Here is a 56512-nt window from a genome sequence, read left to right as displayed (position 1 = left end):
ACAGCTGGTCCCCTGCATCCTGGATCTGCTGCGCATAGATCTGATTCACCGCATTCGGAATCGCCGCAACGATACCTGCAAAGATGATGATCGAGATCCCGTTCCCTACGCCGTTCTCGGTGATTTGTTCACCGAGCCAGAGAAGGAACGCCGTGCCTGCTGTCAGGACGACTGCAATGACGAGGTAAGTCGCAATGCTGTCATTCTGGATCAGCGTGCCGCCGTACATGCGGTTAAAGCCGTACGACATGGCGATCGACTGGATAAATGCCAGGACGATCGTGAAGTATCTGGTGAACTGGGCCAGTTTCCTCCGGCCGACCTCGCCCTGCTTCGCCCATTCGGCGAATTTCGGGACGACATCCATCTGAAGGAGCTGGACGATGATCGAAGCCGTGATGTACGGCATGATCCCCATCGCCAGAATGGAGAAGTTCGCGAGCGCGCCGCCCCCGAACGTGTTCAGAAAGCCGATCAGGCTGAATTGATCGGCTGCCTGGAGTGCTGACGCGTCAACATTCGGCACCGGGATAAAGGTCCCGAGCCTGAAGACGATGAGCAGCGCCAGCGTAAATAGGATTTTTTTCCGGATATCCCGGACGCGCATAAAGTTCGAGATGGTCTCAAACATCAGATCACCTCGACGGAGCCGCCTGCGTTCTCGATGGCCTCTTTAGCGGAAGCAGAGAATTTGTGAGCCTGTACAGTGAGCTTTTTCTCAAGCTGACCGTTGCCGAGGATCTTGATGCCGGATTTTTCCTTGCTCACGATGCCTGTTTCGAGCAGGAGCGCAGGAGTAACTTCTGTGCCTTCCTCGAAGCGGTTAAGCGTTTCGAGGTTCACGATGGCATATTCCTTGCGGTTGATGTTCGTGAAGCCACGCTTAGGCAGGCTTTGGAAGAGCGGCATCTGGCCACCCTCGAAGCCGAGGCGTACACCGCCGCCGGAACGCGAGTTTTGACCGTTTGCACCGCGGCCGGATGTTTTACCGTTGCCGGAACCAGGTCCGCGGCCTACGCGATTGCGTTCTTTGCGGGATCCTTTTGCAGGTTTCAGTTCATGCAGTTTCATTTGACTGGCACCTCCTTATGATTTGATGAATGATTAGTTTTCTTTAACTTCGACGAGGTGGCCGACTTTGTTCAGCATGCCGCGGATTGCAGCATTGTCTTCGTGTTCGACCGTTTGGTTCGTCTTGCGCAGACCGAGAGCTTCAACCGTTTTGCGTTGATCCGGTTTCGTCCCGATCACGCTCTTCTTAAGGGTAATTTCGAGCTTAGCCATTAGTTTTCCCCCCTCAGCCCAGCAATTCTTCTACAGATTTGCCACGGAGTTTTGCGACATCCTCAGCACGCTTGAGTTCCTGAAGACCAGTCATCGTAGCACGGATGACGTTGATCGGCGTGTTGGATCCCAGGGATTTCGAAAGGATGTCCGTGATGCCTGCGAGCTCAAGTACCGCACGGACAGGGCCGCCTGCGATAACACCGGTACCAGGAGCAGCAGGTTTGATGAAGACGGAGCCAGCACCGAAACGGCCTGTCACTTCGTGAGGAATTGTGCCGTTCACCATAGGAACTGTGACCAGTTTCTTCTTGGCATCCTCGACTGCTTTGCGGATCGCATCCGGAACTTCTTGTGCTTTACCAGTACCAAAACCGACACGGCCGTTCTTATCGCCGACGACGACAAGTGCCGTGAAGCGGAAACGGCGTCCGCCTTTTACGACTTTCGCTACGCGGTTGATCGTTACTACGCGTTCTTCGAACTCACTTTTCACTTCATTGCGACGCATGTGTATGGGTCCCTCCTTTTAATTAGAATTCAAGTCCGTTTTCACGGGCTGCATCTGCCAGAGCCTTAATGCGGCCGTGGTAGAGGTAACCCCCACGGTCGAAGACGACAGATTTTACGTTCTTTTCAACAGCTGCTTTGGCGATTGTTTCGCCGATTTTCACTGCTGCTTCAGTGTTCGAAGTGGAACCTTCGAAACCTTTGTCCATTGTGGACGCACTTGCGACTGTCACACCGTTTGCATCATCGATCAGTTGAGCATAGATATGCTTGTTCGACCGGAAGACGTTCAGGCGCGGACGCTCGGCAGTACCACTGATCTTGGAACGCACACGTGCATGGCGCTTTTTGCGGACCTGGTTCTTGTCCTGTTTCGTAATCATCGTGGTCACTCCTTTCGATGCCTATGCGGCATTATTTACCTGTCTTACCTTCTTTGCGGCGGACTTTCTCGCCTTCGTAGCGGATCCCTTTGCCTTTGTACGGCTCAGGCGGGCGTACGGCGCGGATGTTGGATGCGAGCGCACCGACGTGCTCTTTGTTGTAACCGCGGACAGTGATCTTCGTGTTCGAAGGAACTTCGACTTCCACGCCTTCTTCAGGAGTGAATTCGACCGGGTGGGAGTAACCGACGTTCAGGACGAGTTTGTTGCCCTGTTTTTGCGCACGGTAACCGACACCGACGAGCTCGAGGGACTTTTCGAAGCCTTTCGAGACGCCTTCGACCATGTTGTTCAGGAGCGAACGGGTCGTTCCGTGGATCGCGCGGTGTTCTTTGTTGTCGGACGGGCGTGTCAGGGTGATGACGTTGCCGTCCTGATTGATCGTGATTTCACTGCTCAGTTTGCGAGTGAGTTCGCCTTTCGGGCCTTTGACTGTGACCGTGTTGTCATCCGCAAGGGTGACTGTCACGTTTTCAGGCACTTCGATCAGCTTATTGCCAATACGGGACATGTGTGTGCACCTCCATTCGTTTGTAGCGGATTACCAGACGTATGCGACGACTTCGCCGCCAACTTTTTTCGCACGTGCTTCTTTGTCTGTTACGACACCGTGAGAAGTCGAGACGAGGGCGATGCCCAGACCGTTCAGGACTTTCGGGATTTCATTTGTCTTCGCGTAGACGCGGAGACCCGGCTTCGAAATACGCTTCAGGCCCGTGATAACACGTTCGTTGTCCTGGCCGTATTTGAGGAAGATCCGGATGATCCCCTGCTTATCATCTTCGATGTATTCAACGTCGCGGACAAATCCTTCGCGTTTCAGGATTTCGGCGATCTCTTTTTTCATGTTGGAAGCAGGAACTTCCAGCTTTTCATGGCGTACCATGTTAGCGTTACGGATACGCGTAAGCATATCTGCGATCGGATCACTCATAGTCATTGTGTTGTACCTCCTTCCCAGGTATAGGGATTACCAGCTGGCCTTCTTGACGCCAGGCAGTTGCCCTTTGTATGCAAGTTCACGGAAACAAATACGGCAAAGCTTAAATTTACGGTACACGGAGTGAGGACGTCCGCAACGCTCGCAGCGTGTGTATTCCTGCACTTTGTGTTTCGGTGTGCGCTTTTGTTTCGCGATCATCGATTTCTTAGCCACAATTTCGCCTCCCTTTCGTTTACTTTTGGAATGGCATGCCGAGCTGCGTCAGGAGCTCACGGGCTTCTTCGTCCGTGTTAGCAGTCGTGACGATGACGATGTCCATGCCACGGACTTTGGATACTTTATCGTAATCGATTTCCGGGAAGATCAGCTGTTCTTTAACGCCGAGCGTGTAGTTGCCGCGGCCGTCGAACGCGTTCTTCGATACACCGCGGAAGTCGCGGACACGCGGAAGTGCGATCGAAACCAGCTTGTCGAGGAAATCATACATGCGCTCGCCACGGAGCGTTACTTTCGTACCGATCGGCATTCCTTCACGGAGGCGGAAGCCGGCGATGGATTTCTTCGCTTTTGTGACGACCGGTTTTTGGCCGGAGATGATTTCGAGGTCTTCCACAGCGGAGTCGAGGGACTTGCTGTTCTGCACAGCGTCGCCGACACCCATGTTGATGACGATCTTTTCAACTTTCGGCACTTGCATAACCGAGCTGTATTCAAACTTGCTCATGAGAGCAGGTGTGATGTCTGTTTTAAATTTCTCTTTTAGGCGGTTCATCAGGAGTACCTCCTTCCTCTATGTCGCTTATTTCTTGTATGGGTCAGCAATGATCTCGCCGGATTTCTTGGAAACGCGGACTGTGACCATCTTGCCTTTTTCTTCTACTTCTTTGTAGCCGATACGAGTCGGTTCGCCCGATTTCGGATCAAGCAGCATTACGTTGGAAACGTGGATTGGGGCTTCTTTGCTCACGATGCCGCCCTGTGGGCTTTCCTGGTTCGGCTTCGTGTGCTTCTTGATGATGTTGACGCCTTCCACGATCACACGGTCTTTCTTAGGGAATGCAGCAAGGATGACGCCGGTTTTCCCTTTGTCTTTTCCTGTGATCACCTGGACTTTATCACCTTTTTTAACGTGCATTCTCTTGCACCTCCTTGGTTGGCACTACCCTATGGATTAAAGTACTTCCGGAGCGAGGGAAATGATTTTCATGAAGTTGTTGTCGCGCAGCTCACGTGCGACAGGTCCGAAGATCCGCGTACCGCGCGGGCCTTTGTCATCACGGATGATGACGCATGCGTTCTCGTCGAACTTGATGTACGTACCGTCTTTGCGGCGGACACCGCTCTTCGTGCGGACGACAACCGCCTTGACGACGTCACCCTTCTTAACAACGCCACCTGGTGTTGCTTTCTTGACGGTGCAGACGACGATGTCGCCGATATTCGCAGTCTTACGGCCGGAACCGCCGAGCACTTTGATCGTGAGGACTTCACGTGCGCCGGAGTTGTCAGCGACTTTCATACGACTCTCTTGTTGGATCATCGAGGGTACCTCCTCTCAAGTTAAATTCCGATCAGATGATAATCGCTTTTTCAACGACCTCTACAAGGCGGAAACGCTTCGTAGCGGAAAGCGGGCGAGTTTCCATGATGCGGACGACGTCGCCTGTTTTTGCAACATTGTTTTCATCATGTGCTTTATATTTCTTCGAGTATTTTACACGTTTGCCGATGACGGGGTGCTTCTTGTAAGTCTCGACAACAACCGTGATCGTCTTGTCCATTTTGTCGGAAACGACGCGGCCTGTGTAAACTTTGCGTTGGTTACGCTCAGACATGCTTGCAGCCTCCTTTTATCAGTTGTTGGCGCTGAGTTCGCGTTGGCGAATGACTGTCTTCATGCGCGCGATCGACTTGCGCACCTCACGAATGCGAGCTGTGTTCTCGAGTTGGCCGGTAGCAAGCTGGAAACGCAGGTTGAAGAGCTCTTCTTTCAGCGACTTCACTTTTTGTTCGATTTCAGCAGTGGTCAATTCACGGATATCATTAGCCTTCATTCGATTCACCACCAATTTCTTCGCGTTTTACAAACTTGCTCTTAACCGGCAGTTTGTGCGATGCGAGACGCAACGCTTCACGGGCAACCTCTTCGGAGACGCCTGCGATTTCAAACATAACACGGCCTGGCTTCACGACAGCCACCCATCCTTCAACGGCACCTTTACCGGAACCCATCCGGACTTCAAGAGGCTTTTTCGTATATGGCTTATGAGGGAAGATCTTGATCCAGACCTTACCGCCACGCTTCATGTAACGGGTCATGGCGATACGGGCAGATTCGATCTGACGGTTGGTGATCCAGCCGGCTTCAATAGCCTGGAGGCCATACTCACCGAAATTAACTGTGCCGCCGCCTTTTGTTTCTCCGCGCATTTTGCCGCGGTGTACACGACGGTGTTTCACACGTTTAGGCATCAACATGATCAGTTGCCTCCTTCCTCGGATTTCTTCTTCTCAGGAAGGACTTCACCGCGGTAGATCCATACTTTTACGCCGAGTTTGCCGTATGTTGTATCAGCTTCCGCGTGAGCGTAGCCAATGTCGGCACGGAGTGTATGGAGCGGTACAGTACCTTCGCTGTAGTGTTCAGCACGGGCGATGTCGGCGCCGCCGAGGCGTCCCGATACCATTGTGCGGATCCCTTTAGCGCCTGCACGCATTGTGCGCTGGATCGCTTGCTTTTGTGCGCGGCGGAACGATGCACGCTGTTCAAGCTGGCGGGCGATGTTTTCTGCGACGAGTTTCGCATCAAGATCTGCACGCTTCACTTCAACGATGTTGATGTGCACACGCTTGCCGGAAATTGCGTTGAGTTCTTTGCGGAGCGCTTCAACTTCAGAACCGCCCTTCCCGATCACCATGCCGGGCTTTGCTGTATGGATCGTAATGTTCACACGGTTCGCAGCACGCTCGATCTCGACCTGAGACAGGGAAGCGTCTTTCAGGCGTCCGTCGATGTACTCGCGAATCTTGAGGTCTTCATGAAGAAGAGTTGCATAGTCTTTTTCTGCATACCATTTCGACTCCCAGTCACGGATGACTCCGAGTCGCATACCGTTTGGATGTACTTTTTGACCCACGAATTATCCCTCCTTTTTCTCGGATACCACTAGTGTGATGTGGCTAGTGCGTTTGAGTATTGAAGTAGCACGGCCTTGCGCACGAGGGCGGAAACGCTTGAGCGTCGGGCCTTCGTCTACGAAGACTTCACTTACGACGAGGTTGTTTACATCCAGGTCGTAGTTGTGTTCTGCATTGGCAATCGCGGATTTCAAGACTTTCTCGACAACCGGCGATGCCGCTTTAGGTGTGTGTCGCAGGATTGCGACCGCTTCGCCCACTTGCTTGCCCCGGATCAGGTCGACGACCAAACGGACTTTGCGAGGAGCAATCCGGATTGTACGGGCTACGGCTTTAGCTTGTTGCATCAGGAGTACCTCCTCTCAATTAGCGTTTCGTTTTCTTATCGTCGGCTCCATGACCGCGGTAAGTGCGTGTAGGTGCGAATTCACCCAGTTTATGGCCAACCATGTCTTCCGTTACGTAGACCGGTACGTGTTTGCGTCCGTCATAGACTGCAATCGTGTTGCCGATGAAGTTAGGGAAGATTGTAGAGCGGCGGGACCATGTTTTAATGACCTGCTTTTTCTCGTTAGCGTTCTGTGTTTCGACCTTTTTCATGAGATGATCATCCACAAAAGGTCCTTTTTTCAAGCTGCGACCCATTTTGGTACCTCCCTCCGTGATTGCCCGGCGGCCCACCCCGTGAACCGCTGAGAAACCACATTATTTTTTGCGGCGACGAATGATGTAGTCGTCCGATTTGTTTTTCTTCTTGCGGGTTTTGAGACCAAGTGCCGGCTTGCCCCATGGTGTAACCGGTGCTTTACGGCCGATTGGTGTACGACCTTCACCACCACCGTGCGGGTGATCGTTCGGGTTCATGACGGAACCGCGTACTGTCGGGCGCTTGCCCATCCAGCGGGAACGTCCTGCTTTACCGATGTTGATCAGTTCGTGCTGCTCGTTGCCGACTTGGCCGATTGTCGCGCGGCATGTGCCGAGGATCATGCGGACTTCGCCGGATTGGAGACGGACGATGACGTACTTGTCTTCTTTACCGAGGACCTGAGCGGATGTACCCGCGGAACGGACAAGCTGTCCGCCTTTGCCAGGCTTCAGTTCGATGTTGTGGATTGTCGCACCCATCGGAATGTTCTGGAGTGGAAGTGCGTTCCCCACTTTGATGTCTGCTTCAGGACCGGACATGATTTCCATGCCGACCTTGAGGCCTTTAGGCGCGAGGATGTAACGCTTTTCCCCGTCCACATAGTTGATCAATGCGATGTTTGCAGAACGGTTCGGATCGTATTCGATCGTAGCAACGCGTCCTGGAATGCCATCTTTCCGGCGTTGGAAGTCGATGACACGGTATTGGCGCTTGTGGCCGCCACCTTGATGGCGGACTGTTGTACGGCCTTGATTGTTACGGCCGCCCTTGCGGTGTTTAGGCGCGAGGAGCGATTTTTCCGGCTTGTCAGTTGTGATCTCTGCGAAGTCGGAAGCCGTCATGTTGCGTCGGCCGTTGGAAGTCGGTTTGTACTTCTTGATCGCCATTGTTTTCCCTCCTCATTGTTTTATGGGTCCGAAGCGTAAAACTTACGCTTCGAAGAGTTCGATGTCTTTAGAATCAGCCGTCAGTTTGACGATGGCTTTGCGGCGTTTGTTCGTGTATCCGCCGAAACGGCCCATACGCTTGAACTTGCCTTTGACGTTCATGATGTTGACCTTCTCAACTTTGACACCGAAGACTTCTTCGACGGCCTGTTTGACCTGTGTCTTGTTGGCGCGGACGTCAACGTCGAATGTGTACTTTTTGTCTTCCATAGCCTGTGCGGAACGCTCGGTAATGACCGGACGCTTCAATACATCACGTGCATCCATTAACCAAGCACCTCCTCTACTTTTTCGACCGCGGATTTAGTCATGACGAGCTTGTCATGGCCAACCAGGTCGAGGACGTTGATGCCGTTTGCGGAGACGACTGTGACGCCCGGGATGTTGCGTGCGGACAGTGCCACGTTTTCATCGAGCTCTGCAGTGACGAACAATGCTTTCTTGTCGACGGAAAGATCTTTCAGGACCTGAATGAATGCTTTCGTCTTAGGTGCGTCGAAAGTAAGTGCGTCGAGTACGACGAGGCTTTCTTCGCGAACTTTCGCAGAAAGTGCCGAACGGAGTGCCAGACGGCGGACTTTCCTAGGAAGCTTGTAGCTGTAGCTGCGTGGGACCGGACCGAATACGGTACCGCCTCCGCGCCATTGCGGGGAACGGGTGGAGCCTTGACGCGCACGGCCTGTGCCTTTTTGGCGCCATGGCTTGCGGCCTCCGCCTGCTACTTCTCCGCGCTGCTTCGTTTTGTGGTTACCCTGGCGCAGCGATGCGCGCTGGGAGATGATCGCTTCAAAAAGAACAGCTTCGTTCGGCTCGATTCCGAATACGGATTCGTTCAGTTCAACTTCGCCGACGGAAGCGCCTGTTTGATTAAGTACGGATACTTTTGGCATTGTGTTGTCCTCCTTTCCTTATTTCTTGAGGGATGCGCGTACTTTTACGAGCGACTTGCGTGCGCCCGGCACATTCCCTTTGACGAGGAGCAGGTTACGCTCTGCGTCAACTTTTACAATTTCGAGGTTTTGGATCGTTACGGTGTCGCTGCCCATACGTCCTGGGGATTTCATACCCTTGAAGACGCGTGCCGGGTCAACCGGACCGAGCGAACCAGGTGCGCGGTGGAAGTGGGATCCGTGGCTCATCGGCCCGCGGGAGTGCCCGTGGCGCTTGATAACACCCTGGAATCCTTTACCTTTTGTTACACCTGTGATATCGACGAAATCTCCAGCTGCGAAAATTTCTACGTTGACTTCCTGACCAACTTCATAATCGGCCGTGTCCTCTCCGCGGAATTCGCGAACGAAGCGCTTAGGCGCAGTTTCTGCTTTGGCTGCGCGGCCTTTTTCCGGTTTGTTCGCGAGCTTTTCGCGCTTATCATCGAAGCCGAGCTGGACTGCTGCATAGCCGTCCGTTTCTGCTGTCTTCTTTTGAAGGACAACGTTTGGTGCCGCTTCGATGACAGTTACCGGGATAAGATCGCCGTTTTCAGCGAACACTTGTGTCATGCCGACTTTTCTACCCAAGATTCCTTTGGTCATTCGTCACACCTCCTGCATTCTTTTTGTTTTTTATTTTGGTGTTGATTAAAGTTTGATTTCGATGTCTACGCCGGATGGCAGATCAAGCTTCATGAGCGCATCAACCGTTTTTGGTGTCGGGTTGACGATGTCGATCAGACGCTTGTGCGTGCGCATCTCGAACTGTTCGCGTGAGTCCTTGTATTTGTGGACCGCACGAAGAACCGTGTAAACCGAACGCTCTGTCGGAAGCGGGATCGGACCCGAAACACTTGCACCAGAACGTTTTGCCGTTTCAACAATCTTCTCAGCTGATTGATCGAGGATACGGTGGTCGTACGCTTTCAAACGGATACGGATTTTTTGTTTTGCCATTACTTTCCCTCCCTTTCGCCTTTTTCCAAGACAATTCTCCACGGAAATCTCCTGCACACCGCCATGGCAAAGCGGCCGGGTGTGTCAGCAACCTCCCGCTTCATCGCAGTCAAATGACCAACATTCCGTATTATACACAAAACGGAAGAGCCTCGCAAGCATTACGCGCGAGATTCTTTGCTGGACCCTAGAATTATATAACGGTTTGGCTCAGGATGCAATCAGTAAGAAAAGAGTCGGAATATTAGGTTGCCGGGAGCGCGTTTGTTATATGGAAGGAAGTCGATTTAAGCTAGGTTTCAATACGGAGTAGCTGATCTTTGATACGGATTTCATTCAGGAGATTGAATGGATACTTATATAGAAGGTAATTGTTTTTCGCTTCTTTGATGTATACAAAAGCTTCAAGAATGCGGTGCTGCTGAAAACTCAAGTTCCAAACGGCAGTTTCGTCATTCATGGGTTCAGTTTCGTCATTCGCGTGATCAATTTCGTCATTCATGCCTCCAGTTTCGTCATTCACCGCCGGCATCTCAGCGAATGACGAAATTAGCCGGCTGAATGACGAGATCAACCGATCCAATGAAGAAACTTCGGGAGCGAATGACGAAACCCCGGAAATTGATCCATGCCCACTCCAAAATAAGCTCTGAAGAATTTCCACGTACAAAATATATAAAAACTGCAGACAAAGGAGCTATACGCACTCACTTTGTCTGCAGTCCGAGCTCCGGCAGCCCGGAGCTTTTACAGTTCCCTCAAAGAATCACGGACGCGATCCAACCGAAGATGATGAGGGGAATATTATAGTGGATGAAGGTCGGGACGCAGGTGTCCCAGATGTGGTTGTGCTTTCCGTCGGCGTTGAGACCGGCGGTCGGTCCGAGTGTGGAGTCGGATGCCGGGGAGCCGGCGTCACCCAACGCTCCGGCCGTGCCGATCAGTGAAATGATCGCCAGTGTGCTGAAGCCGAACTCGACGCTGAGCGGAACGAAGATGGCGGCGATGATCGGAACGGTCGCAAACGAGGAGCCGATCCCCATTGTGACGAGCAGGCCGACGAGAAGCATGATGATGGCCGCGATGCTCTTGTTGTCGCCGAGCATGCCGCTGGCGGATTCTACGAGAGACTCAACGTGACCTGTCGCCTGGATGACACCAGCAAAACCATTTGCCGCGATCATGACGAAGCCGACGAAAGCCATCATTTTCATGCCGTCGTTCAGAAGCTCGTCCGCATCTTTCCAGCGGACAGCGCCTGTTGCATACAGAACTGCAATACCTGAGATGGCACCGATGATCATCGAGTCGGTTGTGATCTGCCCGGCAAGTGCTGCCGCAAGCGCGATGATCGTGAAAACGATATTGCGTGTTCGGACTTCACGGTCCGGGCCGGAAGCGATGGCTTGGCTGTCGCCGTAATCACGCGGTTTACGGTACGAAATGAAAATGGCGATGATGAGACCAAGGGCCATGCCGGCAACCGGGAGGGCCATGGCCGTCGGGATATCCGCCATATCGATCTCGAGTCCTGCAAGTGCCATCTGATTGGCGATGACCTCGTGGAAGAGGAGGCCGAATCCGTAAGGCAACAGGACGTAAGGAGCGATCAGACCAAATGCGAGCACACAGGCGATGAGCCGGCGGTCGATTTTCAGCATGTCGAGGATGTGGAGAATCGGCGGCACGAGCAGCGGAACAAAAGCGATATGGATCGGAATCAGGTTCTGGGACGAGATGGCGACAAGAAGCAGGATAAGAATAATCAGTGCCTTGGCGAGCCCTTTGCGCTCCCCTTCCCCTTCATTGCCGACAACCTTCAGAATCAGTTTGACGAGCACTTCCGGAATGCCGGTCCGGGAGATGGCGACTGCAAACCCTCCGAGAAGCGCATAACTGAGTGCGATGGTTGCCCCGCCTCCGAGGCCCCCGGTGAAGGCTTCTATTGTTTCATTTATGGAAAGGCCGCCTGTCAGACCGCCGGCAATTGCTCCGACAGCCAGCGCCAGCACTACGTTGACCCGGAGAAGACTCAGGACCAGCATGACCGCGACCGCAATAATGACTGCATTCATAACAAGTGCTCCTTTGCGCTTCATCACTTTACCGTGATAAAGCGTTAAAATGAATGTTATTAGATTATCATGGCGGCTGATTGCTGTCAACCCTTCATACACGAAACGGCAACTTTAGCATCTTTATGGGCATGAGCGCTCACGACATCGGCATCTCATAAGAAAAACCGGCAGGCCCCCAAAAGAGGCCTGCCGGTTTTCTATCATGCGCGCTGCATGACTTCTTCGTATTTGGCAATCTGGTCTTCGTATTTGAAGGTCAGGGCAATTTCGTCCCAGCCGTTCAGGAGCATTTCCTTCCAGTATGGGTCGATATCGAACCGGTGGACGGTGCCGTCCGGCTGTGTGACGGTCTGCTCTGCCAGGTTGACTGCAAGCTGCATCGGATCTGCCTTGCCCTTGGCGAGGAGTTCTTCCACTTCCTCTTCAGGCAGCCTGATCGGCAGGATGCCGTTTTTCATGCAGTTATTGTAGAAGATATCGGCGTAGCTCGGCGCGATGACAACACGGAATCCGTAGTCCAGGATGGCCCACGGCGCATGTTCGCGGGACGAGCCACAGCCGAAGTTCTCACGTGCGACGAGGATCTCGGACCCGTCGAAGCGGGAATCGTTCAGGACGAAGCCGTCCCTCTTGTTGCCCTCGGCATCAAAGCGCCAGTGATGGAACAGGTACTTGCCGAAGCCGGTACGTTCGATGCGCTTCAGGAATTCCTTGGAGATGATCTGGTCGGTGTCGACGTTGCTCCGGTCGAGCGGAGTCAGGATGCTGGTGACTTCATTGATCGGTTTCATGGATGCGGCCTCCTTTCATCGTTTCGCGGTCAGGCGTGGACGGCAATTTGTTCGCGGACGTCTGTGAAGCGGCCGGTAACGGCAGCTGCAGCGGCCATTGCCGGACTCATGAGGTGCGTGCGCGCCCCCGTCCCCTGCCGTCCTTCGAAGTTCCGGTTGGAAGTGGACGCGCAACGCTCGCCTGCCGGGACGACATCGTCGTTCATGGCGAGGCACATGCTGCATCCGGATTCGCGCCATTCAAAGCCTGCAGCGGTAAAGACCTTATCGAGGCCTTCTTCCTCCGCCTGCTTCTTGACTGTGCGGGATCCCGGCACGACCATGGCTCTGACGCCGTCGCGGACTTTCTTGCCTTCGATGACGCGTGCCGCTTCGCGGAGGTCACTCAGGCGGGCATTCGTGCAAGATCCGATGAAGACGTGCTGAATTTCGATGTCGGTGAATTTCTGACCTTCTTCAAGACCCATATATTCGATGGCGCGCAGGAAGGAATCGCGCTCAAGCTCATTTTCGAAGTCTGAGGCATACGGGACGTGGCCGTTGATGCCGGCCCCCATGCCCGGGTTGGTTCCCCATGTGATGAACGGCTCGATCTCGTCGGAGTGAATCGAAACCGACTTGTCGTACTCTGCACCTTCGTCCGAAGCAAGCGAAAGCCAGTCGGCTGCTGCCTGCTCGAAACCGTCACCCTCCGGTACATACTTTCGGCCGCGCAGGTATTCGACAGTCGTCTCGTCCGGGCTGATCAGTCCTGCACGGGCGCCCGCTTCAATCGACATGTTGCAGATCGTCATGCGCTCTTCCATCGTGAGCTTGCGGATCGCTTCGCCCGTGTATTCCACGATGTGGCCCGTGCCCATGTCTGTACCGAACTTCGCAATGATCGCCAGAATAATATCCTTGGCGGCAACGCCCGGGGAAATCTCGCCATCGATGCGGATCTCCATGGTCTTCGGGCGGGACTGCCAGAGTGTCTGTGTGGACAGCACGTGCTCGACCTCGCTCGTTCCGATTCCGAAAGCAAGTGCGCCGAATGCGCCGTGCGTGGAGGTGTGGGAGTCTCCGCAGACGATCGTTTTACCCGGCTGGGTAAGCCCGAGCTCAGGCCCGATGACATGGACGATCCCCTGATCCGGGTGATCGACGTCCGCGAGCGGCACGCCGAACTCCTCGCAGTTTTCCGCCAGTGTCCGGATCTGCTTGCGCGCGATCGGGTCATTGATCACTTTGCGGTTGACCGTCGGCACGTTATGGTCCATCGTCGCGAAGCAGAGATCCGGGCGGCGGACTTTGCGCCCGTTCAGGCGGAGTCCTTCAAACGCCTGAGGAGACGTGACTTCGTGAAGGAGATGGAGGTCGATGTAGAGGAGGTCCGGCTTGCCCGGTTCCCCGACAACGATATGCCGGTCCCAGATTTTATCGATGATTGTCTTTGCCATTGCGTTCCGCCTCCTGTTTTACATATACGAAAACATAATATCGTCCGACACGGCTTCCGCGTCGAGCTGTTCCATGACTTTGTCCGTCCATTCCTCTGTCGTGAGGCTGCGGCTTCCCGCCTGTGCGACATCCGCCGTACGGCACCCGTCTTCCAGCACAGTCTGGACTGCTTCCTCGATTGCTGCGGCCTCGGTTTCCATACCGAACGAGTAGCGGAGCATCATCGCTGCGGACAAAATTGCCGCCGCAGGGTTTGCGATGCCTTTGCCTGCAATGTCCGGGCCGGAACCGTGCACGGGCTCATACAGACCGAACCCATCGGTACGGATGCTCGCTGATGGCAGCATGCCGAGAGAACCGGTGATGACAGAAGCCTCGTCGCTCAGAATGTCGCCGAACATATTCTCCGTCACCACGACATCGAATGCGGACGGATCCGTAATCAGTTTCATCGCGCAGGAGTCGACCAGCTGGTGTTCGACCGTGACGTCCGGATAGGCCGCCTTTTTCTCTTCAACCACTTCCCGCCAGAGCCGGCTGGATTCGAGTACGTTTGCTTTGTCGACGGAAGTCACTTTGCCCCTGCGGACCCGGGCAAGTTCAAACGCCTTCTCGACGATACGGGAGATTTCCTCCCTCGAGTACACGAGCGTGTCATACGCATCATTTGCGGTACGGTCTTTTTCTCCAAAGTAGAGGCCTCCTGTCAGCTCGCGTACGATCATGAGGTCCACCCCTGCCGCTTTCTCTTCCTTCAGAGGGGATGCGGACAGAAGTGCCGGGACCGCCTTGACGGGACGGAGGTTTGCGAACAGGCCGAAATGTTTGCGGATGGCAAGCAGCCCCTTCTCAGGACGGAGCTCGGACGGGTTGCTGTCCCATTTCGGTCCCCCGACGGCACCCAGCAGGACGGCATCAGACGCCTCGCAGGCGTCGGCCGTCTCTTTCGGGAACGGGTTGTCGAGGGCGTCAATTGCCGCTCCGCCGATCAGGCCGTAGGAAAAATTGAATTCGTGCTGGTAGCGGCGTGCAATAAGTTTCAGGACCTTGACGGCAGCCCGTGTCACTTCAGGGCCGATTCCGTCTCCGGGCAATACGGCAATTGTCTTTTCCATGTTCATTTCCTCCTTTTTGGTGGCCGGCCCGCTGTGCAGGCCGTGTATGGTTACGTGATGGACACCGTTTCTGATGGCTGTTGTGCGTTTTTGACAAGTTTCCGATTGATCGCGTTCAGGTAGGCATTGGCCGTTGCTTCAAGTACGTCCTGTGCAGCGTCTCGTCCGGTGATCTCCTCTTCCCCGATCAGGACTTTGACGACTGCCTCGCCGAGTGCGTCGCGGCCCTTGCCGACGGACGAAACCCGGTAGTCGAGGATGTGGACCTTTTCGCTTACAATGCGCTCAAGCGCGTTGAAGATCGATTCAACGGAACCGGTGCCGGTCGCCGCCTCGGTGATCGTCTCCCCGTCAGGCCGGACGACGGTGATCGTCGCCGTCGGGATGTTCGCCGTGCCGCTGGACAGCTGCACGCCCGAAAGTTCGTAGATCGGAGCGTCCGCTTCCTGGATCTGCTGGTCTGTGAGGATGACAAGAAGATCGGCTTCGGTGATGACTTTCTTTCGGTCAGCAAGCTTCTTGAATTCGGCGAATGCTTCGTTCAGACGCTCCGGCTCGAGCGTGAAGCCCATTTCTTCCGCGCGGGACTTGAACGCGTGGCGGCCGGAATGCTTGCCGAGGACCAATTCGGTATGGGCATCGCCGATCAGTTCCGGCGTGATAATTTCATAAGTGTTCGGGTTTTTCAGCATGCCGTCCTGATGGATGCCGGACTCGTGGGCAAAGGCGTTCTTGCCGGTCACTGCCTTGTTCGGCTGGATCGCGACGCCGGTCAGCTGGCTGACCAGCTGGCTCGTGCGCTTGATCTCCTTCAGGTTGATGCCGGTTTCCACATTGTAGTGATCCTTGCGGATATGGAGCGCGACAGCGACTTCCTCGAGCCCGACGTTGCCGGCGCGCTCTCCGATCGCATTGATCGTGCCCTCGACCTGATCGGCGCCGTTCTCGATGGCGGCGAGCGTGTTCGCCGTTGCCATCCCGAGGTCGTCATGGCAGTGTGCCGACAGCTTCACGCGGTCGATGTTCGGGACATTCTCCTTGAGGAACTTGAAGATCGAACCGTATTCATGGGGCGTTGCATAGCCGACCGTATCCGGGATATTGACCGTCGTGGCGCCTGCCTTGACGACTTCAGCCACTATGCGAGCGAGGAAGTCAGGCTCCGTGCGGGAACCGTCTTCCGCCGACCACTGGACGAGCGGGAAGAACTTCTTCGCGTACTTGACCGCTTCGACCGATGCCTCGATCACTTCTTCCGGCGTCTTTTTCAGCTTGTACGCCATATGGATCGGGGATGTGGCAAGGAAGATGTGGATGTGAGGCTGCTCCGCGACGCGGAGGGCCTCCCATGCAGCATCGATATCACTTTTGTTGCAGCGGGCAAGGCCAGTCACAATCGAGTTCTTGACCGTTCCCGCAATCTTCCGGACGGCGTCCTGGTCACCGGGTGAGGCTGCCGGGAAGCCGGCCTCCATGACCGTCACACCGAGCCGTTCCAGCTGGCGCGCGATCTCGAGCTTTTCGGCGGTGTTCAGGTTGATTCCCGCCGACTGCTCCCCGTCCCTCAGGGTCGTGTCGAAGATATCAATTTTGCGCACTGGCGACCACTTCCTTCTTGATTTTCTTCCCTTCGTTGACAAATGGCATCATAGCGCGCAGCTCACGGCCGACCGACTCGATCTGGTGCTCGGATTCACGGCGGTTGATGGCGTTGTATTCAGGACGGCCAAGCTGGTTCTCAAGCAGCCAGCCTTTTGCGAACTTGCCGTTCTGGATGTCTTCGAGCACTTCCTTCATGCGGGCTTTTGTATCGTCCGTGATTACACGCGGGCCGGAAACGAAGTCGCCCCACTGAGCTGTGTCGGAGATGGAGTAGCGCATGTTTTCGATGCCGCCTTCGTACATGAGGTCGACGATCAGCTTGAGTTCGTGGAGAACCTCGAAGTAAGCAACTTCCGGCTGGTAGCCAGCTTCGACCAATGTTTCGAATCCTGCCTTCACGAGCGCCGTCGTGCCGCCGCAAAGTACAGCCTGTTCGCCGAAGAGATCTGTCTCGGTCTCTTCCTGGAATGTTGTCTCAAGAACCCCTGCGCGCGCTGCGCCGACTCCTTTGGCGTAAGCAAGCGCAAGATCCTTCGCCTGTCCGGTTGCGTCCTGGTGGATCGCGATCAGTGCCGGTACGCCCGCGCCGCTTTCGTAGGTACGGCGGACAAGGTGGCCAGGGCCCTTCGGTGCAACCATGAATACATCGACATCAGCCGGAGGAACGATCTGGCCGAAGTGGATGTTGAACCCGTGTGCGAAGACGAGTGCCTTGCCTGCAGTGAGGGCCGGCTTGATCTCTTCGTTGTAGACCTGCGTCTGGCGCTCGTCCGGGAGGAGAACCATGATGACATCCGCTGCTGCGGCAGCTTCCGCGACCGGATAAACCTGAAGGCCGTCTTCCTGCGCCATAGCAAACGATTTGCCGGGACGTACGCCGACGATCACGTCAAAGCCGGATTCTTTCAGGTTCTGTGCGTGGGCATGGCCCTGTGAGCCGTAGCCGATGACTGCGATTTTTCTGCCTTGGAGAACTGCCTCGTTAACATCCTGGTTATAATACATTTTTGCCATTTTCATTTTCCTCCCTGTGGGTTCTGTTTTTTTGGTTGGGCCGGATCTTGGAAGCGGGCCGGCCTGTCGCGGAAATCACTTTGGAATGGTAGTGCCTGTTAATGAAGAATCAGGTCAGGTGCTGTTTCAGCCCGCTGCGTTTCGCGGGTGAAGGCAGTGACGCCTGTGCGGGAAATCTCTTTGATGCCGTATGGCCGGAGAAGATCGATAAATGCTTCAATCTTCTCGGGGTCGCCCGTCACCTGGAACGTCGTGACGTTCTTGCTCATGTCGATGACCTGTGCACGGAACGGCTCGACGATGCTCCGGACTTCCTGACGGAGCTGCGGCGGGGTGACGACCTTGACGAGCGCCAGCTCCCTCATGACCATCGCCTTGTCGGAGATGTCATTGACCTTGATGACGTCGATTTGCTTGGACAGCTGTTTGACGAGCTGCTCGACCTTGCCCGGATCCTCGACATGGACGACGAATGTCATCTTTGACATGCCCGGGGTCTCGGTGTGGCCGACGGTGATGCTCTCGATGTTGAACTGCCGCTTCATGAGGAGTCCCGTTACCCGGTTCAGGACGCCGCTCTGGTTGAGGACTGTTGTCGTTATGATCCGTTTCACCGTTTCATCACTCCGATCATTTCACTGAGAGTCGCGCCCGGCGCGACCATCGGGTAGACGTTCTCTGTTGCAAGCACCCGGCAGTCGACAAGCGCCGGACCATCCGATTCGATCGCCTCACGGATCACCCGCTCGGCATCTGCAAGTGTTTCGACTTTGTAGCCTTTGACCTCATAGGCTTCCGCCAGCTTCACGAAGTCCGGCTGGACAGGAACCAGTGATGAGGAATAGCGCTCACCATGGAAAGTCTCCTGCCACTGTCGCACCATACCTAGCGAGGCGTTGTTCATGATGATGATCTTCACCGGGAGTTTGAACTCCTGGAGGATTGAAAGCTCCTGCAAGGTCATCTGGAAGCCGGCGTCACCGACAACCGCAACGACCTTCTCGTGCGGGAAGGCGAGCTGTGCGCCGATGGCAGCTGGGAATCCGAAGCCCATCGTCCCGAGGCCACCCGATGTCACCCAATGATGCGGGTGGTTCGGCTCGTAGTACTGGGCGGCGAACATCTGGTGCTGTCCGACATCCGTCGTGACGATTGCATCGCCCCCCGTGTACTTGTGGATGAGGCGCACCGCGTCCTGGGGCATGATCTGCCCTTCAGGCGCCGCCTCATATCCGAACGGGCGTGTCTCCCGGTATTCGCTGAGCCGGGCAAGCCAGTCTTCCGTATCCGGCGCTTCAAAGCCCTTTCCGTTCAGCTCCGTCAGAGCCACTTTGGCATCCGCGACAATCGGGATTTCCGTCGGGACGTTCTTTCCGATCTCGGCCGGATCGATGTCGATGTGGATGACTTTCGCGTTCGGCGCGAACCCATCGAGCTTTCCGGTCAGCCGGTCGTCAAAACGGGCGCCGATGTTAAGGAGCACATCGCACTCCTGGATGGCCATGTTGGCCGCGTACGAGCCGTGCATGCCCGCCATCCCGAACCCGAGTTCATGTCCGCCCGGGACGGTGCCGATGCCGAGAAGAGTCGTCGTCACCGGGATGCGGTTCGTTTCGATGAAGCTCCGAAGTTCTCCGGTGGCCTCCGCTGCGAGGATGCCGGCCCCGGCAAGGATCAGCGGCCGCTTCGCTTCCGAAAGGGCCTGCGCCGCTTTCTGGATCTGTAGGAAGTTCGGCTTGAATGTCGGCTGGTAGCCCGGGAGGTGAACCCCTTCCGGATGTCGGATATCCTCCGCAAGTGCTGTTACCGATACGTCTTTCGGGATATCGACGACGACCGGGCCCTTGCGTCCCGTGGAAGCGATATGGAAAGCCTCCTTGATGATGCGCGGGATGTCTTTTGCATCCTTCACCTGGTAGTTGTGCTTCGTGATCGGCTGCGTGATGCCGATCACGTCCGCCTCCTGGAAGGCATCCGTGCCGATTACCTGCTGGGCAACCTGACCGGTCAGGACGACGAGCGGGAGGGAGTCAAGCATGGCGTCCGCGATGCCGGTAACAAGGTTGGTCGCCCCCGGCCCGGACGTGGCGATGACCACGCCGGTCCTTCCTGTCGTGCGCGCATATCCTTCAGCCGCATGGATGGCACCTTGCTCGTGCCGGGCCAGGATATGGCGGATCGGGTTTTTGTACAGTGCATCGTAGATCGGGAGCACCGCACCGCCCGGATAGCCGAAAATAATGTCCACGCCCTCATTCTTCAAAGACCGGACCAGCAGGTCGGCTCCGTTGCCGGCAGTTTCCGGCATGACGGCTTGTTTTGTTTCCCTTACCTTGACGCTCGCTTCCATCTGCGCCTTCCTCCTTCACTCGTGAGTTTTGATATAAAAAAACAAAAGACCCTTCCACCCCCTGCACGGAACACAGATGTCTTCCGTTGCAAGGGATGAAAGAGCCTTTCATGGTACCACCCTTGTTCGCGGCTACGCCGCCTCGGTGGCCGGGCTGGGTGCCCGGCCGGTTGGTAACGGGGCGGCTCGATGCCAGCCCCGGGAACACCTTGGGAATGATCCGTTCAGTGTTCCGCTCGGAGGTGATGTCGGTCGGGGCTGCACTGCCGGGTTCCAGCTGTTCCGGCTCTCTGGTAAATGCAGGGGTCCTTCCCTTTTGCCTCTTCTGCGCTTTGGTTCATTTAAGTCTGCTGATGATCGTCAGATTTTCATGACGCCGCCTGTATTGGCGGAAGTGACCAGTTTGGAGTAGCGGGCAAGATAGCCCGTCTTGATCTTCGGTTCAAACGGCTTGAGATTCTTTCGCCGCTGTTCAAGCACGTCTTCCGGAACCTTGAGTTCGATCTTTCGGCTGACGAGGTCGATTTCGATAATGTCACCATTCTCGACCAGACCGATCGGACCGCCTTCCGCCGCTTCCGGCGAAATATGCCCGACTGCGATGCCCCGGGATGCGCCCGAGAATCGTCCGTCCGTGATGAGTGCCACTTTTGTGCCGAGTCCGCGTCCGACAATTGCCGATGTCGGGGCGAGCATTTCCGGCATGCCTGGGCCGCCTTTCGGACCCTCGTATCGGATGACGACCACATGACCTTCCTGGACCGTGCCGTCATCGATACCTTTTTGGGCTTCTTCCTGTGATTCAAAGACGATGGCATCGCCTTCGAACACCTTGATGGAAGGATCGACCGCGCCGACTTTGATGACGCCGCCATCCGGTGCCAGATTCCCATATAAGACGGATAGGCCGCCCACCGGGCTATACGGGTTTTCTTTTGGCCGGATGACCTGCTCATTCAAAATCTTGCTGTCTTGCACATTTTCATAAAGTGTTTTGCCGGTGACCGTCATCCGGTCCGGGTGAATAGCACCCGGGATGTCGCACAGTTCGCGGATGATCGCATTGACGCCGCCGGCAAGGTGCACATCATGCATCGAATAATCCGAAGCAGGCATGAGCTTGGACAAATATGGAACGCGCTCTGCGATTTCATTAACCTTTTTCAGGTCATAGTCAATGCCGGCTTCATGCGCAATGGCGAGTGTGTGAAGGACCGTATTTGTCGAGCCGCCCATCGCCATGTCAAGCGCAAACGCGTCATCGATAGTCTCTTCCGTAATGAGATCACGGGGCTTCACGTCTTCCTCGACCATGCGCATCAGCTGCTTGGCCGCCTCATAGATAAGCTCCTTGCGTTTGTCCGAGGTTGCGACGATTGTTCCGTTCTGCGGAAGTGCGACTCCCATCATCTCCATAAGGGTGTTCATCGAGTTGGCGGTGAACATCCCTGAGCAGGAACCGCATGTCGGACAAGCGCTCTGCTCGATTTCGAGAAGCTGGGTCTCGGACATCGATCCCTGTTTGTAGGCGCCTACACCCTCGAATACCGAGGTAAGGGAAAGCTGCCTGCCGTCGGAACCGACGCCGGCTTCCATGGGACCGCCCGATACGAAGACCGACGGGACGTTCGTCCGGACTGCCGCCATGAGCATTCCCGGCGTGATCTTGTCACAGTTCGGGATATAGAACACACCGTCGAACCAGTGCGCGTTGATGACCGTCTCAGCCGAATCAGCGATGATCTCCCGGCTCGGGAGCGAGTAGCGCATCCCGATGTGGCCCATCGCGATTCCGTCATCGACTCCGATCGTATTGAACTCGAACGGAATACCTCCCGCTTCACGGATCGCTTCCTTGACGACTTCCGCGAACTTGTTCAGGTGCATATGACCCGGGATGATGTCGACGTAGGAGTTACATACGCCGATGAACGGCTTGCCCATATCCTTCGCCTTGACGCCCGCTGCGTACAGCAAGCTACGGTGCGGTGCCCTGTCGATTCCTTTTTTAATCATGTCACTTCGCATACGATGATCTCTCCTCTGGATGGAGGCCGAGCGGCGTCTGGCCATGCTCTTTTGCCGTCTCTTAAAATGAATTGAACACATCATAACTCGGTTGAAATATTGCGTCAAGTCGCTTTTTCCAAGTTTTTGTGCAATTTAGAATTAGTTTCGGGGTGTAACCGTTTGCAAACGTTGATATATCGCATTCTGCATCTGCGGAAAAGTTTTTTTGAGTTTTTTTATGAAAAGGTTTCATGTCGAGAAGCAACATAGAATCAAGGGAGGTGGAGGGCCCGTACCGGCCGGGAGAATTGGCGTTAGCAGGCTGGTTGCTGGTAAAACCCAACAGCCTCTGCATGCCTGCATGAAATCAGGACATAAAAAAAAAGACCTCCGCCCACGTCTGGGCGGAGATCCATGTCCACGTCTGGACATAGGAAGCGGAGCGGCTGATCAGGCCGTTCCATTTCCGTTTATTCGTTACAAGAGAGAAGCAGATTACTTCTGGATAGAAGCTACGACGCCTGCACCAACTGTGCGGCCGCCTTCACGGATCGAGAATTTAGTACCTTCTTCGATCGCGATTGGGGAGATGAGTTCTACTGTCATTTCAACGTTGTCGCCAGGCATAACCATTTCAACGCCTTCTGGAAGCGTGATGATGCCGGTTACGTCAGTTGTACGGAAGTAGAACTGCGGGCGGTAGTTGGAGAAGAATGGCGTGTGACGGCCACCTTCTTCTTTGGACAGAACGTAAACTTCAGATTTGAAGTTAGTGTGTGGAGTGATCGAGCCTGGCTTTGCAAGAACTTGGCCACGCTGGATGTCTTCACGTGCAACACCACGGAGAAGCGCACCGATGTTGTCGCCTGCTTCAGCATAGTCAAGGAGCTTACGGAACATTTCAACGCCTGTAACAGTTGTCGATTTAGCTTCTTCAGCAAGACCGATGATGTCAACAGTGTCGCCGACTTTAACTTGGCCACGTTCTACACGGCCAGTTGCAACTGTACCACGGCCTGTGATCGAGAATACGTCCTCGACAGGCATCATGAATGGCTTTTCAGTGTCGCGCTCAGGAGTTGGGATGTACTCGTCAACTGCATCCATGAGCTCAACGATTTTCTCTTCCCACTCTGCTTCGCCTTCGAGGGCTTTCAGAGCGGAACCTTTGATGACCGGAAGGTCGTCGCCAGGGAAGTCGTACTCGGAAAGGAGGTCACGGACTTCCATTTCAACGAGCTCGAGGAGTTCTTCGTCGTCTACCATGTCGCACTTGTTGAGGAATACGACGAGGTAAGGAACGCCTACCTGACGGGACAGGAGGATGTGCTCACGAGTTTGTGGCATTGGGCCGTCAGCTGCGGATACGACGAGGATTCCGCCGTCCATCTGTGCTGCACCAGTGATCATGTTCTTGACGTAGTCAGCGTGACCTGGGCAGTCAACGTGCGCGTAGTGACGCTTGTCTGTTTCGTATTCGATGTGGGAAGTGTTGATTGTGATCCCGCGCTCTTTTTCTTCAGGAGCGTTGTCAACGTCAGCATACGAACGTGCTTCACCGCCGCCTTTTTTAGCGAGAACTGTTGCGATTGCAGCAGTCAGTGTTGTTTTACCATGGTCAACGTGACCGATTGTACCGATGTTAGCATGCGTTTTGGAGCGGTCGAATTTTTCTTTACCCATTAGGAAAATCCTCCTTAAATGTAAGAGATAGTTGGTATGGTCCGCGGGGAAGCCATACTTCCCCACCTTCCATATCTTATACGTTAGTTATACTTGAAACAAAGGGGAATTTCAATTATTCACCTTTAACTTTTTTAACGATTTCTTCTCTTATGGACTTTGGAACTTCCTCGTAGTGATCGAACACCATCGAGAATGTACCGCGGCCCTGAGTGTTCGAGCGGAGCGATGTCGCATAGCCGAACATTTCGGAAAGTGGAACCATCGCGCGAACGACTTGAGCGTTACCGCGGGCTTCCATACCTTCTACGCGTCCGCGACGGGAAGTGATGTCGCCCATGATGTCGCCCATGTACTCTTCAGGGATGACGACTTCAACTTTCATCATCGGCTCAAGAAGTACAGCGTTGACCTTCGATACTGCGTTCTTGACTGCCATGGAAGCGGCGATCTTGAACGCCATTTCGCTGGAGTCAACATCGTGGTAAGAACCATCGAAGAGCTTGGCTTTGACGTCGATGACAGGGAATCCTGCCACGACACCGTTTTCGAGTGCGTCTTTAACGCCCGCTTCAACAGCAGGAACGTATTCACGCGGAACAACACCGCCGACGATGCCGTTCGTGAACTCGAAGCCGGCGCCTTCTTCGTTTGGCGAGAATTCGATCCAGACGTGGCCGAACTGACCGCGGCCGCCGGACTGGCGTACGAATTTACCTTCGACATTTGCAGTTTGGCGGAACGTCTCACGGTAGGATACCTGAGGTGCGCCGACGTTAGCTTCAACCTTGAACTCGCGCTTGAGGCGGTCAACGATGATGTCGAGGTGGAGTTCTCCCATACCCGCGATGATGACTTCACCAGTTTCCTGGTCAGTATGCGCGCGGAATGTAGGGTCTTCTTCCTGGAGCTTGCCGAGGGCAATCCCCATCTTGTCCTGGTCGCCTTTGGTCTTCGGCTCGATTGCAACCGAGATAACCGGCTCAGGGAATTCCATCGACTCAAGGATGACGAGTGCTTTCTCGTCGCAGAGCGTGTCGCCTGTGCCTGTGTCTTTCAGGCCGACGGCAGCGGCGATTTCACCTGCGTGCACTTCGGAGATCTCCTCACGGGAGTTCGCGTGCATCTGCAGGATACGGCCGACGCGCTCACGCTTGCCTTTTGTCGAGTTCTGAACATAAGAACCGGACTGAAGGACACCGGAGTAGACACGGAAGAATGTCAGCTTACCGACGAACGGGTCAGTCATGACCTTGAACGCGAGTGCCGAGAACGGCTCGCTGTCGTCTGCATGGCGTTCCATTGCTTCGCCTGTGTCAGGGTCTGTACCGTCGATTGCCGGGATATCCAGCGGGGACGGGAGGTAGTCGACAACTGCGTCAAGGACGAGCTGGACACCTTTGTTTTTGAATGCCGTACCAAGGACAACAGGGTAGAATTCTACCGCGAGTGTCGCTTTACGGATGGCAGCTTTGATCTCTTCAACAGAGAGTTCTTCGCCGGCCAGGTATTTCTCCATGAGCTCTTCGTCGAATTCCGCGAGTGCTTCGATAAGCTTTTCGCGGTATTCGTCAGCCTGGTCTTTGTACTCGTCAGGGATTTCTGTTACTTCAGTATCCGTGCCGAGGTCGTTGCCGTACAGGATGGCACGTTGCTCGACGAGGTCGATGATGCCGCGGAATTCGTCTTCAGCACCAATTGGAAGCTGAATCGGATGCGCATTGGCTTCGAGACGGTCGTGCAGCGTTTTGACTGCGTAGAGGAAGTCTGCGCCAGTCTTGTCCATCTTGTTGACGAATACGAGACGCGGAACGCCGTAAGTTGTTGCCTGGCGCCATACAGTCTCTGTCTGCGGCTCAACGCCGGATTGGGCGTCAAGTACTGTTACCGCACCATCGAGTACACGGAGGGAACGTTCAACTTCAACTGTGAAGTCGACGTGTCCTGGCGTGTCGATGATGTTTACGCGGTGGCCTTTCCATGCAGCAGTTGTCGCAGCGGAAGTGATTGTGATCCCGCGCTCCTGCTCCTGCTCCATCCAGTCCATCTGCGAAGCACCTTCGTGCGTTTCGCCGAGTTTGTGGATCCTACCTGTGTAATAAAGGATACGCTCAGTTGTCGTAGTCTTACCGGCATCAATGTGGGCCATGATCCCGATGTTACGAGTGTTCTCCAAGGAGAATTCTCTAGCCATAATGTGTTTCTCCTCCTGTTATGTCGGAATAGAGTGGACTTCGGCTTGAACTTACCAGCGGTAGTGAGCGAATGCTTTGTTCGCTTCCGCCATTTTGTGAAGGTCTTCACGACGCTTCACGGATGCACCAGTGTTGTTGGATGCATCGAGGATCTCGTTTGCCAGGCGCTCTTCCATCGTCTTCTCACCGCGCAGGCGGGAGTAGTTGACGAGGTAGCGGAGGCCGAGTGTTACACGGCGGTCCGGGCGAACTTCAACCGGTACCTGGTAGTTCGCGCCACCGACACGGCGGGCACGTACTTCAAGGACTGGCATGATGTTTTCGAGTGCTGCTTCGAATACTTCCAGAGGATCCTTACCGGAACGCTCACGGACGATTTCGAATGCGCCGTAGAGGGCTTTCTGGGCAGTACCCTTCTTGCCGTCTACCATGATTTTGTTTACAAGACGTGTCACGAGCTTCGAGTTATACAGCGGATCAGGCAACACGTCACGTTTTGCTACTGGACCTTTACGAGGCATGTGTGTTCCTCCTTTCAAACTTTACGACACCTTTGGCAGGTGTATTATTTTTTCTCTTTTGGCTTCTTCGCGCCGTATTGGGAACGGCTCTGCATACGGCCTTGAACGCCGGCTGTATCGAGGGCGCCGCGCACGATGTGGTAGCGGACACCCGGAAGGTCTTTAACACGGCCGCCGCGGATCAGGACAACGCTGTGCTCTTGCAGGTTGTGGCCTTCACCCGGGATATACGCGTTGACTTCGATCGTGTTCGTCAGGCGGACACGAGCGTATTTACGAAGCGCGGAGTTCGGCTTCTTAGGCGTCATTGTGCCGACACGTGTGCAGACACCGCGCTTTTGAGGCGAGTTCACATCTGTAAGAGATTTCTTGAAGCTGTTGTAACCTTTCCCGAGTGCCGGAGACTTCGACTTGGTCGCTTTCGACTTACGCGGGTTGCGGACCAGTTGGTTAATTGTAGGCATCGATAGGGTCCTCCCTTCAGTTCTTTTTAATACCACACATCCAGGTGGTTCATTTTAGGGGTAAAAACAAAGTCTTTGCGCAGCATGACGCAAAAACCTACTCAGTAATGGCGATGACCGATGCGCCGACATCGATTCCGTATGCCCGGCCGAGGTCTTTCCTCGTGCCTTCATAGCGTACAGGAATCCCGTTCTCTTCCGCAAGGGAAAGAACGTCGCCGATCAGCCGCCCGTCAGCATCCGAAGCGAGAATCACTTCCCGCACCCGGCCTTTCCGGAGCGCCTTTACTGCCTGCTTTATACCGATGATCGTCTGGTTCTGATTCGCTTGTCCATGAGACATGCCATTTCCTCCAAGGAACCAAAAGTCAACTCTCAACCTTGAACATATTATCATCCCTGCAACGGGATGTCAATAAAAAACATATCATTTCTTCCGGTGATGGTAAAGAGCGTCACGCTTTCGAAATAGCGCTTGAGATCCGGCTTTCTTTCGTAGGATTTCGATTGCCATTTCCGCATGCCCGCCCTATTCCCGTCCTCTTTAAATTAAGGCTCTGTTATAGAGTGTTGTTGCTTTCCGTACCAGCACTCGCTTTCCGCGGGCATGGCCTTAGCCGATGCCAACACGCAGATTGGCATCTGCGTGCAAAAGCGTAGCTTTGCGCGGCATCCGGGGTCTTCGGCTTATGCTATTCCCACAGGAGTCCCGTGCTTCCACTCCAAGCAACCGCTATTAATCATTCATGATTTCTCGCTCCCAACCCATGAATGAAATAAACCCTTTTCGTAACGGTTTCCGCTAACCCGCGGGCATTGCCGGTTCCTTTGCCAAGAAAAACCCCCCGGGAGCCATGGGCTTCCCGGGGGTCATGCTGCTTATTCGGTTGCTGCGATTTCCTGCTCTTCTTCCATGCCTTCGTAGGCCATTTCGATCTGGCGGTAGCGCTGCATGCCGGTTCCGGCAGGCACGAGCTTCCCGATGATGACGTTCTCCTTGAGGCCAAGGAGTTCGTCCATCTTGCCTTTGATCGCGGCATCGGTGAGGACACGGGTCGTTTCCTGGAACGAAGCGGCCGAGAGGAAAGATTCCGTCTCAAGCGACGCCTTCGTGATCCCGAGGATGACCGGACGGCTTGTCGCCGGAGCACGGCCATCAAGGATGGCTTCGGAGTTGGCTTCCGTGAACTGGTGGATGTCGAGCAGCGTGCCCGGCAGAAGGTCGGTTTCGCCGGCTTCGATGACACGGACTTTGCGCATCATCTGACGGACCATGACCTCGACGTGCTTATCGCTGATCTCAACGCCCTGCATCCGATAGACCTTCTGGACTTCCTTCAGCAGGTATTCCTGTACGGTCTTGACGTCTTTGACGACGATGAGCTGCTTCGGATCGATGGACCCTTCAGTCAGCGCTTCGCCGCGCTTGACGGTGTCGTTCAGTTCAAAGCGGAGGCGTGCATTATACGGTGGCGTATACTTGCGCGTCTCGACTTCGCCGGTGACGGTGATTTCCTTCTGGCCTTCGCGGATCTCGTCGATCTCGGTGATGACACCATCGATCTCGGAAATGACCGCCTGGCCTTTCGGATTTCGCGATTCGAAGATTTCCTGGATACGCGGTAGACCCTGGGTGATGTCGTCTCCGGCAACACCGCCTGTGTGGAACGTACGCATCGTCAGCTGCGTGCCCGGCTCCCCGATCGACTGGGCAGCGATGATGCCGACTGCTTCGCCGACTTCAACCGCTTCGCCTGTCGCCAGGTTCATGCCGTAGCACTTCTTGCAGATACCATGCTTCGTGTTGCATGTGAACGCCGAGCGGATGGTAACCGTTTCGACGCCCGCATCCAAGATTGCACGCGCGATGTCTTCAGTGATGAGACCGTCGCGTTCGACGAGCACATCACCCGTCTCCGGATGGCGTACCGACTTTTTGGCGTGGCGGCCGACAATCCGCTCATCGAGTGTTTCGATGATCTCGGTGCCTTCGGTGAGCGCGCTCACTTCGAGGCCGCGGTCGGTGCCGCAGTCGTCTTCGCGGACGATGACATCCTGCGCGACATCAACAAGGCGGCGCGTCAGGTAACCGGAGTCGGCCGTCTTCAGTGCCGTATCGGCAAGACCCTTACGAGCACCGTGTGTCGAGATAAAGTACTCGAGGACGGTGAGGCCTTCCCGGAACGAAGACTTGATCGGGAGTTCGATGATGCGTCCGGCCGGGTTGGCCATGAGTCCGCGCATACCGGCAAGCTGAGTGAAGTTCGACGCGTTACCACGGGCACCGGAGTCGGACATCATGAAGATCGGGTTCGTGTTCTCGAGGGACTCCATCAGTTTGGACTGGATGGTGTCCTTTGCTGTCGACCAGTACGAAATGACGCGATCGTAGCGTTCCTCTTCGGTGATGAGACCTCGGCGGAACTGCTTGGTGACCTTGTCGACCTTGTCCTGTGCTTCCTGGAGGATATCCCCCTTGTTCGGAAGGACGACGATGTCGGAAATACCGATTGTGATACCGGCACGCGTCGAATATTTGAATCCGAGGTCCTTCATGCGGTCAAGCATCTTCGACGTTTCCGTGATATGGAATCGCTTGAAGATCTCAGCGATGATGTTCCCCAGGATTTTCTTTTTGAACGGCTGGACAAGCTCCGCTTCGCCGATCTTCGCCTTGACGTCATCGGTCGGGTCGATAAAGTACTTTTCAGGCGTTTCGGTCTGAAGGTTGTAGTTCGTCGGCTCGTTGATATACGGGAACGACTTTGGAAGGATCTCGTTGAAGATCACCTTGCCGACCGTCGTCATCAGGAGCTGGCGGTTCTGCTCTTCTGTGAATGTCGGGTTGTTCAGCGATGCCGCATGGATGGCGATCCGGCTGTGCAGATGCACGAAGCCGTTCTGGTAGGCCACCATCACTTCATTCGCATTGCTGAAGATCATTCCCTCTCCCGCAGCGCCCTTGCGCTCGAGTGTCAGGTAGTAGTTCCCGAGGACCATATCCTGGGAAGGCGTAACGACCGGCTTTCCGTCTTTCGGGTTCAGGATGTTCTGGGCCGCCAGCATAAGAAGACGGGCCTCAGCCTGGGCTTCAGCGGAAAGCGGCACGTGTACCGCCATCTGGTCACCGTCGAAGTCGGCGTTGTAAGCCGTACATACGAGCGGGTGGAGGCGGATCGCGCGGCCTTCTACGAGCGTCGGCTCGAATGCCTGGATACCGAGACGGTGAAGCGTCGGTGCGCGGTTAAGCAGGACCGGGTGTTCCTTGATGACTTCCTCAAGGACATCCCAGACGTCCGAGTGGAGACGCTCGATTTTGCGTTTCGCACTCTTGATGTTGTGGGCGAGGCCGCGTTCGACAAGCTCCTTCATGACGAAAGGCTTGAACAGCTCGATCGCCATTTCACGCGGCAGGCCGCACTGGTACATTTTCAGGTTCGGCCCGACAACGATAACGGAACGGCCGGAATAGTCGACCCGCTTCCCGAGAAGGTTCTGGCGGAAACGGCCCTGCTTACCCTTCAGCATATGCGAAAGGGACTTGAGCGGGCGGTTACCCGGTCCAGTCACCGGACGGCCGCGGCGGCCGTTGTCGATCAGGGCGTCGACGGCTTCCTGCAGCATCCGCTTCTCGTTCTGGACGATGATTCCCGGCGCGCCGAGATCAAGCAGCCGCTTGAGACGGTTGTTCCGGTTGATCACACGGCGGTACAGGTCGTTCAGGTCCGACGTCGCGAAGCGGCCTCCGTCAAGCTGGACCATTGGCCGAAGCTCAGGCGGGATGACCGGAAGCACTTCGAGGACCATCCATTCCGGACGGTTGCCCGAATGGCGGAACGACTCGACAACTTCAAGCCGCTTGATGGCACGTGTGCGGCGCTGGCCCTGTGCGGTCTTGAGCTCTTCCTTCAGCGCATCGGCCTCTTTGTCGAGGTCGATCTGCTTGAGAAGCTTTTCGATCGCTTCCGCGCCCATGAGCGCGGAGAACTTGCTGCCGTACTTTTCACGGTACGCGCGGTATTCGCGCTCGGACAGAAGCTGTTTGCGGTCGAGGCCGGTATCAGCAGGTTCGGTCACGACATAGGAAGCGAAGTAAATGACTTCCTCAAGCGAGCGCGGGGACATGTCCAAAAGAAGCCCCATCCGGCTCGGAATGCCTTTGAAGTACCAGATATGGGATACCGGAGCGGCAAGCTCGATATGGCCCATGCGTTCACGGCGGACTTTTGCGCGCGTCACTTCGACGCCGCAGCGGTCGCAGACAACGCCTTTGTAGCGGACGCGTTTATACTTGCCGCAGTGACACTCCCAGTCCTTCGTCGGTCCGAAGATCCGTTCGCAGAACAGGCCGTCTTTTTCCGGCTTCAGTGTCCGGTAGTTGATCGTTTCCGGCTTTTTGACTTCGCCGTAGGACCACGACCGGATTTTGTCCGGAGATGCGAGGCCGATTTTCATATACTCAAAATTATTAACATCTATCAAGGAGCCTACCTCCCTTTAGTCTCAATCTGAACAGGCTCACCGTTCATGGCAATGCAGCGTGCCGGGCGGCCTGGCCGCCCCGCTGCAACTTTATCCGCGTATTATTCGGCTCCGATTGTCTCCTGCTCGTTGGCCGGCAGGATGTTCAGTGCATCCGTCGGCTGCAGGTCTTCGTCTTCGTCGAGGTCGCGGAGCTCGATCTCCTCGTAATCCTCCGTCAGCATCTTGACATCGAGGCCAAGGGACTGGAGCTCCTTGATGAGGACCTTGAACGACTCAGGGAGGCCCGGCTGCGGGATGTTCTCCCCTTTGACGATCGCTTCATAGGTCTTCACGCGGCCGACGACGTCGTCGGATTTGACTGTCAGGATTTCCTGGAGCGTGTAGGCTGCGCCGTACGCTTCAAGCGCCCAAACTTCCATCTCCCCGAAACGCTGGCCGCCGAACTGCGCCTTACCGCCGAGCGGCTGCTGTGTGACGAGGGAGTACGGTCCGGTCGAACGGGCGTGGAGCTTATCGTCGACCATGTGGGCGAGCTTGATCATGTACATGACGCCGACCGACACCTTGTTGTCGAACGGCTCGCCGGAGCGGCCATCGTAAAGGGTGGTCTTACCCGAACGGTCCATGCCGGCTTCTTCCATGGTCTCCCAGACATCTTCTTCGTTCGCGCCGTCGAAGACCGGGCTTGCCATATGGAGGCCGAGCTGCCGCGCGGCCATGCCCAAGTGCAGCTCGAGAACCTGCCCGATGTTCATCCGGGAAGGTACGCCGAGCGGGTTAAGCATGATGTCGACCGGTGTGCCGTCCGGCATGAACGGCATGTCCTCTTCCGGCAGGATCCGGGAGATGACACCCTTGTTGCCGTGACGGCCGGCCATCTTATCGCCAACGGAGATCTTCCGCTTCTGGACGATGTAGACACGCACGAGCTGGTTGACACCCGGTGCAAGTTCATCGCCGTCTTCACGGTTGAACACCTTGACGTCGAGGACGATCCCGCCTGCGCCGTGAGGGACACGGAGCGAGGTGTCGCGGACTTCGCGCGCCTTTTCGCCGAAGATGGCGTGGAGGAGACGTTCTTCCGCAGTCAGCTCGGTGACGCCCTTCGGCGTGACCTTGCCGACGAGGATATCGCCGTCGCGGACTTCCGCGCCGACGCGGATGATGCCGCGCTCATCAAGGTTGCGGAGCGCGTCTTCACCGACGTTCGGAATGTCGCGGGTAATCTCTTCAGGTCCGAGTTTTGTATCTCGGGAGTCTGATTCGTATTCTTCGATGTGGATCGACGTATAGACATCGTCCTTCACCAGGCGCTCGCTCATGATGACCGCATCCTCATAGTTGAAGCCATCCCAAGTCATGAATGCGACGAGGACGTTTCGGCCGAGCGCAAGCTCGCCCACTTCCATTGACGGGCCGTCACCAAGGACGGTAAGCGGCTCGACACGGTCGCCTACGCTGACGATCGGGCGCTGGTTATAGCATGTCCCCTGGTTGGAGCGGACAAATTTCTCGAAACGGTAGATGTCCAGGTCGCCCTTGACTTCCTTGCCGTCCACCATCTCGATGCGGCGGACACGGACCTCTTTCGCCTCGACATGCTCCACGATACCGTGGTGCCTGGAGACGATCGCAGCACCCGAGTCGCGTGCCGAGACATATTCCATGCCTGTGCCGACAAACGGCGCTTCCGGGTTGAGGAGAGGAACGGCCTGACGCTGCATGTTCGCACCCATGAGGGCACGGTTGGAGTCATCGTTCTCAAGGAACGGGATACATGCGGTCGCCGCAGAGACAACCTGCTTCGGCGAAACGTCCATATAGTCGACCGTTTCGCGCTTAAACACGGAGTTGTCGCCACGGAAACGGCCGTAGATCTCTTCGTTCACGAAGCGGCCGTCCTCATCGAGGATCGCGTTTGCCTGGGCGACGATGTAGTTGTCTTCTTCATCGGCGGTCAGGTAGTCGATCCGGTCGGTAACGAGGCCGGTTTCCGGATCAACACGGCGGTAAGGTGTTTCAATGAAGCCGAACTTGTTCACTTTCGCATACGTCGAAAGGGAGTTGATGAGGCCGATGTTCGGGCCTTCCGGCGTCTCGATTGGACACATGCGGCCGTAGTGCGAGTAGTGGACGTCACGGACTTCCATGCCCGCGCGCTCACGCGTAAGCCCGCCCGGTCCGAGTGCGGAGAGACGGCGCTTGTGCGTAAGTTCTGCCAGCGGGTTCGTCTGGTCCATGAACTGGGACAGCTGGGAGCTTCCGAAGAATTCCTTGATCGATGCGATGACCGGGCGGATATTGATCAGCTGCTGAGGCACAATAGATTGTGTATCGTTGATCGACATCCGTTCGCGGACCACGCGCTCCATCCGGGAGAGGCCGATGCGGAACTGGTTCTGCAGCAGTTCCCCGACCGAGCGGAGGCGGCGGTTTCCGAGGTGGTCGATGTCATCAGTCGTACCGACCTGGTAGAGCAGGTTGAAGAAGTAGCTGATCGACGCGACGATATCCGCCGGTGTGACATGCTTTACTTCTTCTTCGATGTCGGCGTTGCCGATAATGTTGATGACTTTCTCATCTTCGCTGTTAGGGGCGTAGATTTTCACGGAAGAGATCGTGATCTCCTCATCAAGCACACCGCCGGTCGGTTCAACCGTTTCGTAGCCGGCACCGGATTCGAGGTAAGGAATGAGGCGATCGAGTTCCCTGCGGTCAAGGTAAGTCCCTTTTTCCGCAATGATTTCGCCTGTTTCCGGATCTGCGATGGTTTCGGCAAGCGTCTGGTTGAGGAGGCGGTTCTTGATGCTGAGTTTTTTGTTCATCTTGTAGCGGCCGACGTTGGCCAGGTCATACCGCTTCGGATCGAAGAAGCGGGTATAAAGAAGGTTCTTCGCGCTTTCGACCGTTGGCGGTTCGCCCGGGCGGAGGCGCTCGTAAATTTCCAGGAGTGCTTTTTCGGTGCTTTCGGTGCTGTCCTTCTCCAGAGTGTTCTGGAGATATTCGTTATCCCCGATCAGATCGATGATCTCCTGGTCGGAGCCGAAACCGAGCGCCCGCAGGAGGACCGTAACCGGCAATTTCCGGGTGCGGTCGATGCGGACGTGAACGACATCCTTCGCATCGGTCTCATATTCAAGCCACGCACCGCGGTTCGGAATCACAGTTGCCCCGAAGCCGCGCTTGCCGTTCTTGTCGATCTTGTCGTGGAAGTAAACGCTCGGCGAACGCACGAGCTGGGAGACGATGACGCGTTCCGCACCGTTGATGATGAACGTCCCGTTGTCCGTCATGAGCGGGAAATCACCCATGAAGACGTCCTGCTCCTTTACTTCCTCAGTTTCTTTATTATGGAGGCGGACCTTGACGCGGAGCGGTGCCGCGTACGTCGCATCGCGTTCTTTCGACTCACCGACGGAGTACTTCGGTTCGCCGAGGCTGTAGTCGACGAAATCGAGCGAAAGATTGCCCGTGAAGTCCTCGATTGGAGAAATGTCGCGGAACATATCCCGCAGCCCTTCCTCAAGGAACCATTCATAGGACTTCGTCTGGATCTCGATCAGATTCGGGAGCTCGAGCACCTCACTGATCCGCGCAAAACTCCTGCGCTGACGATGTTGACCGTACTGAACTAGTTGACCTGTCAACTGATTCACCCCTCAATTTAAAACGATAATGGGTCTTTGCGGATGCCGGCAAATTGATGTATGATATCCGAAAAGACAAAAAGAAAACGAGTCCGGTACAGAAGCTCATTTTCGGTTTCACCAGGCTTATTCCATTCCGGGCCAGTATTCCCAATTGAAGAGCCGGACTATACGGTGTGATTGTCCGGCCCCGGAAACCGCCAGGGCATCCGGAGGCACTTCAGTCAAAAGGGCACACGACCTCAATTTTATTTGTGCATTTTATTATACTATCATTGAATATTTGTCAAGTCAATGTTTGTCAAGTCATTTTTTGACCGACCGGAAAATCAGGTAGCCCTTGTTTTTCGCTTCGGCCGTGACGTTGCCGAACAGCTCCTGAAGCTTTTTCTCGGTGGATGCGGCACCCTGTTTTTTCTGGATGACGACCCAGAGCTCGCCGCCTTCGGCAAGAAGGCGGAAAGCATCTTCGTAGATCCTGAACACCGTCTCTTTGCCCGCGCGGATCGGCGGGTTCGTCAGAACGGCCGCAAATCCGCTCCCGCGCACGTCTGCCCCAGCGTCACTTTCATAAATCTCCGTATTGCCGGCGCCGTTCGCGCCGGCATTTTCTTGTGCAAGCGCAAGCGCCCGGCTGTTCACATCGACCATGTGTACGGTCCGGTCCGGCAGCAGCCTCGCTGCAGTGAGCCCGATCGGCCCGTAGCCGCAGCCGATGTCCAGGAGATCGCCCGGCATTCCAGGTTCCCTGAAAGTATCGACCAGGAGCCTGGAGCCGAAATCGACGCTTTCCTTGCTGAACACACCGGCATCCGTCTTGAATTGGAACGGAATGCCCCGCAATGTTGCTGACCACGTCTTTGGTGCGCTTCCGGTTCCGGGATTTTTCGAATAGTAATGATCCGCCATGCCCGTCGCCTCCGTTTATGTTGGTGGTGCCCGGCAAGGGCCGGGAGTCCTTCCTCCCTATCATACCCTTTGGACATGAATAAAAAAGCCCGTCGAGTTGAGACGGGCTTTTCATATAGGAAGCAAGAATTACTTGAGTTCGACGCCTGCGCCGACTTCTTCGAGCTTCGACTTCATTTCTTCTGCTTCTTCTTTCGCTACGCCTTCTTTGATAGCTTTAGGCGCTTCGTCTACGAGCGCTTTAGCTTCTTTCAGGCCAAGGCCAGTGATTTCGCGAACAACTTTGATGACTTTGATCTTCTGGTCGCCTGCGGAAGCAAGGACAACGTCGAAGTCAGTTTTTTCTTCTGCTGCAGGGCCTGCTGCGCCGCCTGCTACTGCAACAGGAGCTGCTGCTGTTACGCCGAATTCTTCTTCGATTGCTTTGACGAGGTCGTTCAGTTCGAGGACCGTCATTTCTTTGATCGCTTCAATGATTTGCTCTTTGCTCATTGATGTTTCCTCCTAAATGGATCGATTTTATTTTATGCGGCGATGCCGCGGTCCGTTGGCTCAGGATGCCGGATTAAGCGCCCTGTTCTTCCTTCTGGTCTGCAACTGCCTTCGAAGCGAGTGCGAAGTTGCGGATCGGCGCCTGGAGAACGCTGAGAACCATGGAGAGGAGACCTTCCCGGGATGGGAGTTCTGCCAGTGCCTTGACTTCTTCAAGCGTTGCCACGTTGCCTTCGATGACGCCTGCTTTGATCTCAAGCGCATCGTTTTCCTTTGCGAAGTTATTGATGACCCGCGCAGGAGCAACAACATCTTCGTTCGAGAACGCGATTGCGTTCGGGCCTGTCATGTACTCATTGAGTCCTTCGAGGCCTGCCGCTTCAGCAGCGCGGCGAGTCATCGTGTTCTTGTAAACCTTGAACTCGATGCCTTCTTCGCGAAGCTGCTTACGGAGCTCAGTCACTTGCGCCACGCTGAGGCCGCGGTAGTCCACGACGACAACGGATGCCGCTTCTTTCAGCTTGCCGCTGATTTCATCGACGAGCGCCTGTTTCTGTTCGAGAATTTTGCTCATGTCAACACCTCCTGTTAGAGTGGCTCATTTATACCGCATATCAATGGAAAAGCCCTGTATCCGCGTACGCAGACACAGGGCATTAAAGTCGGCTTCATTCGATCAAGCACGTCTTTGTCCTCGGCAGGGAAATTTTAAGCGGCATGCCGCCCCTGCTGTCTACGGTACAAACGATATTCACAACATCGGCAATCTTACCAGACCACCGAAACGTTGTCAATGATTATTTTGCGACAGTAACGTTAGCCGCATCAATTTTCACTGCAGGGCCCATTGTAGTCGTCACGTTGACGGACTTCATGTAAGTGCCTTTTGCAGCTGCAGGTTTTGCCTTCTGGATGGTTTCGAAGATCGTGTTGAAGTTCTCGATGAGCTTCTCGTTGTCGAACGAAACTTTTCCGATTGGCGCGTGGATGATGCCGGCTTTGTCAGCGCGGTATTCAACCTTACCAGCTTTGATGTCCTGGACAGCTTTTGTCACGTCGAACGTAACTGTGCCTGTCTTAGGGTTCGGCATGAGACCTTTTGGTCCGAGGACGCGGCCGAGTTTACCGACTTCACCCATCATGTCAGGAGTTGCAACGATTACGTCAAAGTCGAACCAGCCTTGCTGGATCTTAGTGACGAACTCAGCGTCGCCCGCGTAGTCTGCGCCTGCAGCTTCAGCTTCTTTGAGCTTTTCGCCTTTTGCGAAGACGAGAACGCGCTGTGTCTTGCCCGTTCCGTTAGGAAGGACGACTGCACCACGGATCTGCTGGTCGTTTTTACGTGTGTCGATTCCGAGACGGAAAGCGACTTCGACTGTCGCGTCGAATTTCGTTGTGCTCGTTTCTTTAGCGAGCGCGATTGCTTCTTCTGCGCTGTAGAGTTGTTCGCGGTTTACTTTCTTAGCCGCTTCTACAAGCTTCTTGCCTTTTTTAGCCATGTTTGTTTCCTCCTTGATTGTGGTTATAGCGGATTAACCCTCCCACGAAAAAGGATTGCGGCGTTCGCGTGGAACGGGCGCAACCCTCTGTAACAGAACAACATCAAGTGAAAGAATCAGTCTTCGATCGTGATGCCCATGCTGCGGGCAGTGCCTTCGACCATCTGCATCGCTGCTTCGACCGAAGCGGCGTTGAGGTCTGGCATTTTTGTTTCCGCGATTTCGCGGACTTTGTCACGCTTGACGACAGCGACCTTGTTTTTGTTCGGTTCGCCGGACGCCTTATCGATGCCTGCTGCTTTCTTCAGAAGAACGGCAGCCGGCGGAGTTTTTGTAATGAATGTGAACGAGCGGTCTTCAAAAACAGTGATCTCAACCGGAATGATGAGACCTGCCTGGTCAGATGTCCGTGCGTTGAATTCCTTACAGAAGCCCATGATGTTCACACCTGCCTGACCGAGTGCCGGTCCGACCGGTGGTGCCGGGTTTGCTTTACCTGCAGGGATTTGCAGTTTGACGATTTTGCTTACTTTTTTAGCCACGAGACGCACCTCCTTAAAGTCCGTGATGTGGTAATAGGGTTGCCCCTCCCACTCGATATGTGTCTGCCGGCGATGCCGGTAGAATACGGTTGATCCGCGGCAGGCCTATTTTCGGCCTGACCTATGGAATGATACCACCAAAAGTGCCCGCTTGCAAGCGGGAATGTCAAATTTTCCTGATCTGGACGAAATCGAGTTCCATCTTTGTTTCGCGCCCGAACATCTCGACCGCGACCTTGACCTTGCCCTTGGACGGATCGACTTCCTCGACTGTGCCCTGGAAATTCGCGAATGGCCCTTCCAGCACTTCGACGAGTTCGCCCGCTTCGATGTCCATCTCGAACTTCGCTTCCTTCATGCCCATCTGGCGGAGGATGAAGTCCACCTCATCCGGCATGAGCGGCGTCGGTTTCGCACCGCCGCCGGACGAGCCGATAAATCCGGTTACGCCCGGCGTATTGCGGACGACATACCAGGAATCGTCCGTCATGATCATTTCGACAAGGACGTATCCGGGGAATGTCTTGCGCATGACGGTCTTTTTCTTGCCGTCCTTCAGCTCTGTTTCCTGTTCTTCCGGGACGATGACACGGAAGATCTTATCGAGCATCCCCATCGTTTCGACCCGTTTTTCCAGGTTAGCCTTCACCTTGTTCTCATATCCGGAATAGGTGTGTACCACGTACCAATTTTTCTCCATTCGATCGGACTGGCCGTCCGTCCCTCCCTTTCACTTGCATATAACGGCTGAGCACCGGGGCGGCGGCCCGGACGCGGCTCTATACTGGAGTGTACCCGCATCCGCCGGCCGGAACCCGTTTCCCGGAAACTTCAGCAAAATGAAAAAGCCCGTATGGTCCTCAGACGGGCTATTTGTGGCCATGTATTCAGACAGCCTGAGTCAGATGCTCAGGAACCAGCGGAACAGTTCCGAGATGCCAAGATCGATGACCACGAAGTACAAAGCCATGAAGACGACTGTCGAAAGGACGACAACCGTATACTTTGTCAGTTCTTTGCGCTTCGGCCAGCTTACTTTCCGCATCTCGGAGACGACGCCGCTGAAAAACTCACGAATCTTACCCATTTTATCGTTAAACCTCCGGATTATAGAATCTGTGTCGAGTGAAGCAGAATCACCGGAAGTTCCGGCGTCGCATTACGATTATCCGCCGGCCGGCGAGTGCCGGCCTGGCTGCCGATCCGCGGACCGGTCCGTTTACAGCCTACCACCTGCCTGTCACGCTGTCAACGCGCCCCGGAATGCCTACCGGCGCGCTCCCGCAGCAAGGTGCTGCTCAAGTTTCCGCTTGATCCGCTGCAGGGCATTGTCGATCGACTTCACCTGCCGGTCCAGCTTGTCGGAAATCTCCTGATAGCTGCGGCCTTCCAGATAAAGGGCGAGCACCTGCCGCTCAAGCGTGCTCAGGACATTGTTGACCTCCTCCTCCAGCCGGTGGAAATCCTCCCGGTGGACCATGAGATCTGCCGGATCGTCCAGCTCAGGTCCCGTCAGCATGTCGAGCAGTGTCCGCTCGGACTCGTCCTCATAGACAGGCTTGTCGAGTGAGACCGACGAATTCAGCGGGATGTGCTTCTGGCGCGTTGCAGTCTTGATCGCCGTGATGATCTGCCGCGTGATGCAAAGCTCCGCGAACGCCCGGAAAGAACTGAGCTTGTCCGCCCGGAAATCCCGGATCGCCTTGTACAGGCCGATCATTCCCTCTTGTATGATATCTTCCCGATCCGCGCCGACCAGGAAGTATGAGCGCGCTTTCATCCGGACGAAATAATGATACTTCCGGATCAGGTAATCGAGCGCATCCGATCTTCCGGCATGCACCAGCTCGATCAGTGACTCATCGCTGTGGTTTTCGAACGTTTCCCCCAAAACCTCTTTCCGGCTGTCAATCATCATTCCGATCACCTCCGGTCCCCCTCGAGTGTTTTAAAGACAAGTCTACAGGAAGGAAAATATTGTCGTCAACCGTTCATTTGTGTCCCCGGCGCCATTTTTCGAAAATTTCAGCCACTTCGTCACTGAGCGGGATTTTGGAGAATGGACGGTTATCACGGATTTCCCGGACCCGCTTTGAAATGCCATCCCGGACATCGCCCATCTCCAGCCGGAGCTCCCTTGCGGACTTGCGGAGGGCGCCCTGGGCGAAAATGATGCGCTGCTCAGTATAGTCTGATGTCGCGACGTGCACCTGGGTGCGCCGGCTGCCGAGTTCGGAGGCAAGTCGCTCAATGCGTTCATCGGCCGTCTCGTTCTCCCTTGTAAAGACGACCTCGACGTCCCTGCGCCGTTCAGGTTTCGGGATGCCCGGCACATACTGAGCATCGAAGACGACAATCACCCGCCAGCCCGTATATGCCCGGTATTCCGCCATCATTTCGACAAGCAGATCGCGGGCATCTTCAAGCCGGGCATCCCGGAGATTTTTCAGCTCCGGCCAGGCGCCGATGATATTGTAGCCGTCGACGATCAGGACATCCATCACTGACCGCCTTCCGTCTCGCGTTTTCGGAACACCTCGTACATGAGGAGCGCCGCCGCGACGGAGGCGTTGAGGGAGTTGACATGCCCGACCATCGGCAAGCTGTACAGGAAGTCGCACTTGTCCCGCAGCAGCCGGCTCATACCGCGGCCCTCGCTGCCGATGATGACGGCGAGCGGCAGGCCCGCGTCCATATTGCGATAGTCGGCACTGCCTTTGGCATCGGTGCCGGCAATCCAGACACCGCGGCCCTTCAGATCATCCACGGTACGCGCCATGTTGCCGACCCGCACAACCGGAACGTGTTCGATCGCTCCGGTGGATGCCTTGGCGACCACACCCGTCAGGCCGACGGAGCGCCGCTTCGGGATGATGATCCCGTGTACGCCCGACGCATCCGCCGTACGGAGGATCGAGCCCAGATTATGCGGATCCTCCAGCTCGTCCAGGATCAGGAAAAACGGGTCTTGCCCGCGTTCTTCCGCACGCCGGAACAGGTCGTCCAGCTCCGCATAGTCGTATGCCGCGACGGATGCCGCAATTCCCTGATGGGTCAGATCGGTCAGCAGGTCCAGCTTTTTCTTGGGTACCTGTTGGACGATCACGCCGGATTCTTTGGCGAGCGCGCGAATGTCCGAGGCGGATGCTTTCTGCATGCCTTCTGCAATCCAGATCTTATTCAGCTGGCGCCCCGAACGCAAAGCTTCAAGCACGGGGTTGCGTCCCGCAATGATTTCTTCTTCCCGGTTCGTCACCGTACTTCCCCTCCTTCCGATTCGGCAAAGCCGATCGCGTACCGGACCACTTCGTCCAGCCGCTCTTTCCTGCCGAGCAGGTACAGATATCCGACAAGTGCTTCGAATGCCGTGCTGTAGTTGTACGTCTGTATATCCGTGTTTTTCGGGGCATGTCCCGATTTGGCGTTCCGTCCCCGGCGGACGACGGCGGCTTCCCCTTCGTCAAGAAAGCCTTTTTCCTCCATCATGGAGAGGACGATCGCCGCCTGGGACTTGGCTGATACATATCCGGTCGCCAGCCGGTGGAGTGTGTTGGGCTTCGCCCGTCCGGAGCGGATGAGGTGTTCGCGAACCGCCACTTCGTAGATTGCGTCGCCCATGTAGGCGAGCGCCAGCCCGTTCAGCTGGCGGATGTCGCCGTCACTGATTCCTGCCATCCGATCAGCCCCTCTTCCAGCGGACGCCCTGCCGGGTATCCTCGAGGACGATGCCCTGGCTCAGCAGATGATCCCTGATTTCGTCGGCGCGCTTGAAGTCACGGCTTTTCCTTGCCTCTTCGCGCTCCGCGATCAGTGCATCGACCTCTTCGCCAGGCAGTTCTTCCGCCGCCTCCAGAGTGATCCCGAGTACGCCTGCAAGCTTGCTGAACGTGCCGATGAACGCCTGCAGCACGTCTTTCTGGGTGTTTTTTTCATTCAGGTAAGTATTCGACAGGCGGGCCAGGTCGAACAGTGCCGCAATCGCATTGGCGGTGTTGAAGTCATCATCCATCGCGTCTTCAAACGACTTCTGTACCTCCTTGATCTTATGGAGCCATATGTCCCCCTGGTCACCGTTGTCCGCCGTCTGCTCAAGGCGGAACATGAGGTTGCGGTACGCCGTACGAAGCCGCTCAAGGGCATTTTCCGCATCCGTAATCACTTCAGAAGAGAAGTTGATCGGGTTCCGGTAGTGGACCGTCAGCATAAAGTAGCGCAGCACCTGCGGGTCGATTTTCTGGCGGATATCGTGGACGGTAATGAAGTTCCCCAGGGATTTCGACATTTTCTCGTTGTCGATGTTGACGTAGCCGTTATGCATCCAGTAATTCGCGAATGTCTTGTCGTTGTGCGCCTCGCTCTGGGCGATTTCATTTTCATGGTGCGGGAACGTCAGGTCCTGGCCGCCCGCGTGGATGTCGATCGTGTCGCCGAGCACTTCGCGCGCCATAACCGAGCACTCGATGTGCCAGCCCGGACGGCCTGCACCCCAGGGGCTTTCCCAAGAGATTTCGCCGGGCTTCACACCCTTCCAGAGGGCGAAGTCGAGTGCGTCTTCCTTTTTCTCGCCGGGCTGGATGCGCGCACCGACCTTAAGCTCATCGATCGACTGCTGGGAAAGCTTGCCGTAGCCGCCGAATTTGCGTGTCCGGTAGTAGACGTCGCCGCCTGACTCGTAAGCGTAGCCCTTGTCGACCAGCACACCGATAAAATCGATGATGTCCCGGATATGGTCCGTAACGCGCGGGTGGTCATCCGCATGGCGGCATCCGAGCGCCTCTATGTCTGCGAAATACGCAGCAATGAACCGCTCCGTCAGTTCGCCGACTTCTTCACCGATCTCGTTTGCCGCTTTGATGATCTTGTCATCGACGTCTGTGAAGTTCGAAACGAAATGGACGTCATAGCCTTTATACTCCAGGTAATTGCGGACCGTGTCATAAACGATGACCGGGCGCGCATTGCCGATGTGGATGTAGTTGTAGACGGTCGGGCCGCAAACATACATCTTCACTTTCCCCTCTTCGATCGGGACAAACGGTTCTTTCTTTCTGCTGAGTGTATTGAACATCTGGATGGTCATCGTCTTGCCTCCTTCAGCTGCTCCTGCAGCTTTTCCAATTCATTGTTGAGCCGGGCGATTTTCTCTTCCAGCATATCGCATTTGTCTGCAACCGGATCCGGGATGTCCTGGTGGTCCAGTTTTTTCGTCACTTTAACACCATTCTGGACAACGACAGTCCCCGGAATCCCGACGACTGTGGAATTCGGCGGCACGTCTTTGAGCACGACGGATCCTGCGCCGACTTTGACATTGTCGCCGAGCGTGATCGAACCAAGCACTTTCGCGCCTGATGCCACGAGCACATTATTGCCGAGTGTCGGGTGGCGCTTGCCTTTTTCCTTGCCGGTCCCGCCGAGCGTGACGCCCTGATAGAGCGTGACGTCATTGCCGATCACACAAGTTTCTCCGATGACGACACCGGAACCGTGGTCGATAAAGAACCGGCGTCCGATAACAGCGCCCGGGTGGATCTCGATCCCGGTCAGGAACCGGACAAACTGGGACACGAACCGGGCAAGGAAGCGCATGCCCCTTTTGTGGAAAGCATGGGCGACCCGGTAGCCCCAGAGCGCGTGAAGCCCTGAATAAGTCAGCACAATCTCGAAGGAACTCCTTGCTGCGGGGTCCTGGTCGAAAATTGTCGCAATATCTTCTTTCATCCTCTTGAACATGGTTGAGCATTCCTCCAAAATCCGAAAACTAAGGCGGGCGGGAGCTATCCGGCGGCACGCGGCCAAAACAAAAAGCGCCCCTGTCAGTTGACAGAGACGCCGGTATGCGCGGTTCCACTCTGGTTTGGGAGGAACAAAAAGCGCTCCTCCCCCCTCGGTGCCCGTAACGTGGGCAAAGCGGCCGGCCTACTTGTTTCGACTCGGCGCTCCGAGGTGCATTTCCGCGCGCAGCGGCCCGGGCCGCTTTCAGCCGGCGGCGGCCCTCTCTGTCGAGCTTGCGCAACGTACTTCTCCTCTTCGTCGCTTTCGGTATGTTGATTCCTTGTTGACCTCTATTGTACTTGGGGAACGCGGAATGTCAATTGATTAAACCGTACGCGGCAGAGGCAATAAATATTCAGCCTGCGTAAGCGGAGACGCGCCGGATAACCTTGTCGCGTCCGAGGAGCGAGATCGATTCCTGGAGCTCCGGACCATGCGTCTGGCCCGTCGTCACGACACGGATCGGCATGAAGAGGTTCTTGCCCTTGTGGCCGGTTTCTTTCTGCACAGCCTTGATTGCGCCTTTGATCGAGGCCGGGTCGAACGATTCAAGTTCCTCAAGCTTCGCTTTGAATGCCGTCATCACTTCCGGAACCTGCTCGCCGGAAAGGACGGCCTTTGCTTCCTCATCGTATTCGATGTCTTCGTTAAAGAACTGGGCGGACAATTCGACAATTTCCGCACCGAAGCTCATCTGCTCCTGATAAAGCGCGATCAGCCGTTCGGCCCATTCGCGTTTTTCCGCGGATAGCTCTTCCGACAGGCGGCCCGCCTTCTGGAGATGCGGCAGCGCCAGCTTCACGACTTCCTCGGAAGGAAGCTGCTTCACATACTGGTTGTTCATCCAGGTCAGCTTCTGCTTGTCGAAGAGCGCAGGCGACTTCGACAGGCGGTCGGCTTCGAACATCTCGATGAACTCGTCCTTCGAGAAGATTTCGTCCTCACCCTTCGGCGACCAGCCGAGAAGGGCGATGAAGTTGAAGAGCGCCTCCGGCAGATAGCCGAGCTCCTCGTACTGCTCGATAAACTGGATGATCGATTCGTCACGCTTCGACAATTTCTTGCGGCTTTCGTTGACGATGAGTGTCATGTGGCCGAATGTCGGCGGCTCCCAGCCGAACGCCTCGTAGATCATCATTTGCTTCGGCGTGTTGGAGATGTGGTCATCCCCGCGGAGGACATGCGTGATCTTCATGTAGTGGTCGTCGATTGCCACCGCGAAGTTATAGGTCGGCACGCCGTCCTTTTTCACGATGACCCAGTCGCCGAAATCGCCGGATTCAAACGATACTTCATCCTTGACCATGTCCTGGAATTTGTACGTGCGGCCTTCCGGCACGGCGATGCGGATGCTTGGCTGGCGGCCTTCCGCCTCGAGCTTCGCGCGGTCATCGTCTGTCAGATGACGGCACTTGCCGCTGTAGCGCGGCATTTCTCCGCGTGCCTGCTGGGCCTCGCGCTCCGCTTCCAGCTCTTCTTCGGTGCAGTAGCACTTGTAGGCCAAGCCTTTTTCCAGGAGCCCGTCATACAGTTGCTTATAGAGGTCATTCCGCTCCGACTGGCGGTACGGGCCGTACTCGCCGCCGACGTCGATGCTCTCATCCCAGTCGATGCCGAGCCATTTCAGATATCGGAGCTGCGATTCCTCGCCGCCCTCGATGTTCCGCTTCGCGTCAGTGTCCTCGATGCGGATGATGAACTTTCCGCCGTTGTGGCGTGCGTAGAGATAGTTGAAGAGCGCCGTCCTGGCGTTCCCGATATGCAGGTGCCCCGTCGGACTCGGTGCATAGCGTACACGGACTTCCTGTGTCATAGATGGTTCCTCCTGTTCGTTCGAACATGTTTGCTCCGTCCATTTTACCACAGCACGTGAGGTTTTAAAGCGCCGGGTGTTGCGCCGGCCTGATTTCCGGAAAAGGCATCGGCTCGCGGGGTTTTCGTGCGCGGACTTTGGGTGTTTGTGCGCGAATCTTGGGGGCGGGGGCATTTTCGTGCGTGAACTTTGGAGATTCGTGCGCGAATCCGGGGTGCGCAAGGATTTTCGTGCGCAAACTTGCGCGATTCGTACGCAAACTCTGGAACCGGAGGGATTTTCGTACGTGAACTTGCGTGATTCGTGCGCAAACACCCCGGGCATTCTTCCGGCATGCAAAAGACCGCCCGGCAATCCCGGGCGGTCCTGTCATTACGCTTTTTCCAACAAAATCACCGCGAGTGCGGCAATGCCTTCTTCGCGGCCGACAAAGCCCAGCTTTTCGGTCGTGGTCGCCTTGACGTTCACCTGCGATACGTCGGCGTGAAGCAGCTCTGCGATGCGGGCGCGGATCTTGTCGATATGCGGCGCCATTTTCGGGCGCTGCGCCATGATTGTGCAGTCGACATTGCCGAGTTTCCAGCCCCGGGCCTCGACATCCTCCCAGACCTTCTCCAGCAATACTGCGGAGTCGGCGTCCTTGAACGCTTCGTCGGTGTCCGGGAAGTGGCGCCCGATGTCCCCTTCGCCGATCGCGCCAAGCGCCGCGTCGGTCACCGTGTGGAGCAGCACATCCGCATCCGAGTGGCCGATGAGGCCGCGCTCGTGCGGGATGGTCACGCCGCCGATGATGAGCGGACGCCCTTCCGCAAATTCATGCACGTCAAATCCTTGTCCGATCCTGATCATTCCGTCTCCTCCTGCCGTTTCAGCAGCGCCTCGCCGATCGCGAGGTCCACTTTGGTCGTCATCTTCAGATTATCATAAGTGCTCTCGACGACACGGACGGGATGTCCGAGCCGCTCGACAAGCATTGATTCGTCGGTTCCGAGGAACCCGTCGGCAAATGCCTTTTCCTCCGCCTCCGCCAGCAGGCCCGCGCGGAACGCCTGCGGGGTCTGGACAAGCCAGACCGTGCTGCGGTCCGGGGTGGCTTCAACGACTCCGTCGGTTACCTGCTTCACGGTGTCCTTGGACGGGACCGCAGCAATCGCGGCGCCGTGGCCGGCCGCGGTCTCCGCGAGCTCCCTGATCACCCGGCGCGAAAGAAACGGCCGCGCGGCATCATGTACCATGACGACCGCATCATCCGTTCCGCCGGCCGCTCCGAATGCACGGACACATGCGCGGACGCTGTCCTGCCGCTCGCCCCCGCCGTCCGGCATCGCCGTGACTTTGGTGATGCCGTGCTCCGCGAGCATGCCGCGGATCCGGTCCCGTTCGTCCGGGCGCACGGCAAGGATGATGCCCGCGCAGTCCGGATCCTGCTGGAACACGGAAAGCGTCCGGACCAGGATCGGCTTTTCCGCAAGCGGCAGGAAGAGCTTGTTTTCCCCGGCTCCCATCCGCCGGCCGCTCCCCGCCGCCGGAAGCATAACTGTATATTCCATCCGATTTCACTCCATCAAGTGAAAGGACAGGGCACGGGGCCCTGCCTTCCGTCAGTTTTTCGCTTTCATGTCACGCGGCCGCGCAAAGATCATCCGCCCCGCGGATGTCTGCAGGACACTTGTCACCGCGACGGTAAGCGTTTTGCCGATCTGATGTTTGCCATTCTCAATGACGATCATCGTGCCGTCGTCCAGATAGGCAACACCCTGGTTGGACTCCTTGCCTTCCTTGATGACTGTGACACGCATTTCCTCGCCCGGGATGACGACCGGTTTTACCGCATTTGCAAGATCATTGATGTTGAGCACCCGGACATTGTGCAGATCGCAGACTTTATTCAGGTTAAAGTCATTCGTCACGACGACCCCGCCGTTTTTCTTTGCCAGGCGGACGAGTTTCATATCGACCTCGTTCACATCGTCAAAGTCCTCATCGGTAATGACGGTCTGGCGGTCGTTCTGGATGCGCTTGAGGATATCAAGACCCCTGCGCCCCTTTGTGCGCTTGAGTGAATCGGACGAGTCTGCGATATGCTGCAGCTCGGTCAGGACAAATTGAGGAATGACAAGCTCGCCCTCGAGAAACCCGGTCTCGGAAATGTCCGCGATCCGGCCGTCGATGATGACGCTCGTGTCGAGGATTTTCTGGCTTGCGGCCGCTTCGGCGGATGACGGCGCGCCATCCTTTTTCTTTTCCCCGCTTCTCGTGAACGTCTGGATCAGCTCTTCCCTCTTCTGGAAGCCGAACTGGAAACCTAGGTAGCCGAGAAGGACCGATAGGATGATCGGCAGAATGTCCGTGACCGGAGGGAACTGGATCGCCCCAATTGCGAATGACAGCAGAAAAGCGACAATCAGTCCGATGATCATGCCGACGGTCCCGAACAGCAGGTCGAGCACCGGGGCTTTCATGAGCTTTTCCTCGAGCCATTTGATCGATCGCACGGTCGGCTCGGTCAGCGCGAGGCTGAGAAGGTAGAACAGGGCGGCACCGATCAGGGCTGACGCATATGCATTGGTGAGCCATGGCTGGTTAACGGATAAAAGTTCGAATAATGACGGAAGAAAAATAACACCAAGCGTGGCTCCGATGAGCGCATAGGCGACCCTTACAAAAAAGTTCAGCATTGATTTTCACCTCCTTTACTAAAGTATACACGTTAGGCCCCCCGACTTCCTTCCGGAGGGGGGGGAAATCCTATGATTTCCATAAATATTAGGACGGAGAAAAAGGGAGGAAGTTCCTTTCGGGAAAGAGGATCCGTGATGCTTACAATCCTGATCCTCACTAACTTCCCCATTCCGCTCCGACTAAAACCAAAAAACGGCCCCGCCGCATGTATATGCAACGGGACCGCCTTGTTTTAATCTATGTCGCAGGATTTACGGTGTGACGGCATTCAGTTAAGAGAAACGTCAACGTCTCACCAAAGATCATCAGCGTTCAACATAAACCGTCAATGTCCCCATCAATCCAGCCGTTTACTTGAACGCTTCCCCGAGCGCTTCGGCGACGGTGCTGACGCCGACGACCTGGATGCCTTCCGGGTAATCCCATCCGCCGAGGTTCGAGGCGGGGACGATGGCACGCTTGAATCCGAGCTTCTTCGCTTCCTGGACGCGCTGCTCGATGCGGGACACGCGGCGGATCTCGCCGGTCAGGCCGACTTCCCCGACAAAGACGTCATACGGGCTGACTGCGGTGTCCTTGAAGCTCGAGACGATGCTCGTGAGGACGGCGAGGTCAATCGCCGGCTCGTCGAGTTTCACGCCTCCGGCCACCTTGATATAGGCGTCATGGGTCTGCAGCAGCATGTTCATCCGCTTCTCAAGCACCGCCATAAGCAGGGACACACGGCTCTGGTCCAAACCGGTCGCCATCCGCTTCGGATAGTTGAAGCTGGATTGTGTGACAAGCGCCTGGATTTCGACGAGGATCGGACGCGTCCCTTCCATCGAAGCGACGACGACGGAGCCCGCCGCTCCCTGGGAACGCTCCTCGAGAAACAGTTCCGACGGGTTCAGCACTTCTTTCAGCCCCGCCTGGATCATCTCGAAGATCGCCATCTCATTTGTCGAGCCAAAGCGGTTCTTCACGCTCCGGAGAATCCGGTACGTATGATGGCGCTCGCCTTCAAAGTAAAGCACTGTGTCGACCATGTGCTCGAGAAGGCGGGGCCCGGCGATCTGGCCTTCCTTCGTAACGTGCCCGACGAGGAAAATCGCGGTCCCTGTCGTTTTCGCAATCCTCATAAGATCGGCGGTGCACTCGCGCACCTGTGATACACTCCCCGGTGCCGACGTGACGTCCGGATGGTGCACCGTCTGGATCGAGTCGACAATGACGAACTGCGGCTTCAGCTCCTCGATCGACAGCCGGATATGCTCCATATCGGTCTCGGAATAAATATAAAGTTCGGGAGAAGTGACGCCGATCCGCTCCGCGCGGAGTTTGGTCTGGCGGACAGATTCTTCGCCCGAGACGTAAAGGACCCGGCGGCCCTTCTCGGCGAGCAGCGATGACACTTGGAGAAGGAGCGTCGACTTCCCGATTCCCGGATCGCCGCCGATCAGGACGAGCGAGCCCGGCACGACGCCGCCGCCGAGCACCCGGTTCAGTTCGCCGAACGCCGTTTCGACGCGCGGCTCTTCCTGGGTCTCGACCGACGTGATCGGTGCGGCCTTGCCGGCCGGGCCGGCTTCAGTCCGGAAAGCCCCGCCGCGAGCTGCCTTGCCTACGATTGAGACTTCCTCGTCCATCGTATTCCATTCGCCGCAGCCCGGGCATCGCCCCATCCACTTTGGTGACTCATATCCGCAATCCCGGCACATGAACTTCGTTTTTTTCTTCGCCATTTGTACCTCCAGGCACGGAAAAGACATCCCGCCGCAGGCTGCGGGCGGGATGTCTGAACCATTTATTTGATGCTTTGATTATATCACTTTTTCGCTGTTCCTGCAGTTGCCGGCTCTTCTGTGCGGACAGTGTATTTTCCGTCCTCATCGACGTCAAAGACAACTTTGTGGCCGGCGAGCACTTCGCCTCTGAGAAGCTCTTCGGACAGCCGGTCCTCGACGTTCTTCTGGAGAGCGCGGCGGAGCGGGCGGGCACCATATTCAGGGTCGTACCCATCTGCGGCGATCCGTTCCTTCGCAGCTTCCGTGATGAGGAGCTCGATGTCCTGCTCGGACAGGCGCTTTGTAAGCTGATCGGCCATGAGGTTGACGATCTGGCCGAGCTCTTCTTTGCCGAGCGAGTGGAAGACGATCATTTCGTCCACACGGTTCAGGAATTCCGGACGGAAAGCTTTTTTCAGCTCGCTGAGCATCGTGTCCTTCATATCCTTGTGGTCGCGTTTGCCGTCCTGCAGATTAAATCCGACATACTTGTTCTGCTTGAGCGTCTCGGCACCGACGTTCGACGTCATGATGACGACCGTGTTGCGGAAGTCGACCGTGCGGCCCTTGGAGTCGGTGAGGCGTCCGTCCTCGAGTACCTGCAGGAGGATGTTGAAGACGTCCGGGTGGGCTTTTTCGATCTCATCCAGAAGGATGACCGAGTACGGCTTGCGGCGGACCTTCTCGGTAAGCTGGCCGCCTTCATCGAAGCCGACGTAGCCCGGAGGCGAGCCGACGAGACGGGACGTGGAGTGCTTCTCCATGTACTCCGACATATCGATGCGGATCATCGCATCTTCGTCACCGAACATGACTTCTGCAAGCGCCCGGGCGAGTTCCGTCTTACCGACACCTGTCGGTCCGAGGAAGATGAACGAGCCGATCGGGCGCTTCGGATCTTTCAGGCCGGCACGCGCGCGGCGGATGGCCCGGGAGATCGCGTCGACCGCTTCGTTCTGTCCGATGACGCGCTTGTGCAGTTCTTCTTCCATATTGAGAAGCTTCGCCGTCTCGGTTTCGGCAATCTTGGAGACAGGAACGCCGGTCCACATGGCGACAACCTGCGCGACGTCTTCGACAGTCACTTCAGATTCTTTCTTGCCCTGCTTTTCTTTCCACTCTTCCTTCGTCCGCTCCAGCTCATCTTTGAGTTTCTGCTCTTTGTCGCGGAACGAGGCTGCCTTCTCGAACTCCTGGCTCTGGACGGCCGCGTTCTTCTCGGAGCGGACGCTTTCAAGCTGCTGTTCGAGTTCTTTCAGATCAGGCGGCGTCGTGAACGAACGCAGGCGGACTTTGGAGCCGGCCTCGTCGATCAGGTCGATCGCCTTGTCCGGGAGGAAGCGGTCGGAGATGTAGCGGTCGGACAGCTTTGCTGCCGCCTCGACGGCTTCATCCGTGATCTTCACGCGGTGGTGCGCCTCGTAGCGGTCGCGCAGGCCGTAAATGATCTTGATCGTGTCTTCAACATTCGGCTCGTCAACCTGGATCGGCTGGAAGCGGCGCTCGAGCGCAGCATCCTTCTCAATGTACTTGCGGTACTCATCCAGCGTCGTAGCGCCGATGCACTGGAGCTCGCCGCGTGCAAGGGCCGGCTTCAGGATGTTGGACGCGTCGATCGCGCCTTCTGCGCCACCCGCACCGATCAGTGTATGGAGCTCGTCGATGAAGAGGATGATGTTGCCTGCCTGGCGGATCTCCTCCATCACTTTTTTCAGGCGGTCCTCGAACTCACCGCGGTATTTGGTGCCGGCAACGACCGTACCCATGTCGAGCGTCATGACGCGCTTGTCGCGGAGCGTTTCCGGAACTTCATTGTTGACGATCTGCTGTGCGAGGCCCTCTGCGATCGCCGTCTTGCCGACACCCGGCTCCCCGATGAGGACCGGGTTGTTTTTCGTCCGGCGTGACAGTACTTCGATCACGCGGGTGATTTCCTTGGAGCGGCCGATGACCGGGTCAAGCGTGCCTTCGCGGGCGATCTCGGTGAGGTCGCGCGCCAGGCCGTCGAGCGTCGGCGTGCTGGCGGACGGATTGCCGCCGCCTGCCTGTGCGCCCTGTCCGTTTTCGTTTGAACCGAGCAGCTGGAGCACCTGCTGGCGTGCCTTGTTCAGGGAGACCCCTGCGTTGGCGAGGACGCGCGCCGCAACCCCTTCCCCTTCACGGATCAGCGCGAGGAGGAGGTGTTCGGTGCCGACATACGAGTGGCCGAGCTTGCGGGATTCATCAAGCGACAGCTCGATGACTTTTTTCGCGCGCGGCGTGTAATGGATGATCGGGCCGACTTCGCGGTCGCCGGTGCCGACAAGCTTTTCGACGCCTTCTTCGATCGTTTCGAAGTTTATCCCGATCGCTTCGAGCGCTTTCGCGGCGATGCCGCCGCCTTCACGGATGAGACCCAGAAGAATATGTTCGGTCCCGATGGCATCATGGCGCATCCGGATGGCTTCTTCTTGCGCAAGCTGGAGAACTTTCTGTGAGCGTTGCGTAAAGCGGTTGAACATCATGCAAAATCCCTCTCTTCTCTAATGATCATGATTTTATGCAGATCCTGATGAACTCAAATTCTGGTTATAGATAAAAGGTTCCCCTAAACTGTCCGGCATCAAACCGGAAAAGAGAGAACTGCGGATAACTAAGATCGAAAGGTTGTTTGACCTTCTTTGACTATTGTAAACCGGAGAGGCCCCTCTGTTCAAAATATATGCTCGCGGAACGTTTTCCATCCGGAAGCTCAGTCCTCAACGCCGTCAGACTTGCGTTCCATGCCGATCCGCTCGCGGATCAGCTTCGCCCGGAACACGTCTCTTTCACCGGGCTGGAGCGTCTCTCCCGCATATTGCTGAAGAAATGCCGGCTGCATAAAGATCATAAGCTCGTTCAGGACGGACAGGTCGACATCCGGAATGATGCCCATATCGATGCCGAGGCGGACGTCGGACAGCCGGTTCGCCGCTTCGTCGGTCGCGAGAACGCGCGCATTCGTCAGGATGCCGTACGATCTCCAGACCCGGTCCTCGAGCTTCATCGGGGAATGTTCCCGGAGCGCGCGGCGTGCCCGCTCCTCCTGCTCGATGAGCCGCTCGGTCAGGTCGCGCAGGTCCATCAGGATGTCGCGCTCCGACTTCCCGAGCGTCATCTGGTTGGACACCTGGTACACATTTCCGAGCGCGTCGGACCCCTCGCCGTAGCTGCCGCGGACCGTCATGCCGAGGCGGGCGACCGCCTGGGCGATGCGGGCCATGTTACTCGTGATGGAAAGTGCCGGCAGGTGCAGCATGACCGATGCGCGAAGCCCAGTGCCCGTATTGGTCGGGCAGCTCGTGATGTAGCCGAAATCCCCGTCGAATGCGTACGGCAGGGCTTCTTCAAGACGGTTGTCGATTTCATCCGCCCTGTCATATGCTTCCATGAGGTGGAGGCCGGGATAGATGACCTGAATCCGGATATGGTCTTCCTCGTTCACCATGATGGAAACCGATTCATCTCCGGAAAGCGCCACCGACCCTGGCCGCTCCGGATCAGCAAGCTGGGGGCTGATCAGATGCTTCTCGACGAGCGCCTGGCGCTGGATTGCAGGCACGCTCTCCATCGGGATATAGGAAAAGTCATCCATTCCCTCGAGTGCCGCAGCGACTTTTTGTTCGACCTCTTCCGCCTCTTCCCGGCTGAAATCGAGCGGGAAACGGAAGCCTTTCATGTTCCGCGCAAGCCGGACGCGTGTCGACATGACGATATTCGAGTACTCGCCCTTTGGCCCCATCCATGGAGTGACCGCATTTTTAAGGAAGTTTTCAATCGACGACATCGTGTCCGCCCCCTTCCTCCAGGCTGCGCTCCAGTTCCCGGACCTCGTCCCGGAGCTGTGCCGCATGTTCGAAATCCTCCTGGTTGATCGCTTCCTTCATCTGTCTCCTCAAATCTTTGATCTTGCGTTCGGCGGCGATGCGTCCGCTGTATGAAGCGGGCACTTTGCCTTCATGCTTCGTGTGGCCGCCCTGGACTTTGTTGAACACTTCGGGCAACTCCTTGCGGAATGCGCTGTAGCATTCCGGGCAGCCGAACTTCCCGCGCTCGATGAACCGCCTGAACGTCAGTCCGCAGTTCTGACATTCCGGCCCGCTTTCGACCTGGGGCTGTGCATTCTGGAACACGCCCGGTCCGGCAAACCAGTTCTGCAGGAATTGCTGGATGCCGAGGGGATCTCCTCCGAAGTCCCCCTGGAACGGCTGGAAATGTGCTGCGCAGACATCACACAGATGGCGCTCTTCGGTTTTTCCATTTTTGCTCTGGGTCACGACGACCGAAGCCGGCCGTTCATGGCAGTTATCACAAATCAAGGAACACACCTCTTTCCATGGCCGGCACAGCGCCGGCCGGGATCAGTTGTCTTTTCCACCCTTGGCTGAGCCGCCCTGTTTATCGGAAGGGCCGCCTGCCGCCTCATATTTCAATGTTCTGAGCATCGCCTGTAAAATCCTGGAGCGGAGCAGGTCGCGTTCCGGAAGCTGTGACATGAGCGTCTGCCGGTGTACGGCGGCGTGGATCAGGTTTGCCTCGCGCTCCGTCAGGACATCCTCATCGATAAGGCGCCGGATCACATCCTCTGCCATCGATTGGGTTGATCCGCCGTCCAGCCCCCTGACGACCTGGTCGAGCAGTTCGATCCGGCTGTTGGGCCGGATGCGGACGATGCGGATATACCCCCCGCCCCCGCGTTTGCTTTCGACCATGTAACCGCGCTCCGTCGTAAATCGGGTCTTGATGACGTAGTTGATCTGCGAAGGGACGCACTGGAATTTCTCAGCGACTTCGCTCCGCTTGATCTCCGCCATCCCGTCCTGTTCTTGTTCGAGAATCGACTTCAGATATCCTTCAATGATATCGGAGATGTTCCGCATGGTTTCACCTCTTTTCACAGCGATTGATCCCAGTTGACTTTGACTATCTTTGACTTAATTATACGACGCCATACATGCATTCGCAAAGATTTTGCGCGGGCATGGGCCCTTTTTTCCGGGACGAAAAAGATTTATTATTAAAAAGAGGTTTATACGATTTCCGAGCGGGTAAAGAAAGGGATGTGCAATGCGTTTTCAACTTACGACCGCATGATTGCCGGCCCCGCCGGAACGTTGGAGGATTTTTTTCTCATCTGTTTTTTTCCTCATCCGATCTCCCCACAAACAAAAAACCCCCGGATGAAACCAAAACATACCGGAGGCGATTTATTTGAACTGGTACGACAAGCTCAATGAGTATTTTCCCGTGGAAGAAATGAAATCCAAGGACCATATGGAGACGCTTCTTAAAGAGAAGGTTGGCGTCTATGGCAAAGATGAAGGACCGCACCACGTGCTCATGTACGCCGAATTTGACGAGTTCCTCTTTGTCGACTATCTGTACGTATCGTCTGCATCCCGCGGCCAGGGGCTCGGCGGCAAGCTGATCGAAAAGCTGCAGTCCAAAAACAAGCCGATCATCCTGGAAGTCGAGCCGGTCGACTATGAAGACACCGACACGGCAAAGCGGCTTAAGTTCTACGCCCGCAGCGGGTTTGCCCATGCCCGGCGCATCGGCTACAGCCGCCGTTCGCTTGCGACCGGCGAGAAGACCTCTCTTGAAATCCTCTACTGGGCTCCGAACCATGAGGGTGAAGATACGGTCGAACAGGCCATTTACGATCATATGCGCAAAACATATGAAGAGATCCACACTTACAAAGACGAGGACTTCTACGGCGAATCCTACGAACACACCGACGAAGTATTCGACTTCCATGAAGAAGACAGCCAGAAAGACGATATCCTGGAGCCGTTCACGGTCTCCGCATAACAAG

Annotated in this window: 61 protein-coding genes, 1 pseudogene and 1 other annotated feature (1 of these 63 cut by a window edge); of the genes and pseudogenes, 1 reads left to right on the top strand and 61 read right to left on the bottom strand. The window is 56.0% G+C overall.

Going from position 1 to position 56512, the window contains the following annotated elements; all coding sequences use genetic code 11:
* From secY to AC6CHQ_RS12140, 61 genes and pseudogenes are all read right to left on the bottom strand, one after another.
* Window positions 1–631 carry the start of a preprotein translocase subunit SecY gene (gene secY, locus AC6CHQ_RS12440; RefSeq protein WP_092052994.1) on the bottom strand. The gene continues 665 nt to the left of window position 1, outside the view, so only the first 631 of its 1296 coding nucleotides appear in the window; its start codon is at window positions 629–631; its stop codon lies off the left edge, out of view.
* Window positions 631–1071, bottom strand: a complete 441-nt coding sequence (gene rplO, locus AC6CHQ_RS12435; protein WP_092052999.1) for a 50S ribosomal protein L15 — start codon at window positions 1069–1071, stop codon at window positions 631–633. Before rplO ends, secY begins: the two co-directional genes overlap by 1 nt.
* A 33-nt stretch (window positions 1072–1104) precedes the next feature.
* Window positions 1105–1284 carry a 50S ribosomal protein L30 gene (gene rpmD, locus AC6CHQ_RS12430; protein ID WP_092053004.1) on the bottom strand — a complete coding sequence of 60 codons (180 nt, stop codon included), beginning with the start codon at window positions 1282–1284 and terminating at the stop codon, window positions 1105–1107.
* 13 nt (window positions 1285–1297) lie between these two features.
* Complete coding sequence (gene rpsE / locus AC6CHQ_RS12425) at window positions 1298–1795, bottom strand: 30S ribosomal protein S5 (RefSeq protein WP_092053009.1); 498 nt, start codon at window positions 1793–1795, stop codon at window positions 1298–1300.
* A 22-nt stretch (window positions 1796–1817) separates the two neighbouring features.
* Window positions 1818–2177, bottom strand: coding sequence for a 50S ribosomal protein L18 (gene rplR, locus AC6CHQ_RS12420; RefSeq protein ID WP_092053013.1), 360 nt, complete (start codon window positions 2175–2177; stop codon window positions 1818–1820).
* A gap of 31 nt (window positions 2178–2208) precedes the next feature.
* Window positions 2209–2748 (bottom strand): 50S ribosomal protein L6, encoded by a 540-nt coding sequence (rplF, locus tag AC6CHQ_RS12415; protein ID WP_092053015.1) that lies wholly within the window; start codon window positions 2746–2748, stop codon window positions 2209–2211.
* 30 nt (window positions 2749–2778) lie between these two features.
* Entirely contained in the window at window positions 2779–3177 is a 399-nt protein-coding gene (gene rpsH, locus AC6CHQ_RS12410) for a 30S ribosomal protein S8 (protein ID WP_092053020.1), read from the bottom strand.
* Window positions 3178–3207: 30 nt separating this feature from the next.
* Window positions 3208–3393: a type Z 30S ribosomal protein S14 gene (locus AC6CHQ_RS12405; RefSeq protein WP_076758835.1), complete on the bottom strand. Its 186-nt coding sequence runs from the start codon at window positions 3391–3393 to the stop codon at window positions 3208–3210.
* Between the two features lie 19 nt (window positions 3394–3412).
* Entirely contained in the window at window positions 3413–3952 is a 540-nt protein-coding gene (gene rplE / locus AC6CHQ_RS12400) for a 50S ribosomal protein L5 (protein WP_092053025.1), read from the bottom strand.
* A 27-nt stretch (window positions 3953–3979) separates the two neighbouring features.
* Complete coding sequence (gene rplX, locus AC6CHQ_RS12395) at window positions 3980–4315, bottom strand: 50S ribosomal protein L24 (protein ID WP_092053028.1); 336 nt, start codon at window positions 4313–4315, stop codon at window positions 3980–3982.
* 36 nt (window positions 4316–4351) lie between these two features.
* Window positions 4352–4720, bottom strand: a complete 369-nt coding sequence (rplN, locus tag AC6CHQ_RS12390) for a 50S ribosomal protein L14 (RefSeq protein WP_092053032.1) — start codon at window positions 4718–4720, stop codon at window positions 4352–4354.
* A 31-nt stretch (window positions 4721–4751) separates the two neighbouring features.
* Window positions 4752–5015 (bottom strand): 30S ribosomal protein S17, encoded by a 264-nt coding sequence (gene rpsQ, locus AC6CHQ_RS12385; protein WP_251238790.1) that lies wholly within the window; start codon window positions 5013–5015, stop codon window positions 4752–4754.
* Between the two features lie 18 nt (window positions 5016–5033).
* The gene (gene rpmC, locus AC6CHQ_RS12380) at window positions 5034–5234 is read right to left on the bottom strand and encodes a 50S ribosomal protein L29 (protein WP_063182504.1); all 201 of its coding nucleotides are present in this window, start codon (window positions 5232–5234) and stop codon (window positions 5034–5036) included.
* Window positions 5224–5658, bottom strand: a complete 435-nt coding sequence (gene rplP / locus AC6CHQ_RS12375; protein WP_092053041.1) for a 50S ribosomal protein L16 — start codon at window positions 5656–5658, stop codon at window positions 5224–5226. The genes rpmC and rplP overlap by 11 nt, the downstream gene beginning before the upstream one ends.
* A gap of 2 nt (window positions 5659–5660) precedes the next feature.
* Complete coding sequence (rpsC, locus tag AC6CHQ_RS12370) at window positions 5661–6317, bottom strand: 30S ribosomal protein S3 (RefSeq protein ID WP_092053046.1); 657 nt, start codon at window positions 6315–6317, stop codon at window positions 5661–5663.
* A gap of 3 nt (window positions 6318–6320) precedes the next feature.
* Entirely contained in the window at window positions 6321–6665 is a 345-nt protein-coding gene (gene rplV, locus AC6CHQ_RS12365; RefSeq protein WP_092053050.1) for a 50S ribosomal protein L22, read from the bottom strand.
* 19 nt (window positions 6666–6684) lie between these two features.
* On the bottom strand, window positions 6685–6963 hold the full coding sequence (rpsS, locus tag AC6CHQ_RS12360; RefSeq protein WP_092053054.1) for a 30S ribosomal protein S19: 279 nt from the start codon (window positions 6961–6963) through the stop codon (window positions 6685–6687).
* A 60-nt stretch (window positions 6964–7023) separates the two neighbouring features.
* A complete protein-coding gene (rplB, locus tag AC6CHQ_RS12355) occupies window positions 7024–7854 on the bottom strand; it encodes a 50S ribosomal protein L2 (RefSeq protein ID WP_092053058.1) in 831 nt (276 codons plus the stop codon).
* Window positions 7855–7896: 42 nt separating this feature from the next.
* Complete coding sequence (gene rplW, locus AC6CHQ_RS12350; protein WP_063182516.1) at window positions 7897–8181, bottom strand: 50S ribosomal protein L23; 285 nt, start codon at window positions 8179–8181, stop codon at window positions 7897–7899.
* Entirely contained in the window at window positions 8181–8804 is a 624-nt protein-coding gene (gene rplD / locus AC6CHQ_RS12345) for a 50S ribosomal protein L4 (protein ID WP_251238791.1), read from the bottom strand. Before rplD ends, rplW begins: the two co-directional genes overlap by 1 nt.
* Before the next feature lie 18 nt (window positions 8805–8822).
* The gene (rplC, locus tag AC6CHQ_RS12340) at window positions 8823–9449 is read right to left on the bottom strand and encodes a 50S ribosomal protein L3 (RefSeq protein WP_251238792.1); all 627 of its coding nucleotides are present in this window, start codon (window positions 9447–9449) and stop codon (window positions 8823–8825) included.
* Window positions 9450–9494: 45 nt separating this feature from the next.
* Window positions 9495–9803 carry a 30S ribosomal protein S10 gene (gene rpsJ, locus AC6CHQ_RS12335; protein WP_040225886.1) on the bottom strand — a complete coding sequence of 103 codons (309 nt, stop codon included), beginning with the start codon at window positions 9801–9803 and terminating at the stop codon, window positions 9495–9497.
* A gap of 292 nt (window positions 9804–10095) precedes the next feature.
* Entirely contained in the window at window positions 10096–10386 is a 291-nt protein-coding gene (locus AC6CHQ_RS12330) for a hypothetical protein (protein WP_498081645.1), read from the bottom strand.
* A gap of 175 nt (window positions 10387–10561) precedes the next feature.
* Window positions 10562–11878 (bottom strand): Na+/H+ antiporter family protein, encoded by a 1317-nt coding sequence (locus AC6CHQ_RS12325; RefSeq protein ID WP_498081644.1) that lies wholly within the window; start codon window positions 11876–11878, stop codon window positions 10562–10564.
* 203 nt (window positions 11879–12081) lie between these two features.
* Complete coding sequence (gene leuD, locus AC6CHQ_RS12320) at window positions 12082–12672, bottom strand: 3-isopropylmalate dehydratase small subunit (RefSeq protein ID WP_498081643.1); 591 nt, start codon at window positions 12670–12672, stop codon at window positions 12082–12084.
* A 29-nt stretch (window positions 12673–12701) separates the two neighbouring features.
* A complete protein-coding gene (gene leuC, locus AC6CHQ_RS12315) occupies window positions 12702–14111 on the bottom strand; it encodes a 3-isopropylmalate dehydratase large subunit (RefSeq protein WP_498081642.1) in 1410 nt (469 codons plus the stop codon).
* Between the two features lie 18 nt (window positions 14112–14129).
* Window positions 14130–15227, bottom strand: a complete 1098-nt coding sequence (gene leuB, locus AC6CHQ_RS12310; protein WP_092053078.1) for a 3-isopropylmalate dehydrogenase — start codon at window positions 15225–15227, stop codon at window positions 14130–14132.
* A 50-nt stretch (window positions 15228–15277) separates the two neighbouring features.
* Complete coding sequence (locus AC6CHQ_RS12305; protein WP_251238796.1) at window positions 15278–16825, bottom strand: 2-isopropylmalate synthase; 1548 nt, start codon at window positions 16823–16825, stop codon at window positions 15278–15280.
* Window positions 16812–17855: pseudogene (gene ilvC, locus AC6CHQ_RS12300) on the bottom strand (ketol-acid reductoisomerase); the annotation flags it as partial. The pseudogene ilvC and the gene AC6CHQ_RS12305, both read right to left, overlap by 14 nt.
* An 86-nt stretch (window positions 17856–17941) precedes the next feature.
* The gene (ilvN, locus tag AC6CHQ_RS12295) at window positions 17942–18457 is read right to left on the bottom strand and encodes an acetolactate synthase small subunit (RefSeq protein WP_092053085.1); all 516 of its coding nucleotides are present in this window, start codon (window positions 18455–18457) and stop codon (window positions 17942–17944) included.
* A complete protein-coding gene (ilvB, locus tag AC6CHQ_RS12290; protein WP_251238797.1) occupies window positions 18454–20193 on the bottom strand; it encodes a biosynthetic-type acetolactate synthase large subunit in 1740 nt (579 codons plus the stop codon). Before ilvB ends, ilvN begins: the two co-directional genes overlap by 4 nt.
* 360 nt (window positions 20194–20553) lie before the next feature.
* Window positions 20554–22221, bottom strand: coding sequence for a dihydroxy-acid dehydratase (ilvD, locus tag AC6CHQ_RS12285; protein WP_092053093.1), 1668 nt, complete (start codon window positions 22219–22221; stop codon window positions 20554–20556).
* 477 nt (window positions 22222–22698) lie between these two features.
* Window positions 22699–23886 (bottom strand): elongation factor Tu, encoded by a 1188-nt coding sequence (gene tuf, locus AC6CHQ_RS12280; protein WP_251238798.1) that lies wholly within the window; start codon window positions 23884–23886, stop codon window positions 22699–22701.
* Window positions 23887–24001: 115 nt separating this feature from the next.
* The gene (gene fusA, locus AC6CHQ_RS12275) at window positions 24002–26080 is read right to left on the bottom strand and encodes an elongation factor G (RefSeq protein WP_251238799.1); all 2079 of its coding nucleotides are present in this window, start codon (window positions 26078–26080) and stop codon (window positions 24002–24004) included.
* 51 nt (window positions 26081–26131) lie between these two features.
* Window positions 26132–26602 (bottom strand): 30S ribosomal protein S7, encoded by a 471-nt coding sequence (gene rpsG, locus AC6CHQ_RS12270; protein WP_008298901.1) that lies wholly within the window; start codon window positions 26600–26602, stop codon window positions 26132–26134.
* 44 nt (window positions 26603–26646) lie between these two features.
* The gene (gene rpsL, locus AC6CHQ_RS12265) at window positions 26647–27066 is read right to left on the bottom strand and encodes a 30S ribosomal protein S12 (RefSeq protein ID WP_008298903.1); all 420 of its coding nucleotides are present in this window, start codon (window positions 27064–27066) and stop codon (window positions 26647–26649) included.
* Window positions 27067–27163: 97 nt separating this feature from the next.
* Window positions 27164–27409: a ribosomal L7Ae/L30e/S12e/Gadd45 family protein gene (locus tag AC6CHQ_RS12260; protein ID WP_092053965.1), complete on the bottom strand. Its 246-nt coding sequence runs from the start codon at window positions 27407–27409 to the stop codon at window positions 27164–27166.
* Window positions 27410–27945: 536 nt separating this feature from the next.
* Window positions 27946–31548: a DNA-directed RNA polymerase subunit beta' gene (gene rpoC, locus AC6CHQ_RS12255; RefSeq protein WP_285858687.1), complete on the bottom strand. Its 3603-nt coding sequence runs from the start codon at window positions 31546–31548 to the stop codon at window positions 27946–27948.
* Window positions 31549–31649: 101 nt separating this feature from the next.
* Complete coding sequence (gene rpoB, locus AC6CHQ_RS12250; protein ID WP_251238800.1) at window positions 31650–35198, bottom strand: DNA-directed RNA polymerase subunit beta; 3549 nt, start codon at window positions 35196–35198, stop codon at window positions 31650–31652.
* Between the two features lie 306 nt (window positions 35199–35504).
* Complete coding sequence (locus AC6CHQ_RS12245) at window positions 35505–36107, bottom strand: class I SAM-dependent methyltransferase (protein WP_092053116.1); 603 nt, start codon at window positions 36105–36107, stop codon at window positions 35505–35507.
* Between the two features lie 129 nt (window positions 36108–36236).
* On the bottom strand, window positions 36237–36599 hold the full coding sequence (gene rplL / locus AC6CHQ_RS12240; RefSeq protein ID WP_092053120.1) for a 50S ribosomal protein L7/L12: 363 nt from the start codon (window positions 36597–36599) through the stop codon (window positions 36237–36239).
* Window positions 36600–36672: 73 nt separating this feature from the next.
* Entirely contained in the window at window positions 36673–37173 is a 501-nt protein-coding gene (gene rplJ / locus AC6CHQ_RS12235; protein ID WP_092053124.1) for a 50S ribosomal protein L10, read from the bottom strand.
* A gap of 36 nt (window positions 37174–37209) precedes the next feature.
* Window positions 37210–37356 (bottom strand) — a sequence feature (ribosomal protein L10 leader region).
* Between the two features lie 40 nt (window positions 37357–37396).
* The gene (rplA, locus tag AC6CHQ_RS12230; protein WP_092053129.1) at window positions 37397–38098 is read right to left on the bottom strand and encodes a 50S ribosomal protein L1; all 702 of its coding nucleotides are present in this window, start codon (window positions 38096–38098) and stop codon (window positions 37397–37399) included.
* 116 nt (window positions 38099–38214) lie between these two features.
* A complete protein-coding gene (rplK, locus tag AC6CHQ_RS12225) occupies window positions 38215–38640 on the bottom strand; it encodes a 50S ribosomal protein L11 (RefSeq protein ID WP_143020570.1) in 426 nt (141 codons plus the stop codon).
* Window positions 38641–38806: 166 nt separating this feature from the next.
* Window positions 38807–39340 (bottom strand): transcription termination/antitermination protein NusG, encoded by a 534-nt coding sequence (gene nusG / locus AC6CHQ_RS12220; protein WP_092053139.1) that lies wholly within the window; start codon window positions 39338–39340, stop codon window positions 38807–38809.
* A 201-nt stretch (window positions 39341–39541) separates the two neighbouring features.
* Window positions 39542–39727: a preprotein translocase subunit SecE gene (secE, locus tag AC6CHQ_RS12215; RefSeq protein WP_092053143.1), complete on the bottom strand. Its 186-nt coding sequence runs from the start codon at window positions 39725–39727 to the stop codon at window positions 39542–39544.
* Window positions 39728–39907: 180 nt separating this feature from the next.
* Window positions 39908–40558 (bottom strand): RNA polymerase sporulation sigma factor SigH, encoded by a 651-nt coding sequence (gene sigH / locus AC6CHQ_RS12210; protein ID WP_177168360.1) that lies wholly within the window; start codon window positions 40556–40558, stop codon window positions 39908–39910.
* A gap of 73 nt (window positions 40559–40631) precedes the next feature.
* Window positions 40632–41141 (bottom strand): NYN domain-containing protein, encoded by a 510-nt coding sequence (locus AC6CHQ_RS12205; protein WP_092053147.1) that lies wholly within the window; start codon window positions 41139–41141, stop codon window positions 40632–40634.
* Window positions 41141–41896 carry a 23S rRNA (guanosine(2251)-2'-O)-methyltransferase RlmB gene (gene rlmB, locus AC6CHQ_RS12200; protein WP_251238801.1) on the bottom strand — a complete coding sequence of 252 codons (756 nt, stop codon included), beginning with the start codon at window positions 41894–41896 and terminating at the stop codon, window positions 41141–41143. The genes AC6CHQ_RS12205 and rlmB overlap by 1 nt, the downstream gene beginning before the upstream one ends.
* Complete coding sequence (locus tag AC6CHQ_RS12195; RefSeq protein ID WP_251238802.1) at window positions 41893–42315, bottom strand: Mini-ribonuclease 3; 423 nt, start codon at window positions 42313–42315, stop codon at window positions 41893–41895. Before AC6CHQ_RS12195 ends, rlmB begins: the two co-directional genes overlap by 4 nt.
* Before the next feature lie 4 nt (window positions 42316–42319).
* Complete coding sequence (gene cysS / locus AC6CHQ_RS12190) at window positions 42320–43720, bottom strand: cysteine--tRNA ligase (protein WP_092053156.1); 1401 nt, start codon at window positions 43718–43720, stop codon at window positions 42320–42322.
* Window positions 43717–44391, bottom strand: coding sequence for a serine O-acetyltransferase (gene cysE / locus AC6CHQ_RS12185; protein WP_349773646.1), 675 nt, complete (start codon window positions 44389–44391; stop codon window positions 43717–43719). The genes cysS and cysE overlap by 4 nt, the downstream gene beginning before the upstream one ends.
* Before the next feature lie 379 nt (window positions 44392–44770).
* Window positions 44771–46228: a glutamate--tRNA ligase gene (gene gltX, locus AC6CHQ_RS12180; protein WP_092053165.1), complete on the bottom strand. Its 1458-nt coding sequence runs from the start codon at window positions 46226–46228 to the stop codon at window positions 44771–44773.
* A gap of 372 nt (window positions 46229–46600) precedes the next feature.
* A complete protein-coding gene (gene ispF, locus AC6CHQ_RS12175) occupies window positions 46601–47077 on the bottom strand; it encodes a 2-C-methyl-D-erythritol 2,4-cyclodiphosphate synthase (protein WP_092053168.1) in 477 nt (158 codons plus the stop codon).
* Window positions 47074–47778 (bottom strand): 2-C-methyl-D-erythritol 4-phosphate cytidylyltransferase, encoded by a 705-nt coding sequence (gene ispD, locus AC6CHQ_RS12170; protein WP_251238803.1) that lies wholly within the window; start codon window positions 47776–47778, stop codon window positions 47074–47076. The genes ispF and ispD overlap by 4 nt, the downstream gene beginning before the upstream one ends.
* Window positions 47779–47829: 51 nt before the next feature.
* Window positions 47830–48906, bottom strand: a complete 1077-nt coding sequence (locus AC6CHQ_RS12165) for a PIN/TRAM domain-containing protein (protein WP_498081641.1) — start codon at window positions 48904–48906, stop codon at window positions 47830–47832.
* Window positions 48907–49260: 354 nt separating this feature from the next.
* Window positions 49261–50634: a DNA repair protein RadA gene (gene radA / locus AC6CHQ_RS12160; protein ID WP_092053181.1), complete on the bottom strand. Its 1374-nt coding sequence runs from the start codon at window positions 50632–50634 to the stop codon at window positions 49261–49263.
* An 83-nt stretch (window positions 50635–50717) separates the two neighbouring features.
* A complete protein-coding gene (locus tag AC6CHQ_RS12155) occupies window positions 50718–53180 on the bottom strand; it encodes an ATP-dependent Clp protease ATP-binding subunit (protein WP_251238805.1) in 2463 nt (820 codons plus the stop codon).
* 227 nt (window positions 53181–53407) lie between these two features.
* Entirely contained in the window at window positions 53408–54481 is a 1074-nt protein-coding gene (gene mcsB / locus AC6CHQ_RS12150) for a protein-arginine kinase McsB (RefSeq protein ID WP_251238806.1), read from the bottom strand.
* Window positions 54468–55013 (bottom strand): UvrB/UvrC motif-containing protein, encoded by a 546-nt coding sequence (locus AC6CHQ_RS12145; RefSeq protein WP_092053190.1) that lies wholly within the window; start codon window positions 55011–55013, stop codon window positions 54468–54470. The genes mcsB and AC6CHQ_RS12145 overlap by 14 nt, the downstream gene beginning before the upstream one ends.
* 42 nt (window positions 55014–55055) lie before the next feature.
* Window positions 55056–55574, bottom strand: coding sequence for a CtsR family transcriptional regulator (locus tag AC6CHQ_RS12140; protein WP_092053193.1), 519 nt, complete (start codon window positions 55572–55574; stop codon window positions 55056–55058).
* 331 nt (window positions 55575–55905) lie between these two features.
* Here AC6CHQ_RS12140 and AC6CHQ_RS12135 point away from each other — a divergent pair, with 331 nt between their 5' ends.
* Window positions 55906–56508 carry a GNAT family N-acetyltransferase gene (locus tag AC6CHQ_RS12135; RefSeq protein ID WP_498081640.1) on the top strand — a complete coding sequence of 201 codons (603 nt, stop codon included), beginning with the start codon at window positions 55906–55908 and terminating at the stop codon, window positions 56506–56508.
* Window positions 56509–56512: the final 4 nt, after the last annotated feature.

This window comes from Bhargavaea sp. GQ12 (assembly GCF_059758705.1).
Note: the sequence above shows the minus strand (reverse complement) of the source record. Positions and strands in the feature narration are given on the sequence as shown.

Excerpts from the sequence above, each read along its gene's own strand:
- AC6CHQ_RS12155 (WP_251238805.1), bottom strand. The coding sequence starts at position 53,180 with ATGATGTTCAACCGCTTTACGCAACGCTCACAGAAAGTTCTCCAGCTT.
- AC6CHQ_RS12325 (WP_498081644.1), bottom strand. The coding sequence starts at position 11,878 with ATGAATGCAGTCATTATTGCGGTCGCGGTCATGCTGGTCCTGAGTCTT.
- fusA (WP_251238799.1), bottom strand. The coding sequence starts at position 26,080 with ATGGCTAGAGAATTCTCCTTGGAGAACACTCGTAACATCGGGATCATG.
- rpsG (WP_008298901.1), bottom strand. The coding sequence starts at position 26,602 with ATGCCTCGTAAAGGTCCAGTAGCAAAACGTGACGTGTTGCCTGATCCG.
- rpsL (WP_008298903.1), bottom strand. The coding sequence starts at position 27,066 with ATGCCTACAATTAACCAACTGGTCCGCAACCCGCGTAAGTCGAAAGCG.
- rplW (WP_063182516.1), bottom strand. The coding sequence starts at position 8,181 with ATGGATGCACGTGATGTATTGAAGCGTCCGGTCATTACCGAGCGTTCC.
- radA (WP_092053181.1), bottom strand. The coding sequence starts at position 50,634 with ATGGCGAAGAAAAAAACGAAGTTCATGTGCCGGGATTGCGGATATGAG.
- rplD (WP_251238791.1), bottom strand. The coding sequence starts at position 8,804 with ATGCCAAAAGTATCCGTACTTAATCAAACAGGCGCTTCCGTCGGCGAA.
- rpsJ (WP_040225886.1), bottom strand. The coding sequence starts at position 9,803 with ATGGCAAAACAAAAAATCCGTATCCGTTTGAAAGCGTACGACCACCGT.
- rplN (WP_092053032.1), bottom strand. The coding sequence starts at position 4,720 with ATGATCCAACAAGAGAGTCGTATGAAAGTCGCTGACAACTCCGGCGCA.
- cysS (WP_092053156.1), bottom strand. The coding sequence starts at position 43,720 with ATGACCATCCAGATGTTCAATACACTCAGCAGAAAGAAAGAACCGTTT.
- rplF (WP_092053015.1), bottom strand. The coding sequence starts at position 2,748 with ATGTCCCGTATTGGCAATAAGCTGATCGAAGTGCCTGAAAACGTGACA.
- leuC (WP_498081642.1), bottom strand. The coding sequence starts at position 14,111 with ATGGCAAAGACAATCATCGATAAAATCTGGGACCGGCATATCGTTGTC.
- ispF (WP_092053168.1), bottom strand. The coding sequence starts at position 47,077 with ATGATCAGGATCGGACAAGGATTTGACGTGCATGAATTTGCGGAAGGG.
- rplX (WP_092053028.1), bottom strand. The coding sequence starts at position 4,315 with ATGCACGTTAAAAAAGGTGATAAAGTCCAGGTGATCACAGGAAAAGAC.
- AC6CHQ_RS12245 (WP_092053116.1), bottom strand. The coding sequence starts at position 36,107 with ATGGCGGATCATTACTATTCGAAAAATCCCGGAACCGGAAGCGCACCA.
- rpsE (WP_092053009.1), bottom strand. The coding sequence starts at position 1,795 with ATGCGTCGCAATGAAGTGAAAAGTGAGTTCGAAGAACGCGTAGTAACG.
- gltX (WP_092053165.1), bottom strand. The coding sequence starts at position 46,228 with ATGACACAGGAAGTCCGTGTACGCTATGCACCGAGTCCGACGGGGCAC.
- ilvB (WP_251238797.1), bottom strand. The coding sequence starts at position 20,193 with ATGGAAGCGAGCGTCAAGGTAAGGGAAACAAAACAAGCCGTCATGCCG.
- AC6CHQ_RS12165 (WP_498081641.1), bottom strand. The coding sequence starts at position 48,906 with ATGCTGAACTTTTTTGTAAGGGTCGCCTATGCGCTCATCGGAGCCACG.
- rpsS (WP_092053054.1), bottom strand. The coding sequence starts at position 6,963 with ATGGGTCGCAGCTTGAAAAAAGGACCTTTTGTGGATGATCATCTCATG.
- rpmC (WP_063182504.1), bottom strand. The coding sequence starts at position 5,234 with ATGAAGGCTAATGATATCCGTGAATTGACCACTGCTGAAATCGAACAA.
- rplV (WP_092053050.1), bottom strand. The coding sequence starts at position 6,665 with ATGCAACAAGCTAAAGCCGTAGCCCGTACAATCCGGATTGCTCCTCGC.
- rplO (WP_092052999.1), bottom strand. The coding sequence starts at position 1,071 with ATGAAACTGCATGAACTGAAACCTGCAAAAGGATCCCGCAAAGAACGC.
- rpsQ (WP_251238790.1), bottom strand. The coding sequence starts at position 5,015 with ATGTCTGAGCGTAACCAACGCAAAGTTTACACAGGCCGCGTCGTTTCC.
- ispD (WP_251238803.1), bottom strand. The coding sequence starts at position 47,778 with ATGGAATATACAGTTATGCTTCCGGCGGCGGGGAGCGGCCGGCGGATG.
- ilvD (WP_092053093.1), bottom strand. The coding sequence starts at position 22,221 with ATGCGAAGTGACATGATTAAAAAAGGAATCGACAGGGCACCGCACCGT.
- rpmD (WP_092053004.1), bottom strand. The coding sequence starts at position 1,284 with ATGGCTAAGCTCGAAATTACCCTTAAGAAGAGCGTGATCGGGACGAAA.
- AC6CHQ_RS12205 (WP_092053147.1), bottom strand. The coding sequence starts at position 41,141 with ATGGATGTCCTGATCGTCGACGGCTACAATATCATCGGCGCCTGGCCG.
- rplJ (WP_092053124.1), bottom strand. The coding sequence starts at position 37,173 with ATGAGCAAAATTCTCGAACAGAAACAGGCGCTCGTCGATGAAATCAGC.
- rplA (WP_092053129.1), bottom strand. The coding sequence starts at position 38,098 with ATGGCTAAAAAAGGCAAGAAGCTTGTAGAAGCGGCTAAGAAAGTAAAC.
- rplP (WP_092053041.1), bottom strand. The coding sequence starts at position 5,658 with ATGTTGATGCCTAAACGTGTGAAACACCGTCGTGTACACCGCGGCAAA.
- mcsB (WP_251238806.1), bottom strand. The coding sequence starts at position 54,481 with ATGTCGTCGATTGAAAACTTCCTTAAAAATGCGGTCACTCCATGGATG.
- rplL (WP_092053120.1), bottom strand. The coding sequence starts at position 36,599 with ATGAGCAAAGAGCAAATCATTGAAGCGATCAAAGAAATGACGGTCCTC.
- rplB (WP_092053058.1), bottom strand. The coding sequence starts at position 7,854 with ATGGCGATCAAGAAGTACAAACCGACTTCCAACGGCCGACGCAACATG.
- leuB (WP_092053078.1), bottom strand. The coding sequence starts at position 15,227 with ATGGAAAAGACAATTGCCGTATTGCCCGGAGACGGAATCGGCCCTGAA.
- leuD (WP_498081643.1), bottom strand. The coding sequence starts at position 12,672 with ATGAAACCGATCAATGAAGTCACCAGCATCCTGACTCCGCTCGACCGG.
- AC6CHQ_RS12140 (WP_092053193.1), bottom strand. The coding sequence starts at position 55,574 with ATGCGGAACATCTCCGATATCATTGAAGGATATCTGAAGTCGATTCTC.
- rplR (WP_092053013.1), bottom strand. The coding sequence starts at position 2,177 with ATGATTACGAAACAGGACAAGAACCAGGTCCGCAAAAAGCGCCATGCA.
- AC6CHQ_RS12260 (WP_092053965.1), bottom strand. The coding sequence starts at position 27,409 with ATGTCTCATGGACAAGCGAATCAGAACCAGACGATCATCGGTATAAAG.
- sigH (WP_177168360.1), bottom strand. The coding sequence starts at position 40,558 with ATGATGATTGACAGCCGGAAAGAGGTTTTGGGGGAAACGTTCGAAAAC.
- rplE (WP_092053025.1), bottom strand. The coding sequence starts at position 3,952 with ATGAACCGCCTAAAAGAGAAATTTAAAACAGACATCACACCTGCTCTC.
- secE (WP_092053143.1), bottom strand. The coding sequence starts at position 39,727 with ATGGGTAAGATTCGTGAGTTTTTCAGCGGCGTCGTCTCCGAGATGCGG.
- rplC (WP_251238792.1), bottom strand. The coding sequence starts at position 9,449 with ATGACCAAAGGAATCTTGGGTAGAAAAGTCGGCATGACACAAGTGTTC.
- rpsH (WP_092053020.1), bottom strand. The coding sequence starts at position 3,177 with ATGACTATGAGTGATCCGATCGCAGATATGCTTACGCGTATCCGTAAC.
- nusG (WP_092053139.1), bottom strand. The coding sequence starts at position 39,340 with ATGGAGAAAAATTGGTACGTGGTACACACCTATTCCGGATATGAGAAC.
- tuf (WP_251238798.1), bottom strand. The coding sequence starts at position 23,886 with ATGGGTAAAGAAAAATTCGACCGCTCCAAAACGCATGCTAACATCGGT.
- AC6CHQ_RS12195 (WP_251238802.1), bottom strand. The coding sequence starts at position 42,315 with ATGGCAGGAATCAGTGACGGCGACATCCGCCAGCTGAACGGGCTGGCG.